Below are 55,981 nucleotides of genomic sequence, written 5' to 3'. Positions count from 1 at the left end.
CAAGCGGCATCCGGTGCCGTTCGCCGAGTACGTGCCGATGCGGTCGTTGGCGCGGAAGGTGTCGTCGCAGGTCGACCGGGTGCGGGCGGATTTCGTGCCGGGGTCGACCCCGGGGGTGGTGGACGTGGGCCCGGTGGTCCTCGGTGACGTGATCTGCTTCGAGGTGGCCTACGACGGTCTGGTGCGCGACACCGTCGACGGTGGGGCGCAGTTGCTGGTGGTGCAGACGAACAACGCCACCTTCGACGTGGCGGAGGCCCGACAGCAGTTGGCGATGGTGCGGTTGCGGGCGGTGGAGCACGGTCGGGCGGCGTTGATGGCCTCGACGGTCGGGGTGTCCGGGTTCGTCGCCCCGGACGGGCGGGTAAGCGACGCCACCGGGTTCAACACCCGGGCGGTGGTGGTGCGGCAGGTGACGCTCTCCGACGGGCGTACCCCGGCCACCCGGGCCGGGCGGTGGCCGGAGTCGACGCTGGCGGGTCTGGCGGTGGCGGCGTTGGTCGTCGCGGGGATGCTGCGCCGTCGGCGGGAGGTCACCGTCGTCGGGTGAGCCGGCAGGAACGGGGGACGGGCGTGGGTGAGGCAGTCGCGGGGCAGCCCGGGGTGGGTCGGGTGCTGGTGGTGATTCCCACCTACAACGAGGCCGACAACGTCGCCGACGTGGTGGCCCGGGTCCGCCGGGCGGCACCGGCGGTGGACGTGCTGGTCGCCGACGACAACAGCCCCGACGGTACGGGGGCGTTGGCGGAGGCGATGGCCGGCACCGACGCGCAGGTGCACGTGCTGCACCGGCCCGGCAAGGAGGGGTTGGGGGCGGCGTACCTGGCGGGGTTCGGGTGGGCGCGGCAGCGCGGCTACGACGCGGTGGTGGAGATGGACGCCGACGGTTCGCACGCCCCGGAGGATCTGCCGGCGTTGTTGGCTGCGGCCCGCGACGCGGATGTGGTGATCGGGTCGCGGTGGGTGGGTGGGGCGCGGGTGGTGAACTGGCCGTGGCGGCGGTTGGTGCTGTCGCGGTGCGGGAACCTGTACGCGCGGATGGCGTTGGGGATGCCGGTGTCGGACGCCACGGGTGGTTTCCGGGTGTACCGGTTGTCGGCGTTGCGGGCGATGCGGCTGGAGTCGGTGTGTTCCCAGGGGTATTCGTTCCAGGTGGAGTTGTCGCGGTTGGCGCACCGGGCGGGGGTGCGGATCGTGGAGGTGCCGATCACGTTCGTCGAGCGGGAGCGGGGGGCCAGCAAGATGAGTCCGTTGATCGTGGCGGAGGCGTTGTGGCGGATCACCACCTGGGGGTTGCGGGACCGGCGGCCGGGTCGGCTGCGTCGCGGTCACGACCGGTGGCCGTGAGGTGGGGCGTGGCATGCTGGAGGAGCGGGCCTGTCGCCCCGGGCGTTGTCCGGTTGACGGTGGTGGGCGGGTTCCGCGCGACGCGGATGAGGTGAGATGCGCCGATACCTGAGGTTCGTGCCACCGGCCCTGCTGTTGGCGGTGGTGGCGGAGTTGGCGGTGTTCGTCGTGGTGGGCCGGGCCGTCGGGTTCGGCACGGCGGTGCTGCTGGTGTTCGCCGCGTCCCTGGTGGGTCTGGTGTTGCTGCGCCGGGAGGGGATGCGCGCCTGGCGGGGGTTCCGTACGTCGGTGGAGTCGCGGCAGCCGCCGGGCCGGCAGGTGACCGATGGTCTGGTCGGGTTGGCCGGTGCGTTGCTGCTGGCGGTGCCGGGTCTGTTCAGTGGTGTGGTGGGTGTGGTGTTGCTGGTGCCGCCGGTGCGCCGGTTGGTGCGCTCGGGGGTGCAGCGGGCCACTGAGCGGCGGGTGTCGTCGATGGTGGCCGGTGACCTGTTCGGTCCGCGTACGGTGCGGGTGCGTCGGGGTGAGCCGGCGGCGCCGACGCCGCCGGTCGACGGTGACGTGGTGGCCCCGCCGCCGGTCGACGGGGGTCGGGCCATCGAGGGGGAGATCGTGGAGCCGCGCCGGCCCTGACCGGCCGGCGGTCCCGCGCAGGAGCGGGCACAGTCTTTCGGCCCGGGTGGGGCCGGGGCGTGGGCTGCGGTTGTCCCGGTGGGCGGGGAAGCGGTGGTGACACGACGGCGCCCCCGGGGAGGAGATCCCCGGGGGCGCCGTCGTGGTGTGCGGTACGTCAGGCGCGGCCGCGGCGGGTGCGGACCTCCTGGAGCCGTTCGGCGAGGATGTCCTCCAGCTCGGCGATGGAGCGCCGTTCCAGCAGCATGTCCCAGTGGGTGCGTGGCGGCTTGGCCTTCTTCTGCTCCGGTTCGGTGCCGTCGACGAGCCGGGCGACGCTGCCGTCGAACTTGCACTCCCAGGTGGTGGGGACCTCGGCGTCGACGGCGAAGGGGACCTCGAACTGGTGGCCCTTGGCGCAGAGGTACTCGCGGGTCTGGCGCGGCGCGAGCTCCGTGTTGCGGTCGGATTCGTAGCTGACCGCGCCCAGACGGCTTCCGCGCAGCATGCGCTCGCCCATGATCGACTTCCCCTCGTTCGTGGTGCTGGTCTTCCGGTGTAACGGCCGGTCACCGCCGGGGCATTCCCGCCCGTCCGGTGGGACGGCCCCCGCAAGGGTAGCCCGCCGTCGCACCGCCCCGGCGGGTTCGTCTGCGGCCGGGTCGACATCGGTGCCGTGTCCCGGGTGTGCACCGCGATGGTAGCCGCCGCCGGTGCGTCCCGCGCCGACGACGGGCCGTACCGGGGCGGCCGGTGGCGATAGCATCCGCGGCATGGCCACCACCGTGCATCCCGGCGCGTGCCCCCTGGACTGTCCCGACACGTGTGTCTGGCAGCTCACCGTCACCGACGGGCGGCCGGTGGCGCTGCGCGGCGACCCTGGTCACCCGTTCACCCGGGGCGCGTTGTGCGGCAAGGTCAACCGTTATCTCGACGCGGTCACCGGGCCCGACCGGCTGACCACCCCCCTGGTGCGGGTCGGCCCCAAGGGGGTCGGGCCGGTGTCGTACCGGCCGGCGAGCTGGGACGAGGCGGTGCGTCGGGTCGCGGCCGGGTTGCGGGCCAGCATCGACCTCAACGGACCGGAGTCGGTCCTGCCGTACTACTTCGCCGGCACCATGGGTCTGGTGCAGGGCTGGTCGATGGGTCCCCGGCTCTTCGCCCACCTGGGGGCGTCGCGGTTGCGGACCACCATCTGCACCGCGGCGTCCCGGGCCGCCCTCGGGTCGATCTACGGCGGGTCCGTCGGTTTCGAACCGGAGTCGGTGGTCGAGGCGAAACTGATCGTCCTGTGGGGGGCGAACCTGCTCTCCACCAACCTGCACCACTGGCCGTTCGTGCGGCAGGCCCAACAACGCGGCGCGTACGTGGTCACCATCGACCCGTTGCGCACCGACACCGCGGCCCGCAGCGACGAGCACGTGGCGCCGCTGCCCGGCACCGACGCCGCCCTCGCCCTGGGGTTGATGCGGCACGTGCGGGACGTCGGTGGGGTCGACCGCGGGTGGTTGGACGCGCACACCGTCGGGTGGGAGCGGATGGCGGCCCGCCTGGACGAGTGGCCGGTGGAGCGTGCCGCCGCCGAGTGCGGCCTCGACGTCGACGTGGTGCGTCGCCTCGGCGAGCGGATCGCCACCACCCGTCCCACCGCCATCCGGATCGGGCTGGGCCTGCAACGGCACGCCGGGGCCGGGCAGGCGGTCCGGGCCATCGCGGCGATCCCCCTGCTCACCGGGGATTTCCGGTATCCCGGCGGCGGGGCGTTGGCCACCACCAGCGGGCATCACCGGGTCGACTCCGACCGGGTCGCCCGGCCCGCCGGGATGCCCGCTCCCCCGGCCCGGTCGATCAACATGAGTCGGCTCGCCGCCGCCCTGACCGGGGAGGCGGATCCGCCGGTGACCGCGCTGGTGGTGTTCGACACCAACCCGGTCGCGACCGTCCCGGACCAGAACCTGCTGCGTCGGGGGTTGACCCGCGGTGACCTGTTCACCGTGGTGCTGGAGCAGCGTTGGACCGACACCTGCGACTTCGCCGACGTGGTGCTGCCGGCCACCATGCAACCTGAGCACCTGGACCTGCACACCTCCTACGGTCACCACTACGCCACCCTGAACCTGCCGGTGCTGGACCCGCCAGGGCAGGCGCTGCCCAACACGGAGATCTTCCGGCGGATCGCCGCCGCGCTCGGGCTGGACCATCCCCGGCTGCGTGACAGCGACGAGGACCTGGCCCGGCAGCTGCTCGACGGCACCGGCATCAGCTACGACGAGTTGGTACGCAGCACGTACGTGCGGGCGACGGGGGTGGCGGTGGGGTCCGCCCCGTACGCCGAGGGTGGGTTCCCCAGCCTCGACGGGCGGGCCCGGTTCCACGATCCGCGTCTGACCGCGCAGGGCGTCGACCCGCTCGTCGGGTACACCCCGCCGGTGGAGGTGGGTGACGCGGCGCTGGCCCGCCGGTTCCCCCTGGCGTTGATCTCCCCCGCCGGCCGGTTCTTCCTCAACTCGACGTTCGCGTCGTTGCCGTGGCACCTCGGTCGTACCGGCCCGCCGCGCATCCACCTGCATCCCGTCGATGCCGCCGCCCGGGGCCTGGCCGACGGTGACCCGGCGCGGGTGCACAACGACCGGGGCGAGTTCCTCGCCACCGTCGCCGTGGACGACGCGACCCGCCCCGGGTTGGCGTTCACCTACAAGGCGTACTGGGCCCGGTTGAGCCCCGGCGGCAGCACCGTCAACGCGGTGACCGGGGTCCGGGACACCGACCTCGGTGGGGGGCCCACGTTCCACGACACCCGGGTCGAGGTGCACCCCGCCCCGGTGGGCCGACCCGGCGACGCGGGCGGACCTGACCCGTCGGGGTCGACTCAGCCCGGCTGAGTGGGGCCGCTGAGCCGGGCCAGCGCGCCGGCCAGGTCACTGACCTGGTCGGCGAGTTGACCGGCCCGGCGTTGGGCGGCGTCACGGTCGGCCTGCGCCGCCGGCAGCAGCCGGTCCAGTTCGGCCAGCCGGGCCCGGTCGGCGGCGGTCGCCCGGTGCGCCTGCGTCACCTCCGCGCGGGCCCGGGTCAGCTCGGCGGTCAGCGTGTCCACCCGGGCCAGGGCGGCGGCCAGGTCCTCGGCGGCGCGGGCGGTCAGCGCGGCGGTCTCCTGCCGGGCGGCCGTCGCGTCGGCCCGTGCGGCGGCGACGTCCCGCCGGGCCGCCTCGGCGGTGGCCTCCGCCTGCCGGGCCTGCTCGGTGGCGGTGTCGGCGCGGGTACGGGCCGCCTCGGCGTCGGCGTGGGCCTGCCGGGTCTCCTGGCGGGCGGCGGCGGCCTCGGCGGCGGCGCGCTGCGCGTCGGCCAACTCCCGGGCGGCGTCGGCGCGGGCGGCGTCGCGTTCGGCGGTCAGGTCGGCGGTGCGTTGCCGCTCGGCGTCGCGTTCCGTGCGTAGGGTCCGCAGCTCGTGCCGGGCGGCGTCCCGGTCACGTTCGGCCTGCACCCGCAGCGCCTGCGCGGCGCTGGCGTCGCGGCGGGCCGCGTCGGCGGCGGTGTCGGCCTGCGCGGCCCGCTGCTGTGCTTCGGCGGCGCGGGCGTCGGCCTGCGCGGCGCGGGCCTGCGCCGCGTCGGCGGCGGCGGCCGCGGCCCGGGTCTCCTGCCGGGCCCGGGTGGTCTCCGCGGCGGCCGTCTCGGCGGCTTCGCGGGCCTCGTCGCGGGCGGCGTGGGCCTGGGCGATGGCGGCGGCGGCGTCGGCGCGGGCCTGGGCGAGTTGCCGTTCCACCCCGACCGGGGACAACTCGGCGTGCAGCGCCTCGGTGAGGGTTTCCACCACCTGGTCGAGCCGGTCGACGGCCTCCCAGGTGCGGGCCACCTGGCCGGGCAGGCCGGGGGCGTTGCGGTGGCGCATCCGGGAGTTGCGGGACGCCCGCTGGCAGGCGCCGTCGTTGTCCCGGCAGTAGCGGAACGGGCGTCCCGCGCCGGCACGTTGCGGCACGTCACGTCCACAGTGCGCGCAGGGGCGCAGGTCGGCGGGGGAGGGCTGCGGGTCCATCGCCGGGCAAGTCTAGAGGCTGCACCTGGCCCCGGGTGCGGCGGCGTCGCGCGGGCGTCGGGATGGTCCACCGGTACCACGACCGTTACCGTGGGCCGGTGGCCGTCTCCCCGTACATCGTGAAGTTGCGTGCCCACGTCGGGCACGACCTGTTGCTGCTGCCCGGGGTGACCGGGGTGGTCCGTGACGACGCGGGCCGGGTGCTGCTGGCCCGTCGGGGCGACAACGGCCGCTGGTCGCTGCCGGCCGGGGTGGTCGACCCGGGTGAGCAGCCTGCCGAGGCCGTCGTGCGGGAGGTGTGGGAGGAGACCGGGGTACGGGTCGTCGTCGACCGGATCGCGGGGGTCGCCACCCACCCGGTGGTCTACCCCAACGGCGACGCCTGCGAGTACCTCAACGTGTGGTTCCGCTGCCGGCCGGTCGGTGGGTGGCCCCGCGCCGACGGTGACGAGTCCACCGAGGTCGGCTGGTTCGCCCCCGACGCGTTGCCGGAGCTGGACGAGTGGGCGCGGTTGCGGCTGGACACGGCCGCCGCCCCCGACGACGCCCCCTGGTATGCGCGGCCCGGGGAGCGGCATCCGGCCCTGTGCCGACCCGACGCGCTGTGACCCACCGACGCGCTGTGTCCGGCCGGTGCGCTGTGACCGGCTGGTGCGCTGTGACCGGCCGCAGGTGCGCCGCTCACCCGGTGCCGGCCGGCCGGCCGCCGAAGGCCACCCGCACCGCCGTGCCCGCCGGCAGGTCACAGACGGCGTCGCCGTAGGGGCTGCGCACCCGTACCCGCTGAGCGGACACTGCGACCACGCGGGCGGTGACCCGACCCTCGTCCCAGGTCAGCTCCTCGACGGTGATCCGCCCCCGGCAGGTCACCCCGCGCAGCGTCCCCCGGGTCAGGCCCGGTGGCAGCGCCGGCAGCAGCCGCAGCAGCCCCGGCCGGGACTGCACCAGCGCCTCGATCAGCACCGCCGGCAGGGTGTGCGCGGCGTCGGCGTTGTAGGTCACCCGGCCCGGGTTGTGCGCACTCATCAGCGACCGGAAGAACATGTCCGCCGCGACGATGCGCCGCAGGTACGCCCCGACCAGTGGCCCGTCGCCCAACCGGGCCGCCACCAGGGCCCGGTGCAGGGTGCCGTGCGCGGAGCCGTCCTCGTCGCCGCGGACCGTCAACGCCCGGTGCGCCGCCGCCGCCAACTCCGGGGTGTCGTCGGGGTCGACCTCCCCGGTCGGCCACACCGGATAGAGGTGGCTGACGTGCCGGTGGTCGTCGTCGGGGCGGTAGCCGGGCCACGCCCACTCGGCCAGCGCACCGCGCTCGTCGATGCGGTAGCCGGGCAGCCGGTCCCGGGTAGCCGCCCACCGCTGCGACCCGGTCACCTCGGCGGCGACCGTCATGGCGTGCCGGGCGGCGGCGACGTCCATGGTGGCGTTCACCGCGACGGGCACCGGCCGCCCGGTGTCGTCGAGCGGCCCGGTCTCCGGCGAGTACGACGGCACCAGCGCCGGCTGCCCGTCGACGTCGGTGAGCACGTCGGTGAAGAAGTCGGCGACCTCGGCCAGCCACCCCGCCACCTCCCCCAGTGGCTCCCCGGTCACCTGGTGGTGCTCGTACAGCGGGTGCAGCAGCCAGTGCGCGCCGGCCAGCCAGGCGGTGAACGGCCAGTGCGGGTGGACGTGGAACAGGTGCCCGTGTTCGCCGTCGGTGCGGCTGGGCGCCAGCAGGCCCCGCGCCCCGTAGACGGCGCGGGCGTTGTCCCGCCAGTGGTCGACCTGGGCGCGGACCAGCCGGGCGTGCGCGGCGGTCACCTCGGGCAGCGCGCCGACGTTCGCGCCGGCCAGTTGCAGGTTGAGGTTGGCGTCGGTGGTGAAGTCCCCCGCCCAGGCGGCGTCCCAGGACCCCGTCCAGATCCCGGTCAGCCGGGGCGGCAGCACCCCGCTGGCACTGAACAGCAGGTACCGGCCGGCGTGGAAGAGCCGTTCCAGCAGTGCCGGGTCCAACCGGTCGGCGGCGACCTGCCGGGCGGTCAGCGCACCGACGGGCAGGTCCCGGTCCGCCGCCGGCACCGCCAGGTCCAGGTCGACGCGCCGGTACGGGCCGGTGTGCCGGGCGACGTGCCGGGCCAGCAGGGTCGGGTAGTCGTCCGGGCCGGCGGCCAGTCGACGTTCCTGCGCGGCGGTGCGCCACCGGGGGCTGCGGGTGCGGTCCAGGACGGTGGTCAGCAGCGCCGGCCCGTGCACCAGCACCCGGTCGCCGGCGGGTTCGGCATCCCCCCGGACCAGGGTCACCCCCTCGAACCCGTACGCCCCGCCGACGTCCGGGTAGCGGCCGCGTACCCGCAGGAACACCAGCCCGTCGTGGCGGTAGGCGGTGGTGTCGTAGTGCACCGTATCGGGGCGGCCGGGCAGGTCACCGGTGGCCCCGACGACACACCCGCCCTGGTCGAGGTGGGTGACGACGAGCCGGTCGGCGCGGGAGACGAAGCTGCGTCGCCGTCGCCCGGACCACGACACCACCACCTCACCGGTGCGGAAGTCGGTGTGCCGCCGGTAGTCACGCACCGGGGTGGGCGCGGCGTCGACGGTCAACGCGAACCCCGGGTGGTACGGCTGGGTCCACGTCAACTCCCGGCCGCCGGTGAGCAGTTCGCCGGCCTCGGCCCGCCGGCCGGTGAGGACCAGTTCCCGGATCCGGGGCAGCAGCGCGGCCAGCTGCGGTGCCCGCGCGTCGTGGGTGCCGTTGGGCAGCACGAACCGGTGGTGGTTGAGCACGAGCCGCTCGGCGTGCGGTTCGCCGGGCACCATCAGCCCGTACTCGCCGTTGCCGGTGAGGAACGCGTCGGGCCAGTCGACGGCGGGGGCGTCGTCCCAGATCCGGTGTGCTGCCGGTGGTGGCCCGCAGGTCACGGCCGGGCCCGCACGGTCGGTGCGGCGGTGCTGTCCCGGATGGTCAGCCGGGGCGGCAGCAGGGTCACCTCCGGCACCGCCTCGTCGTGCAGTTTGCGCATCAGCAACGCCACCGCCTGCCGGCCGATCTCCTCGGCGGGCACCGGCACCGAGGTGAGCCGGGGCCCGGCCTGCTCGGCGAACTGGTCGGGGCAGATCGCCACCACCGACATGTCCTGCGGCACCCGCCGGCCGAGGGTGGGCAGGCAGGCCAGCACCGGCCCCACCGCCGCCTCGTTCTGCACCACCAGCGCGGACAGGTCGGGGTGCCGGTCGAGCAGGTCGGCGAGTTCCTGCCGGATCGAGGCGGGCCCCTCCTCGAAGGGTTGGGTGACGACGGTGACGCCGTGCCGGTCGGCGGCGGCGGCCACCCCGGCGCGGGTGCGGTGGGCGAACCCGGTGCCCCGGTCGTAGACGGCGGCGGGGGCGCCGAGCAGCGCCACCCGGCGGTGCCCGAGCCGGGCCAGGTGTTCCACGCACACCTGCCCGGCGCGGTGGAAGTCCAGGTCCACGCAGGTCAGGCCGGTCGGGTCGGCGGGGACACCGATCAGGACGCTGGGTCGGGTCAGGTCCCGCAGCAGCGGCACCCGGGAGTCGTCCAACTCGACGTCCATCACCAGCATCCCGTCGACCATGGCGCTGCCGGCGATGCGGCGTAGCCCGGCCGGTCCCTCGTCGGAGGTGACCAGCAGGACGTCGTGGTCGTAGCGGCGGGCCGTGGTGACGACCGCGATGGCGAACTGCATCACCACCGGCACCTGCATGCCGGCGCGCAGCGGCAGCACCAGCGCGATGGTGTTGGCCCGGCGGCTGGCCAGTGCCCGCGCCCCGGCGTTGGGGTGGTAGCCCAACTCCCGGATGCTGGCCAGCACCCGGGTGCGGGTCACCTCGGAGATGGCTCGTTTGCCGCTGAGGACGTACGACACGGTGCTGACGGCGACCCCGGCGTGCCGGGCGACGTCGACGATGGTGACCTGGTCGGGTGACTTGCGTCCGCGCCCGGGTGCGCCGGTCACCGGGTACCGCCGCCGGCCGGGACCGCCGGGCGGGACTGCTGCGTTGCGGGGCGGGCGTGTACGGTCACCGCGCCGACGGCCCGGATGTCACGGGCGGAACGGCCGACCAGCAGGGTGTGGGTGGCGTCCTCTACGACGGGGCCGTCGCGGTGTTCGTCCCACCAGGACAGGTCGGTGGTGCGCAGCCGCAGGGTGACCCGCTGGTGTTCGCCGGGGGCGAGGGTGAGCCGGGCGAAGTCGCGCAGCTGCCGCAGGGGCTGCTTGACCCGGGAGTGTCGCTGCCGGGTGTAGAGCTGCACGATCTCCGTACCTTCCCGGTCGCCGGTGTTGCTCACCTCGACGCTCACCTCGACCTCGTCGCCGACGGGCACCGTCGGTGCGCTCACCTGCAGGTCAGCGTAGTCGAACCGGGTGTAGCTGAGGCCGTGGCCGAACGGGTACAGCGGTTCGCCCCGGTAGTAGAGGTAGGTGCTGTCCGCGCCGATGACGTCGTAGTCGAGCAGGTCGGGCAGGTCGGCGGTGTCGGCGTACCAGGTCTGGGTGAGCCGGCCGGCGGGGTCGGCGTCGCCGAGGAGCACCTGCGCGAGGGCGGTGCCGTGTTCCTGCCCGCCGTGCGCCGACCACAGCACCGCCGGGACGTGTTCCTGCGCCCATCCCACCGCGTACGGGTAGCTGCTGGTGAGCACCAGCACGGTGCGCGGGTTGGCCGCGTGTACGGCGCGCAGCAGCCGGTCCTGTCCGGCGGGCAGGTCCAGGTCGGCCCGGTCCTCGGTCTCCCGGCCGTTGACCATCGGGTGGTTGCCCAGGACGACGACCGCCACGTCGGCGGCGGCGGCCAACGCGGCGGCCTCGGCCACTCCGTCGGCGACGAGTTCGACGGTGAAGCCGGTGGCGGTGTCCGGGTCGGTGGCGTCGGCGCGTAACCGCCCGTCGTCGCCGACCCGCACGTACGCGCCGGTGGCGAGGTGGTGCAGCAGGGTCGTGCCGTCGGGGCGGTGGTGCAACCGGAAGGTCTCCCGCACGATCCAGCCGCCCGGTCCGGGCCGGTCGTTGATCAACGTTCCGTCGTCGTCGACGCCGACGTGCCGGCCGTTGGCGACGGCGCGGAGCGCCACCACGTCGCGTCCCCAGTCGAACACGTCGAACCAGGTGCCGTCGCGGCCCTCGTCGGCGGTCAGCGGTCCCCCCTCGGACGAGCGGGGGCAGCGGACGTGCCGGTTGCCGACCCGCAACGCGATCCGGTCGGCGCCGGGGTGGTGGGTGACCGTCGGCAGCGCCCGGGCGAGGCCCTCCCGGACGGTGACCGTGTAGGGCAGGGTGCCGCTGTACCAGTCGGTGTGGACGGTGTCGGCGAGCGGGCCGAGCACCGCCACCCGGGTCGTCGGGTCGGCCGGCAGGGGCAGCAGCCCGTCGTTGCGGAGCAGCACGACCGACTGGCGGGCGGCCTCCCGGGCCAGGTCCCGGTGGGTGGGGCTGTCGAGCACGTCGGGGGACACCCCGGCGAACGGGTCCTGCCCGGGTGGGTCCAGGTCACCCAGCCTGATCCGGACGGTGAGGATGCGCCGTACCGCCCGGTCCACGTCGGACTCGTCGATGAGCCCCCGGTCGAGGGCTTCGGTGAGCCGTCGGATGGTCTGTCCGCTGTCGGTGTCGTCCTCGGTGAAGTTGTCGATGCCGGCGCGTAGGGCGGCGGCGAAACCGGTGACGTGGTCGGGCAGGTGACCCTGCACCCCGGCGATGTTGGTGACCGCCCCGGCGTCGCCGACGACCATCACCTCGTCGGTGGTCCACCGGCGCAGTTCGTCGTTCAGTAGTGGGCTCAGGTGCGCGGGCACCCCGTTGACCAGGTTGTACGAGGCCATCACGGCGACTGCCGCACCGGCGGCGAGCGGGGCGCGGAACGCGGGCAGTTCGTACTCGTGCAGCACCCGGGGTGGCAGGTCGCTGGAGGTGGTGGCCCGGTCGGTCTCGTTGTTGTAGCCGAGGAAGTGCTTGACCGTCGGGGCGGTACGCAGCCGGTGGGGGTGGTCGCCGCGGAGCCCGAACGCGTAGGCGGTGGCGAGGCGGCCGGTCAGCCACGGGTCCTCCGACCAGCCTTCCTCGTTGCGGCCCCACCGGGGGTCGCGCAGCGGGTTGACCACCGGTGCCCACACGTTGAGCCCGACGGCGGCCGGGTCGGCCTGGTGTTTGACCCGGACCTCGTCGCCGGCGGCGGCGCCCACCGCCCGGATCAGGTCGGGGTTCCAGCTGCTGGCCAGGCCGACGACCTGGGGGAAGACGGTGGCCGGGCCGAGCCAGGCGACCCCGTGCAGCGCCTCGGTGCCGGTGCGGAATCCGGGTAGGCCCAGGCGTGGCACCGGGGCCTGCCACTGGTGCAGCAGGCCGATCTTCTCGGGCAGGGTGAGCCGGGCCAGCAGGTCGTCGGCGTGCCCGGCGGGGGACGGGCCGGTGGCGCGGTCGGTGGGGTCGTTCATGCGGTTACCTTCCGGTGGGCTCGCGGTGAGGCGCCGGCCGGCGGTCGAAGCGCTTCGACGGCCATGGTGACGTGCGGCATCGCGTCGTGGTGGCTGCGGCGGTCGTCGGCCCGGAGCGGCGAAGCGCTTCGACGATCGCGGAGAACATGCCGCCCCGGGTGCCCGAACGACGGGGCGGCGGTTCGAGGTTGGCACCTGCGCGTCGGTCGGTCAAGGGGTGACCGGCACCCGGATCAGGCGGTGGGGAGTCGACCGGCCTCGATGGTGGCCAGCGCGGCGGCGGCGCCGCCCAGCGCGGCGGCGGCGGAGTCCAGCGTGGAGGCTTCCAGGCGGCACCCGCCGGCCTGCGGGGCGAGGGTTCGGGCGGCCAACTCGATGCGGGCGGCCGGCAGCAGCCAGGGCGCCAGGGTGGCGAAGTGTCCGCCCACCACGATCGCCTCGGGGTTGAGCAGGTTGGCCAGGATCGACGCCCCGTGCCCGAGGTGCCGGCCGATCTCGGCGAGCCCGGCCAGCACGGCCGGGTCCCCCTGCCGGGCCGACGCCACGATCCGGTCGAGTTCCGGCAGGTAGTCGGTGACCGGGCCGTCCCGCCCGGCGTCGGGCAGCAGCCGGTCGACCACGGCCGGTAGCGCGGTCGACGCGGCCAGGCAGCCGCGTCGACCGCACGGGCAGGGCGGTCCGGCCGGGTCGAGGCAGAGGTGGCCGAGTTCGCCGGCGTGGCCCCGGCCGCCGCGCAGCAGCCGGCCGCCGGCGAGCACCCCGGCGCCGACGGAGATCCCGCCGGTGAGGTGGACCAGGTCGGTGGCTGCGGCGTACCCGCCGTGTCGCTGTTCGGCCAGGACGGCGAGGTTGGCGTCGGTGTCGACGGCCACGGTGAACCCGGTCTCCCGCAGCGCGGCCCGTAGGTCGGCGGCGAGCGGCACGTCCCGCCAGCCGAGTCCGCTGGCCAGGGGTACACCCCCGGCGGTGTCGACCAGGCCGGGCACCCCGACGGTGAGGCCGAGCACCGTTCGCCCCTGCCCGGTGACCCGGCCGATCGCCCGCCGGGCCAGGGTGACCAGGGCCCGGACGGTCTCGGCGGGGGAGGCGGTCGGGGCGGGGAACGCCCGTCGCCAGGTGAGCAGCCGGTTGCCGCCCAGGTCCACGGCGACCACCACCAGGTCGTCCGCGCCGACCTGGAGGCCCAACGCGGCGTACGGGGCGCCGTCGAGGACGAGCATGGTGGCGGGCCGGCCGACCCGGTTGCCGGTCAGTCCGGTCTCGCGGACCAGCCGCCGGTCGAGCAGTTCGGTCACCAGACTCGACACGGTGGCCTTGTTGAGGCCGGTGGCGGCGGCGATGTCGGCCCGTGAGCAGGGTGCGTGCAGGCGGACGTGTCGCAGGACCACGGCCCGGTTGGCCACCCGGACGTCACCCAGGTCGGTCGGCTGCGGTTCGTTGTGGATGCTGATCACGATCTGCCCGCTCCCTGCGCCCGACGGTGGGTGGTGCCGGTGCATCGTCGCCCACCGCCGGCCCCCGCACGGGTACGCCGGTCGGCCGGTGGGCGATGCTGCCCGGCGGGCCGGTGCACCGTCGGAAAGTCTGTTCGGCTGGAAACTCAACTAACTCTACCGGCCCCCGGTGGCGGGGTGTCCGGGCCGGTGTCACCCCGCCGGGGAAGGGTCGGCCACGATCGTCCCGTCCGGGACCAAGGGCGGTCGGTACGGCATCGGCGTCTCCTCGGCAAGCGCTCTGCGGCGGTACCGACAGTTTCTTTGCCTTCCCAACGAACTGTCAACGATTAGGTTTGATTGGACCACGATGTAACCGATTGACATGGGCAAATAGTCTTCATAGTTTGGACACCTATCAAACAAAGTCAACGGGATGGTGGGTATGTGGGACGACGGGCGGCTCTGCCACGGCGGTGACTACAACCCCGAGCAGTGGCCCGCCACCACCTGGCGCGAGGACGTCGCCCTGATGCGCCGGGCCCGGGTCAACCTGGTCACCGTCGGCGTCTTCGCCTGGTCCCGCCTGGAGCCGGCCCCCGGCCGCTACGACTTCGGCTGGCTCGACGAGGTGCTGGACCTGCTGCACGACGGCGGCATCCGGGTCGCCCTGGCCACCCCCACCGCCTCCCCGCCGCCCTGGTTCTCCCTGGCGCACCCCGACGCGCTGCCGGTCACCGCCGACGGCGTACGACTGCACCACGGCAGCCGCGACACCTACTGCGCCGCCGCACCCGCCTACCGGGCCGCCGCCCGGGGTATCGCCGCCACCCTCGCCGCCCGCTACGCCCACCACCCGGCGCTGGCGATGTGGCACGTGCACAACGAGTACGGCACCACCTGCCACTGCCCGCACACCGAGGCCGCGTTCCGCCGCTGGCTCGTCGACCGCCACGGCGACCTGGACACCCTCAACGCCGCCTGGGCCACCAGCTTCTGGAGCCAGCACTACGCCGACTGGGCGTACGTGAGCACCCCCCGGGCCACCCAGTACCTCGGCAACCCCGGGCAGCTGCTGGACTTCCGGCGGTTCTGGTCCGACACCCTGCTCGCCGCGTACGTCGAACAACGCGACCTGCTCAAAGCGGCCAACCCGGCGGTCCCCGTCACCACCAACTACGTCCTCGGCGACTGGGTGCCCGTCGACCACGCCCGCTGGGCCGCCGAGGTGGACCTCGTCGCCATCGACCACTACCCGTCGGCGGTCGACGGCGGCGCCGAGGAACAGACCGCCCTCGCCGCCGACCTGGCCCGCGGGTGGGCCCGACACGGACGCCTGCGCTCCGCCGACCCGGCCCGCGCCACCGCCCCGGCGACGTGGCTGCTGATGGAGAGCGCCGCCAGCCAGATCCACACCCCCGGCCGGGCACACACCAAGGAGCCCGGCCGGATGGCCCGGCACAGCCTCTCCCACGTCGCCCGCGGCTCCCGGGGGGCGATGTTCTTCCAGTGGCGGGCCCCGACCGGCGGCGCGGAGCGCTTCCACTCCGCCCTGGTGCCGCACACCGGGGCCGACAGCCGGGTGTTCCGGGAGTCGGTACGCCTCGGTGAGCACCTCGACCGGCTCGCCGAGGTCACCGCCGGCGAGACGGCCGCATCCGTCGCACTGGCCGCGGACGCCGCCAGCGGCTGGGCGCTGCGCCACCCCGGGATGCCGTCCGAGCTGCTCGACGGCCACGCCGAGCTGGCCGCCGCGCACCGGGCGCTGTGGCGGGCCGGGTACGGCTGCGACGTGGTCGTCCCCGGTGACCCCCTCGACCGGTACCGGCTGCTCGTCCTGCCCGCCCTCTACCTGGCCGACGACACCACCGCCGGCTGGGTCCGCGCCCACGTCGAAGCGGGCGGGCACCTGCTGGTCAGCTACCTCAGCGGGGTCGCCGACCCGCACGCCCGGGTCCACCTCGGCGGCTACCCCGGCGCCTACCGGGACCTGCTCGGCCTGCGGGTGGAGGAGTTCCATCCACTCGCCGCCGACGAGCAGGTGCTGCTCTCCGGCGGCGGGACCGGCCGGATCTGGTCGGAGACCGTCCAGCTGCACGGCGCCGAGCCGGTCGGCACGTACGTCGGCGGGGTCCTCGACGGCCGACCGGCGGTGACCCGGCACCGGGTCGGCGACAGCACCGCCTGGTACGTGTCGACCCGACCCGACGACGCCACCTACCGTCGCCTGCTCACCGAGGCGGCCCGGACCGCCGGCGTGCACCCGGTCTGCCCGGACGCCCCACCCGGGGTGGAGGCGGTCCGCCGCACCGCCCCCGGGGCGAGCTGGCTGTTCCTGCTCAACCACACCGACCGGCCGCAGCGGGTGCCGGCCGACGGGCTGGACCTGCTCACCGGCATCCCCGCCGACGGGGCGGTGACCCTGCCCGCCGGGGCGGCGGCGGTGCTGCGCGAGCACCCCCGGTGACCCGCGGATGGGGCCGCCGATGACACCCGTCACAGCCGGTCCGCCGATGACCACCCGGCCCGGCCCCGCCTACCCTTGCCCCGGTGTGGACGAGAAACACGGCACCGCAGCGGGCGCTACCCCTCTGGCCGCTGTACGCCATGTTCGCGGCGATGCCGTTGTGGTGGCTGCTCGGCGGCCTCTACCTGGGGTGGGCGCTGTTCGGGATGCTGCTGGCGGTGGTCCTGCTCACCCACGGCAAGGTGGTGTGGCCGCCCGGCTCGGCGTTGTGGTTCGTCCTGGTCGGGCTCGTCCTGATCAGCGCCACCCGGCTGGAGAAGGCCAGCGGGCTGCTCGTCTACGGCCTGCGGCTCGGATTCGTGCTGACCGCCTTCGTGGTCTACCTGTACGTCTACACCGCCGCCCGGCAGGGAGCCCGGTGGGAACGGCTGTTCCAGCCGGTGCTGTTGTTCTGGCTGGGGATGGTGGCGCTCGGCTGGGTCGGCGTACTGGCCCCCCGCCTGGCGTTGACCACGCCGGTGGAGTCGCTGCTACCCGACGGGCTGGCCGGGCAGCGGATGATCCGGGCGGTCACCCACGTGCACTCCACCGAGTTCAACCCCACCGGCCGTAACCCGTACTTCCGTACGGCGGCCCCGTACCCGTACACCAACAACTGGGGGACCGGCTTCGCGCTGCTCGTGCCGTGCGTGTTGGCGTACCTGTCGGCGGTGCGGACCGGCCCGCTGCGCCGGGTGCTGGTGGTGTCCCTGCCGTTGGCCCTGGTGCCGGCGTTCCTCACCCTCAACCGGGGCATGTTCATCGGCCTGGGGGTGGGGCTGGCCTACCTGGGGCTGCGGGCGCTGCTGCGCGGCGACGTCCGGCTCATCGGCACCATCACCGCCGGCGTGGCGGTGGCCTGGGTGATCACCCTGGTCGTCCCGGTCGGTGACATGATCATGAACAGGGTGGAGAACACCGACTCGACCCGCGACCGTGCCGATCTCTACCGGCAGACCCTCGACGCGGTCCTGCGTTCGCCGCTGCTCGGCTACGGCGCCCCGCGCAGCGCCGACACCACCACCGGCGCGGAGCCGCTCGGCACCCAGGGGCAGGTCTGGCTGACCATGTACAGCCACGGCGTCCCCGCGCTGCTGGCCCTGCTCGCGCTGCTCGTGGTGCTGGTCCGCAGTACGGCGGTCGCGGTGTCCGCCGCCGGCCGTTGGTTGAGCGTGGTGCCGGTGGTCGCCCTGGCCCTCGCCCCGTTCTACGGGTTCACCGACATGAACCTGTCGGTGATGTTCTTCGCGATCGGGCTGGCCGTGGCTGCCGTGGACGGCCCGGTGAACCGGGAACTACCGACGGCGGCGTCCCGACCGTCGCCGGTCTGAGCGGATCAGCCGCTGGCCACTGCCGCCCGGGACCGGTCGGCGGCGATCCGTACCGCCATCGCGGCGAGCACGCTGCCGGTCACCCACCGCTGGACCCGGGCCCAGCCCGGCCGGCGCACCAGGAACGCCGACACCGACCCGGCGGTCAACACGATCAGGGTGTTCACCGACAGGGCCACGACGATCTGGGTGCCACCGAGCAGCAGGCTCTGCACCGCCACGTCACCCCGGGTGGGATCGACGAACTGCGGCAGCAGCGACACGTACAAGATGGCGATCTTGGGGTTGAGCAGGTTGGTGAGCAGTCCCATGGCGAACAGCCGGCGCGGCCGGTCCACCGGCAACTCCTGCGGGGTGAACGCCGACCGCCCACCCGGGCGCAACGTCCGCCACGCCAACCACAGCAGGTACGCCGCACCGGCCAGCTTCACCGCCGTGTACAGCGGCGGCACCAGCACGAAGACCGTGGCGATGCCGGCGACGGCGGCGGCCAGGTAGACCCCGAACCCGGCGGCCACCCCGAGCAGGGACACCAGCCCGGCCCGGCGGCCCTGGCTGACCGACCGCGACACCAGGTAGACCATGTTCGGCCCGGGGGTGAGCACCAGACCGAGCGCCACCAGGGCGATTCCCGCCACCGCACCGACCGTGACCATCGCCGCCCCCGCTCCGCCGTCCCCGACCGCACCCTACGCCGCCGCGCCGTCACCGGCCGTCCCGGTACGACGTGACGCCGGCCCCGAACCCGGTAAGGCAGGGGTTCCGGACCGGCGGTGACAGCGGCCACACTGCTCAGATGTCGGTGACCCTGCGGACCGCCCCCACCGCCGCCGCCCCCGCACTGGTCCTGCGCTGGTGGCGCGACGACGACGTCGACGCCCTGGTCGAGGCCCACCGGGACCCGGAGCTGCGGGCCCGGACCCGCAACCCGTTGACCACCCCGGCGCAGGCGAGACGCTGGGTGGCCGGCAACCGGCAGGGCTGGGCGGCGGACCGCCGGTTCAGCTTCGCCGTCTGCGAGCCGCTGCCCGCCGGCGAACGGCTGGTCGCCTGTGTCCTGCTCAAGGACGTGGTGCCGGGACGCGCCGACGCGGAGATCGGCTACTGGACGGCCGGGCCGGCCCGTGGCCGTGGCGTCGCGTCCCGGGCGGTGGACGCGGTGAGCCGCTGGGCGTTCACCCGGTTCGCCGCGACCGGGCTGACCCGGCTGGAACTGCTGCACCAGGTCGACAATCCGGCGTCCTGCCGGGTGGCGGAGAAGGCGGGGTTCCCCTTCGTCGAGGTGCTGCCCGCCCGGCCACCGTTTCCCCGCGACGGGCACCGCCACGTCCGCCACCACGGCTGAGCCGGCCACCGGGCAGCCGGGAATGCCGGCCCCCGCGTCGGCGCTGCACCGGTGACGGCCAGGACGGTGGACGGGGGAGGTGCCCGCGATGGTGGACGCGTGGGAGGCGGCGGTCGAGGCGCAGATCCGCAGCGCCCAGGAGCGCGGCGAGTTCGACAACCTGCCCGGCATGGGCAAACCGATCCCCGGCCGGGACCTCCCCTACGACGAGTCCTGGTGGATCAGGAGTTTCCTGGAGCGGGAGGCGCTGCCCACCGACCTGCTGCTGCCCACCCCGTTGCAGTTGCGCCGCCGGGTCGAGCAGGTCCCCAACGAGGTCCGTGACCTGCCCACCGAGGAGTCGGTCCGGGAGTTCGTCGGGCTGCTCAACCAGGAGATCGTCGCCTGGCTGCGGTACCCCGAGGGCCCCCGGGTGGTGGTCCGCCCGGTCGACACCGAGGCGGTGCTGCGCCAGTGGCGGGCCCACCGCACCGCCCGGAACGCCGCCGCCGGGGCCGCGCCGGCACGGGCGCTCCCGCCGCGTCCCGGGCGACGGTGGCGCTGGCCGTGGCGGCGGGCCTGAACGACCGCCGTCGACCCGCCGGTGTCCGATCCGGCCCGGCTGCGGGTCAGCCGACGGCGGCCCGCCAGGTCCAGTCGGTGCGTCGCGGCCGGCCGGCCAGGGCGATCCGCCCGGTCATCCAGAGCAGCACGTCGGCCGGATCACCGGCGGGCGCGTCGGGAAACAGCCGTCCCAGCACCGCCGAGCTGGGCGCCGCCGGGGGCCGCCACGTCACCCCGAGCCCACCGGTGATGTCGTACGTGTGCAGCAGCGTCTCGGCGATGCCCATGGCGGCGAAGCCGGGCGGGTCGCAGGGCCCCCAGTGCCAGGCCCGGGTGTGCGCGGGCACGGTGTCGAGCGCGGCGGCGAGCAGCCCCCCGCAGGCGGCCACCACCACCAGCACCTGCGCCGGGGTGGCGTCGGGGCGTACCCGCAGGTCGAGCGGGAGGTAGGCGGTGTCGGGGCGGCCGGTGAGCTGGGTGGCGTAGCCGAGCAGGTCATGGGCGATGTGCGCGGCGGTCGCCCAGCACGACCAGTCCAGGCCACCGGCGGGCCCGGTCCAGTCCCGGTCGGTGTACGGGCCGAGCGTGCGGGTCAGTTCGTCGATGGCGTCCCGGATCCCGCGACCGGTCAGCCGTTCCTCGGTGGGCATGCGACCGATCCTCGCACCACCGTGTCCCGCGCGCCGGGCCGTGTGGCGTGGCTCAGGCTCGACGTGCGGGCTGAGGGCCGGTGGGAGACCCGGCGGCGACGAGGGTTTCGAGCACCGACCGGGCGGGCGTCGGACGCCGGCCGAGGAGTGCCGCCAGGGTCGGGTCGGTGACGGCGAACTCGCCCCGCCGGGCCGCCCGGTACATGCCGAGGGTGAAGTCGGCGGCGGCCTCGGGCATGCCCCGGGCGACGGCGGTGGCCCGCCACTCGTCGTCGTCGAGGACGACCCGGGTGACGGTACGTCCGGTGAGGTCGGTGAGGATGCCGGCGACGTCCGCCAGGTCGAGCACCTCCCCGGCGGTCAACGCGGGGGTGACGCCGTCGAGCACGCCCTGACCGGTCAGCGCGATGGCGGCGGCCTCGGCCAGGTCGTCGTGCGCGGTCCAGGACACCGGCCCGTCGGCCGGCGCCACCAGGCGGCCGGTGGTCAGGGCGTCGCCGATGACGAACCCGAGGGCGCTGGCGTAGAAGCCGTTGCGCAGGGCGGTGAAGGGCACCCCGGTCGCGGCGAGGTGCTCCTCGGTGGCGGCGTGGGTGACCTGGGCGGGGAAGAGGGAGTCGCGGGAGGCGGCCTGGTGGCTGGTGTAGAGGATGCGGGCGGCTCCCGCGGCGCGGGCGGCGTCGACGGCGGCCCGGTTCGCGGTGACCGCGTCGCCGCCCCGGATGGCGGCGGACACGATCAGCACCCGGTCGGCCCCGGCGAAGGCGTGCTCCAGCGTGGCGGGCTCGGTGAAGTCCCCCCGGCGGACCCGTACACCGCGTTCGGCCAGGTGGGCGGCCTTGTCGACGTCGCGCACGCTCACCCCCACGGTGGTGGCGGGCACCCGGGCCAGCAGTTGGTCGACGATCCGGGAGCCGAGCTGCCCGGTGGCACCGGTGATGACGAACACGAGAGCGACCCCTTCGACGAATCAACGTTACGCCGCAGACGTTAACATCGATATTCCGTCGCTAACAAGGGGCTGTTATCGTTGATTCGTGACCGTGACGCCCGACACCCCGCCCCGCGACGACGTACGATCCGACATCGTCGCGGCAGCCGCCCGCCTGCTTCGTGAACACGGGGCACACGCGGTGACCACCCGAGCCGTCGCCCAGGCCGCAGGCGTACAGGCACCCACCATCTACCGGCTGTTCGGTGACAAGAACGGCCTCGTCGACGCCGTCGCCGAACACGTGCTCGCCAGCTACGTCGCCACCAAGACGCACCGCACGGATGCCGCCCCGCCCGACCCGGTGGCCGAGCTGCGTGCCGGGTGGCGTACGCACCTGGAGTTCGGCCTGGCCAACCCCGAGTTGTTCCGGTTGCTCGGCACGCGCGGGCCCGGCGACCCGTCCCCGGCGTCGGTGGCGGGTCTCGCGGTGCTGCGCTCGCGGGTGCGCCGGCTCGCCACCGCCGGCCTGCTGCGGGTCGACGAGCAGCGGGCCACCATGATGATCCACGCCGCCGGTACCGGCGTCATCCTCACCCTGCTGGGGACCCCCACGCCGGAACGCGACCCCGGACTGGGCGACGCCGTGCTCGACGCCGTCCTCGGCGGCATCCTCACCGCCGCCCCGGTGACCCCCGACCCGACCCTGCGCACCGTCGCGGTGACCCTCGCGGCGCTGACGCCCGACCTGCCCGGCCTCACCGACGCCGAACGCACGCTGTTGACCGAGTGGCTCGACCGGTCGCTGGCCCGGCTGCGCCACCCGCAGCCGTAGCCGACCCGGACCCGCCGGCGTCCCGGTCCCGGGCGGCAGGGCCAGCGACGTCAACGTCCCCGCGCCAGTCGGCACCTCGCCACCGTGCCCGACGACGGCGCGATCCACGTCCGGCCGCAGGCGGCGAGAACGCTCCGCAGGCGCTCGCCGCCCTCACGCCAGTGGCGGAGCCGCGGCCGTGACGCTCAGCGGAACCGGTCGACGGTGACGGGGATCAGCCCCTGGAACCGCACCTGCGCCGTCAGGCCGTGCAGGAGCACGCCGACCGGATCGTCACGGTCGCCCGTCAGGTCGCACGTCACATCCAGTCCCCAGGCGGCGCCCGCGGCGATCCGGCGCAGCTCCCAGCGGAAGGCGTCGCGGCCCACCCGACGGCGCACCGGGCCCAGGACACGCACCCCGGGATCTGCGAGGTCGCCGGTGACCGGCATCTGCCACGCCTCGCCGAGCGCCGTGAGGCCACCCGGGGTCAGCGCGCCGGCGAACAGGATCCGGTAGAGGCGCGTCTCGCGGAACCCCGGGGTGGCCTCGCGCCCGTGCAGCAGCAGAGGCGGCGAGGGTGGTACGGCAGGTGCACCGAAGCACGTCCGCAGCACGGCCTCGTGCGGCAGGGCGGCCCCGCAGAGCTCCTGGTAGAGCGTCGCCGCGCCGGTCCGACTGACGGGTGTCACCCGGGCCCGTAGCGCGGGATCGACACGCAGGCGCCGGCTGGTGGCCGACGCGTCGCACCACCGGCCCTCCGAGCGGCTCCAGCCGCCACCCACCAGCCCGACGCAGGAGTGGTCCCCCGCGAGAAGGAACTCCTCGACCAGCAACCCCTCGGGCTCGCCGACGCCGTCGTGGACCACGTAGTAGTGCAGAGCCGTCGTCACCCGTCGATTGTCAGGCCGGCGGCGTACGACCACGATCCGGCTCACCGCAGCCGCTGCCCTACCCCGCTATTATCCCACGGGCGCATTCTTCCACTACAGCGGGTAGTGACTTACGTGCGATCCGGTGACCGCTACGGTGCCGGCATGCTTACTGGCGAGGAGAAGTTCGTTCGTCGCGGGCACGTCCGGCTGTGGACCGAGCGTTTCGGCCACCCGGACCACCCCACCGTCCTATTGATCATGGGCACGTCCACCCAGGGCATCGGCTGGCCCGACGACCTGGTGGAAGCCCTGGTCGACAGTGGCCGGCAGGTGATCCGCTTCGACCACCGTGACACCGGCCGTTCCGACTCCGTCGATTTCACGGCGCACCCCTACGCGCTCGCCGACCTGACAGCCGACGCGGCAGGTGTCCTGGACGGCCACGGCGTCACCGCCGCGCACGTCGTGGGGACGTCGTTGGGCGCGGCGATCGGGCAGTGGCTCGCCCTGCACCAGGCGTCACGGGTCCGCACGCTGACGGCGATGGCCTCTTCTCCGATGGGGAACAACCCCGGTCCGGCGTGGGCGCGGGCGATGGCGGGCCAACCGCCTGCGGCTGATGAACTCCCGCCGCCGACGGCGTGGTTCCTCGGCCATCTGATGGACGCGGCGAAGGCGCCCCGCGCGACGGCCCGTCAACGCGTGGACGCCGACGTGCGGACCTGGCGGGTGCTCAACGGTGGTGTCCTGCCCTTCGACGAGCCGGCTGCGCGGCGGTTCGTCGAGCACTGTCACCAGCGGGCCGACAACCTCGCTGCCGCCGCGAACCACGATCTGGCCGGCCGGCGCTGGGACGACGACCGGCGGGCGGCGCTGTCTGGCATCACGGCCGCGACGTTGGTCCTGCACGGCAGCGACGACCCGCTGTTCCCGCCGGCCCACGGTGAGGCCGTCGCGGCGCAGATCCCCACCGCGCGGCTGGAGATCGTGCCCGGGATGGGCCACCACCCGTTCTTCTCGCCCGGGCTCACCGAACGGATCGCCGGCTCGATCATTCGCCACACGAGCTGAGTCGGTCCACCCCGCACCCGGGCCACGGCCCGGCATGGATCCCTGCGTGGCCCGGGTGCGGTCGGTCCCGTCGGAGCCACCGTGGCGGCCATCCGGAGTAAGGACGTCCGGATGGCCGCCACCCACCCCTGCATCAATTAACGGATTACCAGTAATGACAAACCAGTAATTGGATCAGCCAAAACGGGCATAACGGTTTAGCACCATAATGACTGTTATGGTGCTACACCGCGATGTTGCTTCGGCGAGGGCAGGCGGCAGGGCAAGCTACGAGTGGGGTGCAGGGCGAACGCGTTGTCGACGATCTCGGCGTCATCGCCGTACTGCGCTGTCCTGCCTCGTGGGCCTGGCACAGTTGATGCCGCTCGGCGCTCCACTGCTCGGCGCTCGGCCGCTGTCGCGCCGTCCCGGTGAAGATCACCGATACTGGTGGGAGATCGCCTCGACACGATGGACGGTGTCAGGCACCGCCGTCGGTCGTACGCCTGGGGCAGCGTGCAGTGCTGTGCCGACGGCGAGCGGGTACCGCAGCACCGACGCTACGGCGATCCGGTCAGCGGCTGAACTTCTCGATCGCCTCGGGGGTCACCGGGGTGAAGAAGTTGACCAGATTGCCGTCGGGGTCGCGGAAGAGCAGGGCGCGGTTACCCCAGGGCATGGTCGTGGGTTCGGTCACGAAGTCCTCTACCGCGTTCTTCAGTTTCTCGTAGAGCGTGTCCACGTCGTCCACGAGGAACTCGATGATCACGGTGTGGTTGTCGGCCGGGCGGGCCGAGCCGGGTGCGAACAGCGGGACCGTGCGGGTGCTGCCGATCGCCAGCGTGCCGTGGGTGGTGCGCAACTCGGCGAAGTCCTCGTTGCCCCAGGCCGCCTGCACGCCCGTGATGTTCTCGTAGAAGTCGACCAGGCGGTTGACGTCGCCGGTGATGATGCGGATCGAGACGAAGTCCATGTCTTCTCCCTGCTCAGTACGGTCGTGTCAGAGACGAGACCCACGCTAGACCTGATACCGGACAGATCTGGTCCAGTATCAGGTCTAGAGTTCAGGCCGTGGCACGACCGACAGCTCAGGTACTCACGCTGCTGGAGCTCCTGCAGTCCGGCGGCGTCCGGACGATGGCCGAACTTGCCGAGCGCCTGGGTGTCGAACCGCGTACGGTGAGGCGCTACGTGGGTCATCTGGTCGACCTGGAGGTGCCGGTCGAGTCGGTGCGGGGTCGCCACGGTGGGTATCGGCTCACCGCCGGATATCGTCTGCCGCCGCTGATGCTCAGTGACGACGAAGCACTGGCCGTCCTGCTCGGCCTGGTCGCCGGCCGCCGCGCCGGGTTGGCGACGGCAACGGGTACGGCGGGCGAGACGGCCGCCGCGAAGATTCGTCGCGTCCTGCCGCCGAGGATCGCGGATCGGCTGGACGCCGTACTTGAATCCCTCGCTTTCACCGCCGAACCCGGCGAATTCCCAGCGCCGCCGACCGGTGTATTGCTCACCGTCGCCGACGCGGTCCGCCATCACCGGCCGGTCTCGCTCCGATACACCTCGCGTGACGGCCGGCAGAGCGCTCGCGTGCTGCATCCGTTCGGGCTGGTCAACCATGCCGGCCGGTGGTATGTCACCGGGGCCGATGCGGAGGTTGGCGAGGATCGGACCTTGCGGCTCGACCGCATCGTGGACGCGAGAGCACTTCCTGGCTCGTTCGAGCCGCCGCCCGCCGGAAACGATCCGGCAGGGCGCCTGCTCACCTCGATGGCACGAGCGCCGTACCGGCATGCGGTGACGCTGCGGATACAAGGAACACTTGAGCAGATCCGCACACGGTTAGCGGCCAGCATCGCCGAGGTGCGAGCGGACGAGGACGAAGGCTGGCAGTCCGTGGAGATCCGGGCCGAGAGTCTCGACTGGCTGCCCGCCGTGCTCGCCGCGCTCGACCTGCCGTTCGTCATCGAACGCCCGGATGAGCTCCGCGACCGTGTCATCGCGCTCGCCGACCGGCTGGCGAACTCGGGAAGGACGTTGCCGTGACGCATCCTCAGATACGGGGTCAGTCCTTCTACAGCGAGAGTGATGTCCCCAGCGCGGGCCGGCCATGGGTGCGCGGTGCGCTACGTCGGGCGAGTGTGCTGACTCGATGAGCGGGCTCGGGCGGCGGGCACCACTGGCTCCACCGCAGGTGGTGGACCGGTTTCTCCACAGCGACATCCAGAAGCCCTGGTGGATGGCCGGCGGCTACGCGATCGAGCTGTTCACCGACCGTGTCCTTCGGCCTCACGGCGACATCGACGTGGTGATTCTCAGACGTGACCAACAGGTGGTCCATCAGGTTCTGCGGGGCTGGGACGTCCAGGCCGCCGATCCGCCCGGACACCTGCGGCCCTGGCCGGCCGGCGAGACGCTTCCTGAGCATGTCCATGACATCTGGTGCCGGGAAGACCGCACCTCACCCTGGCGAATCCAGTTCATGATCGAGGACGCCGAGGGGCAGCGGTGGCGCTCGCGACGCCACCCGGCGGTGACACTTCCCGTCGCCCACCTCGGGCGTCGTACGAACCGGGGCTGGCCCTACCTGGCACCAGAGGTCCAACTCCACTACAAGGCGAAGCCGGTGAACCGGCCGGCCAAGGACGAGATCGACTTCGCCGCAGCACTGCCACTTCTCGGCGGACGGGCCAGCCGATGGCTCGACAACGCTCTGCGGACCACGATCCCCGACCACCACTGGCGTGCAGCGCTGAGGACCCACCGGCGTGGGTGGTGAACGCACGCCGGGCGGCAGTTCCTCGTCGCGGCCTGCCGCACCTTGAGTAGGCGTCGGGGACGACTCGTCGTCTCTGCGGTGGCGCACCGTGGGCCACCGGGGGCAGGGCTCCCCGGGTGGTCGTCCGGCAGCGGGTGTACGCGCGCCGGCGGGTACCGACGGGGTGCCCGGGCCGGCGGTGCCAGGATGGTGCGATGAGCGACGAGCCGATCGACCTGGTGTCCGCGCTGGCCTCCTTCGACCAGTTGTGGAGCCCCCGCATCGTCACCCGGGTCAATGACTACGACGTACGGGTGGCGAAGGTGGCCGGGGAGCACGTGTGGCACACCCACGACCACACCGACGAGTTCTTCCTGGTGCTCGACGGTGAGCTGCACATCGGGCTGCGGGAGGACACCGGCGAGCGGACGGTGGTGCTGCCGCGCGGTGCGGTGTACGTGGTGCCGTGCGGGGTGGAGCACCGGCCGTCCGCGCCCGACGGGGCGTCGATCCTGATGTTCGAGCCGTCGGGGACGTCCAGTGTGGGGGACCGGCACGAGGAGGTGCCCGCGCACGTGGACGCCACCACCGGGCACGCACTCTGAGCCGGACGGCTCCCACCCGCCAGCCACCCCGCCCGGTCCCGGTGGGCGTAAACGTATGGCGGGGCCCGGCGGGCGCTGGCAGGGTGACCGGCATGACGGCACAGGCGCTGGCGGGTGCGCTCGCCGACGAGACGCGACGGCGGGTCTTCGCGGCGATCGTGCTCGGCGGTGGTGATGTGGCGGCGGTGGCCGCACGGGCCGCGCTGCCGCTGCGCCAGGCGGTCACCGCGGTGCGTCGGTTGACCGACGCCGGGCTCGTCGTCGAGGCCGGCGGTGACCTGCGGGTGGACGCCGGGCGGCTGTGACTGCGCGCGTGTCGCCCGCACCGCGCAGGTCGCCGAGGAGCCGGCGCAGCGGGTGCTGCGGATCTTCGTACGGGACGGGGTGTTGTGGGGTCTGCCGGCGCAGCGGGGTCGGCGTCGGTTGCTGCTCGCCCACGTCGTCACCTCGTTCACCCCTGGCGTGCGGTATCCGGAGCGGGCGGTGGACGAGGTGTTGCGGCGGTGGTGCGACGGCGGCGGCACGGACCATGTGACCCTGCGCCGGTATCTGGTCGACGAGGCGCTGCTGAGCCGGGAGCAGGGGATCTACTGGCGTACGGGGCCCTGACGGGCGGCCGGGGAGTCGACCGTGGTGCAGCCGGTCGGGGGGTGGGTTGACGGGTGGCCCGCGACGGGGTAAATACTGAAGTACGAGTTGAGTCGACCTGACTCAACTCAAGGACCTTCGGCCCGAGGAAACCGAGGAGGCACGACCATGCTGATGCGTACCGACCCCTTCCGCGAGATCGACCGGCTCACCGAGCAGCTCTTCGGCACCACCAGCCGCCCCGCCGTGATGCACCTGGACGCCTGGCGCGACGGCGACCACTTCCACGCCGCGTTCGACCTGCCCGGGGTGGACCCGGACAGCATCGACTGCACCGTGGAGCGCAACGTGCTGACCGTCCGCGCGCAGCGCCGCCGGGGTACCACCGACACCGTCGAGCTGGTCGCCGCCGAACGCCCGATGGGCACCTTCTCCCGGCAGCTGTTCCTCGGCGACACCCTCGACACCGACCGGCTGGAAGCCACCTACGAGCACGGGGTGCTGACGCTGCGCATCCCGATCGCGGAACGGGCCAAGCCGCGCCGGGTGCCCGTCACCGCCAGTAACGGGCGCAAGCAGCTCACCGCCTGATCGCCACCGCTGCGGTGGGGCCCGGCCCGGCCCCACCGCAGCGGTGCACCGGCGACACCGGCGCGCCTCACGGTGAATCCCCACCGAGGCTGAGAGTCTTTTTCGCATGCTGCGTCCCGACGTCCCCGTCCTGCCCCGCGCCTCGGCCCGCCCGGCGCTCACCGGCACACCGGTCGACTTCACCGAGGCGTGGTTGCGTAACCGTCGGTTATCGGCGCACACCCGCGACGCGTACCGGCGCGACATCGCCGGCTGGCTCACCTGGTGCGCCGCCGGTGACCTGGACCCGCTGCGGGCCAACTTCCTCGACGTCAACGCCTACGCCCGGCAGTTGGAGGCGACCCCGTCGGCGCGCAGCGGCCGGCCGTTGACCCCGGCCACCGTCGCCCGGAAACTCTCCGCGCTGTCCAGCTGGTACGAATTCCTGGTCAAACTGCGGGCGGTGGACGCCAACCCGGTTGCCGGCGCCGACCGGCCACGCATCGACCGGGATCACTCGGTAACCGTGGGGCTCACCCCGCAGGAGGTCGACGCCCTGCTCGCCGCCGCCGACACCGACACCGGCCCGACCGCCGCCCGCAACCGGGCCGCCGTCGCCCTGCTGGCCGACCTCGGCCTACGCGTCGGTGAGCTGGTCTCGCTCGACCTGACCGATCTCGGGGCCGAGCGCGGCCACCGCAGCGTCCGGTTCGTCGGCAAGGGCGGCAAGGCCCGCCGTCGCGCGCTCACCCCCGGCACCGCCCACGCGGTCGACGCCTACCTCGCCGACCGGGCGGCGACCGCCGGGGTGAGCGTCGACGCGTTGACCGGCCCACTGCTGGCCACCGCCACCGGTGGCCGCCTCGACCGGCACTCGGTGTTCCGGCTGGTACGCCGGTTGGCCGAGACCGCCGGCATCGCGGCGGCGGCGAAGCTGTCCCCGCACTCGCTGCGGCACGCCTTCGCCACCACCGCCCGCGAGGAGGGGGTGCCGTTGGAGGACGTCCAGGACGCGATGGGACACGCCGACCCACGGACCACCCGCCGCTACGACCGGGACCGGCACAACCTCGACCGGGACCCGGCGTACGCCATCTGGGCGGCCCGGGCACGGCGGCGCAGCTGAGAAAACCGATTGACGGAGTAAGCGCTCACTCCCGAGCCTGGTGCCATGACGGCACCCGGGGGACGTCGGCGGCGCGCGCCGGCCATGAGCGCCGACCGACGTCGCGCCATGATCGTGCAGACCGCCCTGCCGCTGCTGACCCGCCGGGGCACCGCCCTGACCACCGCCGAGGTGGCCCGCGCCGCCGGGATCGGCGAGGCGACGGTGTTCCGTGCCTTCGCCGACAAGCAGGCCCTGCTCGACGCCTGCGTCGCCGAGGTCCTGCGCCCGGACCCGCTGCTCGACCAGTTGGCCCGGGTCGAGCGGACCCGACCCCTCACCGACCGGCTCACCGAGGCCGCCACGGTCATCCACACCCACCTGGCCCGGTTGGGTGCGGTGCTGGGCGCCCTGCACGCCGCCGGCCGCTCCCACCGGACCCCACCGCCCACCGGTGCGGCGGTCCGCGCGGCGGTGGCCGCGCTGTTCACCCCCGATGCCGACCGGCTGCGGTTGCCCGCCGACCAACTCGCCGACCTCTTCCTCGGTCTGCTGTCCCCACCCGGACCGTTGGCCACCGCAGCGCCGTCGACGACCGTCCTGGTCGACCTGTTCCTGCACGGCGCACTCACCACCCGCGACCACTGACCCCGCCCACCGGGTCGGGCCGGCGCGGCAGACCCGGCAGGTGGGCTCAGCCGAGCAGGTCGAGGTGGTGGTGGGCGTCGGCGGCGATGTCCTCGTGTCGCAGCCACCGCCGGGCCCACAACCGGGCGGCCACCTCGGCCTGCCCGTCACCCCAGGCGGCGTGTTCGACCAGCAACGCCGCCGCCAGCGCGTACGCCATCCGCAGGGCGAGACCACGCGCGCCGGCCAGCACCGCGACCGCACCCGGGTCGGCGGTGACCTCACCCAGGGTGTCCCGCAGTTCCCCGACGACCGTGGCGAGGGTGTCCGCCACCACCGGGGACAACGGCCGGGCCAGGTCCACCGCCCCGGCGAGCCGCCGCAGCAGCGGCGTACCGGCGTCCTCCCGGGTGACCGCGCGCAGCACGTCCAGGGCCAGCACGTTCGTGGTGCCCTCCCAGATCGGCAGCACCTGGGCGTCGCGCAGCAACCTCGGCACCCCGGTGTCCTCGACGTAACCGGCCCCGCCGAACGCCTCCCCGTACTCGGCGGCACTGGCCACCGCCAGCCGACCGGTGGCCAGCTTCGCCAACGGCGCGACCACCCGCAGCTCGGCGGCGGCCTGCGGATCACCACCGACCTCCACCCGGCCGAGCAACGCGAACGCATGCCCGGCCAGGGCGAACGCGCCCGCCGCGTCGACCGCCAACGTACCGAGGGTGGCCCGGTGCAGGGGGTTGTCCAGCAACGACCCACCCGCGACGTGCCGGCCGCGCGCGTACGCCAGCGCGTAGGCCAGACCCCGCCGCATCCCCGACGCGGCGGCCGAGGCGTTGTGCACCCGGGTCACCACCACCAGGGTCATCGCCCGCACCAGGCCCGGCACCACCGGGTCACCCAACGGCAACGCGTACGCGTCCCGCAACCCGATCTCGGCGGTCGGCAACGCCCGGGTGCCCAACTTGTCCTTGAGCCGGTGCACCACCACCCCCGGTGCGGGGTGGTGCGCGGCGGCGGTGCTCCCCGCCAGCGGCGAGTCGGCGGCGTACCGGGGCACCAGGAACGGGGCGAGGACCCGGCTGCCCCGCCCGGCGCCCTCCGGCCGGGCCAACGCCACCGCCATCGTCGCGTCGGCCGCCGAGCAGAACCACTTCTCCCCGGTCAGCCGCCACGACCCGTCGGCGGCCGGCCGCCCCAGCGTGCTGGTGCCGGACAGGTCGGAACCGCCCTGCGACTCGGTCATCCACTGCCCGCTGACGATCGCCGTGTCCGGGTCGGTGGCGATCAACCGGGGCAGCCAGGCGTCACGGACCTGCACGTCGACGTCGGGGCTGCTCAGCAGCGCCGCCGCCCCGTCGGCCATCGCCACCGGGCAGGAGAACGTGGCCGACTCCGGCCCGTACAGGTGCAGCAGGGCGTGCTGGACGACGCGGGCGGCGGCCCCCCACCTGCCGCGCGCCGACTCCAGGTAGGGCAACGCGACCACGGCGTGTCGGGCGGCGGCGGCCCGCTGCGCCTGCCAACCGGTGCTGGTGTCGATCCGGTCGACGCGGGCACCCCACGGGTCGTAACGCACCAGCGTCGGCGGGTGGGCCTCGGCGTCGGCGTGCGCGGCCCGCAACGGCCCGACCACGTCGGCGGCCAGCGCGGTCAGCTGGTCCTGCGCGGCGGCGTGCCCGGCCGGCCCGAGCTGCCGGGTCAACCACGACCGCAGCAACCCGTCCCCGGCGTACGGGTCGTCGATGTCCGTCACCGGCTGCACGTAACGGCTCATCCGTCGCTCCTTTACCAGGGGTGTGCGCCGACGGTAGACGATCGGCGCGGCGGCGCGACAGGGGCGAAGCGGCTGCGCGGCACCGCCCCACCCGCATACCGTCGCAGGTGATGGGTGTGGAACAGGCGTGGACCCGACCGGCGCGGCGGCACCGCCCGGTGCGCACCGGGCTGTTCCTGGGCGGCCTCGCCACCGGCCTGTGCCTGGTCGGGGTGGCCGGGCTGGGCGTGTGGAACGCGCAGGTCGTGGTGGGCGCGACCGGCCCGGTCCGGGAGACCGCCGACGGGTTCTTCCGGGAGTTGTCCGCGGGGCAGGTGGACCAGGCCTACCGGCGGTTGTGCGCGCAGACCCGGGGCCGGTGGAGCGAGGTCGGTTTCGCCGGGTGGGTCCGCACCCCGCCGGTGGTCACCGGCTACGAGATCCTCGACGTGTCGGTACGCACCAAGGGGGGTAGGCCCGCCGGTGAGGTGGCGGTGCGGGTCACCCGCGACGGTGGGGCCGCCGAGCAGCGTCGGTTGCCGGTGGTGAAGGAGGACGGCAGGTGGCGGGTCTGCGGGGACCCGTACTGAACCCGTCCCCGCTCAGGCCCGGGGGCCGAGGTCGCCGGAGCGGTAGTGCCGTCGGCACAGCACCTGGTAGCGCACGTCGGCGGTGTCGACGGTGTCCCCGATGACGACCTGCGCCCCCTCACGGACCACCCGCCCGGCGACGACCCGGGCGTTGAGCAGGCCCTCCCGGCCGCACCAGCACAGCACCTCCACCTGGATGCGGGCCACCTCGTCGGCGAGTTCGAACAACCGCCGGGCGGCCGGGAACAGGCAGGACCGGAAGTCGGTGGCCAGACCGAAGGCGTACACGTCGACGTCGTAGCCGTCGACCAGCTCGGCCATCTGCTCGACGTGCGCCACGTCGTAGAACGACGCCTCGTCGCAGATCAGGTAGTCGATGCGGACCCCCTCGGCCCAGGTGTCGCGGACCAGGGCCCGCAGGTCCAACTCGTCGGTCACCTCCACCGCCGTGTGGGCCAACCCGATGCGGGTGGTCACCTGCGGGCCCAACGACCTGTCGATGCGGGTGGTGACCAGCCCCCGCCGCCCCTGCCGGGCGTGGTTGTAGTTCATCTGCAACGCCATCGTCGACTTGCCGCAGTCCATCGGACCCCAGAAGAACTTCAACGCGGCGGCGTGCAACGGGCGGCCGTCGACGCCCCGCGCGGCGGCGCAGCCGGCCCCGCCGTCATCCGGGCCGGGAAGCGGGCGGGCCAGGCAGGTGGGGGTGGCAGCGGCGTCGTCGGTCACGTCGGGGCAGCCTAGCCCATCGGCACGGGTGGATCGGGCCGATGGTCACAGCACCCGGGGCGGGGTGTTGCCGGCGGCGATGATGGCCCGGCGCATCGGCACCGCCGCCAACAACGCGAACCCGACCACGAAGAAGATCAGCAACGACACCAGACCCACCCGGTAGGAGGAGGTGAGCTGGAAGACCAACCCGAACGCCAGCGGGCCGAGCCAACTGGTGCCCTTGTCGCTGATCTCGTAGAACCCGTAGTACTCGCCTTCCTTGCCAGCGGGGATGAGCTGGCTGAACAGCGACCGGCTCAACGCCTGGCTGCCGCCGAGGACCAGACCGATCGCCCCACCGAGGATCATGAACGGCAGCGGCGCCTCGGCGGGCAACCGGAACGCCCCGATGATCACCCCGGTCCACAGCACCAGCGACAGCAGCACCGTCTTCCACGCGCCGATGCGCCGGGCCAACGCCCCCAACGCCAACGCCCCACCGAAGGCGAGGAACTGCACCAGCAGGATCGTCACGATCAGGGTGCTCTGCCCCAGCCGCAGCTCCTCGGTGCCGTACTGGCTGGCCAGGGTGATCACCGTCTGGATGCCGTCGTTGTAGACCAGGAACGCCAGCAGGAAGAACAACGTCAACGGGTACGCCTTGACCTCCCGCAGGGTCCGCCCCAGCTGCCGGAACCCGTCGGTGACCACGTTGCGGCCCGCACCGCGTACCGCCTCGACGGTGGGATGGTCGCGCAGCCACCGCAACGGCACCAGGGTGAACACCGCCCACCACACCCCGGCCGACACGATCGACCAGCGCGCCAGGTCCAGGGTGCGCTGCGGGTTGTCGTCCTCGCTGAGCAGCGTGACCGCCACCAGGTTCAACGCCAGCAGCACACCACCACCGAGGTAACCGATCGCCCAGCCGCGACTGGACACGGCGTCACGTTCGTCGGGGCCGGCGAGCTGCGGCAGGAACGAGTTGTACACCACCACCGCCGCCCCGAAGGCGATGTTGGCGACCAGGAACAACACCCCACCGAGCAGGTACCGCTCGCCGGTGACCAACGCCATCGCGACGGTCGCCCCCGCCCCGGTGAACGCCGCCCCGGCCAGCAGCCGCTTCTTGTGCAGGGTCCGGTCGGCGATCGCCCCCACCACGGGCAGCACGAACACGGTCAGGAACACCGACAACGAGATCAGGTACGGGTAGTACGAGCCGGCGGCGATCCGGATGCCCAACGGGTACACGTACCCGTCGCAGCTGTCCGCACCGAGTTCACAGCCGGCCGCCAACTCGGTGACGGTGGTGAGGAACGGGCCGAGGAAGACCGTGATGACGGTCGTCTGGAAGGCCGAGTTGGCCCAGTCGTACAGGTACCAGCCACGCCGTTCCCGGCGCAGGCCCGCCGGGGCGTCGACGGCGGTGGGGGTGGTGACCGGGTCGGCCATCATGGTCCTCGGGGCTCAGGCGGCCCAGTGGCCGCGGCTGCGGTAGACGTCGCGCAGCACGCCGACGTGATCGGTCATGATGCCATCCACACCACGATCCAGTAAGTCGTGCATCTGGGCAGGTTCGTCGATCGTCCAGACGTGCACCTGCAACCCCGACCGGTGGCAGTAGGCCAGGAACCGGCGGTCGACCACCGGCACCCCGGCGTAGCGGGGCGGCACCTGCACCGCCACCACCGACTCCGGCAACCGCACCGGCCAGCCGTGCCGCGACGCCCACCACAGCCGGGCCACCCCCCGCATGCCCAGCCCGGTGGCGACCCGCCCGGCGGTGGCCGCCCGCAGCCGGGCCAGCCGGGCGTCACTGAACGACGCCAGCAGCACCCGGTCGGCCGCGCCGGCCCGGGTCACCGCCGCCACCGCCGGGGCGACCCCACCGTCGGCCTTGACGTCGATGTTGAACCGGACCTGCGGCCACCCGGCCAGCACCTCGTCGAGCCGGGGTACGACCGTCGCACCGCCGACCCGCACCGACGCCAGGTCGGCCCAGCGCAGGTCGGCGATGCGTCCCCGCTGCCCGGTGACCCGGTGCAGGGTGGCGTCGTGGAAGACCACGCACACCCCGTCGGCGGTGGCGTGCACGTCGGTCTCCACGTACCGGTAGCCCAGGTCGACGGCCCGGGTGAACGCGGCGACGGTGTTCTCGTCTCCGTCGGCGGCACCCCCACGGTGGGCGAAGGCCAGCGGGGCGGGGGCGTCCAGGAAACCGGGACGGATCAGCACGCAACGCAGTATGCCCGCCCGCGGTGACCGCCGGGTGGCCGACCGGCAACGTGCTTCGTGGGCGGCGGGTCAGGCCGAGGTGGGGCGGCGGTGGACCCGGCTGGTGTCGACGGGGCGGCCCGGGTCGACGTGCCGGGGCCGGTCGGGTTCGTCGGCGCGCAGCGGGGCCAGGGCGTCGGTGATGGCGTCGATGATCCGGTCGGTGCCCCGGCGGGCCGCACCGGGTGCGGTGGGGGAGAGGTCCCGCAGGTCAAGCGGCGCACCGAAGCGGACCCGGATGACCGGGCGGCGCACCAGCGCCCGGGCCAGCGCCCGCAGCATCCCCCGGGGCGCCCGGTAGGGCAGCACCTCGTGCGACCCCCACTGGGCGACGGGCACCACCGGGGCGACGCAGGCCATGGCGAGCCGGGCGGTGCCCGTCTTGCCGCGTTCGGGCCACATGCCGGGGTCCAGGCCGATGCGTCCCTCCGGGTACACCAGCACCACCGACCCGGCGGTGACCGCGGCGGCGGCGTCGTCGAGCGCCCGGCGTACGCCGGTGGTGCCCCGGTCGACGCGCAGGTGCCCGGCGTGGCGCATCAGCGCGCCGAGGCCCGGGGTGCGGAACAGCCCACCGGTGGCCATGAAGCGGGGTGCCATGCCCCGGGCCCGGCAGGCGGCGCCCAGCACGATGGGGTCGAAGGGGCTGATGTGGTTGGCGGCCAGGATCAGTGGTCCCCGGCGCAGGTGCGCGGGGACGTCCCCGCTGACCTCCAGCCGGGCGAACAGGGCGACGACCAGCCGGGCGAACAGTTGGGCGGCACGCCAGAACAGGGGTGGCTGCCAGCCGGGGGGCGGGGTGTCCATCAGTCGCCGATGGTCGCACGGGTGTGGGGGAGGGCCGGATCCGGGTCGTGCGGCCTGTGGTGATCAGGGTCATTGGTCCCGGCCCGGATCGGGACCCCCGGCCCTGCCACCCGAGCTACGACGCGCAGTAGTATTTACTACGTCTCGTAGTATTAACGGCAGGGGGATCTCGGTGGACGCGTTGGACGTCGCCCGCTGGCAGTTCGGTGTCACCACCGTCTACCACTTTCTCTTCGTACCACTGACCATCGGACTGTCCGTCCTGGTCGCCATCCTCCAGACCCGCTGGCACCGCACCGGCGACGAGAAATACCTCAAACTCACCAAGTTCTACGGCAAACTCTTCCTGATCAACTTCGCCATGGGCGTCGTCACCGGCATCGTGCAGGAATTCCAGTTCGGCATGAACTGGTCCGACTACTCCCGCTTCGTCGGCGACATCTTCGGCGCACCCCTGGCCATCGAAGCCCTCGTCGCCTTCTTCCTCGAATCCACCTTCATCGGCCTGTGGATCTTCGGCTGGGACCGGCTCCCCAAACGCCTGCACCTGGCCAGCATCTGGGCCGCCGCCATCGGCACCAACCTGTCCGCCTACTTCATCCTCGCCGCCAACTCGTTCATGCAGAACCCCGTCGGCTACCGCTTCAACCCCGACACCGGACGCGCCGAACTCACCGACTTCGTCGCCGTCCTCACCAACAAGGTCGCCCTGATCACCTTCCCGCACACCCTCGCCGGCGCCTTCCTCGTCGCCGGCTCCCTCGTCACCACCGTCGGCCTCTGGCACCTCATGCGCCACCGCACCAGCCCCGACACCGACGCCTACCGGTACGCCACCCGCTTCGGCGCCTGGGTCGTCCTGATCTCCTCCACCCTGGTCCTGCTCACCGGCGACATCCAAGGCAAGATCATGACCCAGGTGCAGCCGATGAAGATGGCCGCCGCCGAGGGCCTCTACACCACCGAGAGCCCCGCCTCGTTCTCCGTACTCACCATCGGCAGCCTCGACGGCAGCCGCGAGGTCTTCGCCCTCAAGATCCCCTACCTGCTGTCCTACCTCGGCACCGGCGACCCCAACGGCACCGTCCACGGCATCAACGACCTCCAGGCCCAGTACGCCAGCCAGTACGGCCCCGGCAGCTACACCCCGATCATCCCGGTCACCTACTGGAGCTTCCGCTTCATGATCGGCTTCGGACTCGCCGCCGCCGCCATCGCCCTGCTCATCCTCTGGACCCAACGCAAAGGCCGCACCCCCACCAACCGCTGGCTACTGCGCGCCGGCCTGATCATGCCCGCCCTACCGCTGCTCGCGAACTCCTTCGGCTGGATCTTCACCGAGATGGGCCGCCAACCCTGGATCGTCTTCGGCGAAATGCTCACCCGCGACGGCGTCTCCCGCAGCGTCTCCCTCACCGAAGTCCTCACCTCCTTCACGGCCTTCACCCTCATCTACGCCGTCCTCGCCGTCATCGAATTCAAACTCCTCATCCGCTACGCCCGCGCCGGCGTACCCGACGTCACCCCCACCCCAGACGACACCGACGACGCCGAGCGCCCGCTCGCCTTCGCCTACTGACCCGGAGCCCCACCGTGGAACTCACCACCATCTGGTTTCTCCTCGTCGCCGTGCTCTTCACCGGCTACTTCATCCTCGAAGGCTTCGACTTCGGCGTCGGCATGCTCCTGCCCGTCCTCGGCCGCGACGACCGGCAACGCCGCGTCCTCATCAACACCATCGGCCCCGTCTGGGACGGCAACGAGGTCTGGCTCATCACCGCCGGCGGCGCCATGTTCGCCGCCTTCCCCGAGTGGTACGCCACCCTCTTCTCCGGCTTCTACCTGCCCCTGCTACTCATCCTGCTCGCCCTCATCGCCCGCGGCGTCGCCTTCGAATACCGCCACAAACGCCCCGAAGCCTCCTGGAAACGCCGCTGGGACCACGCCATCTTCTGGGGCTCCGCCATCCCCGCCCTACTCTGGGGCGTCGCCTTCGCCAACATCTTCCGCGGCGTACCCCTCGACGCCGACCACGAATACGTCGGCGGCCTGATCGACCTGCTGCACCCCTACGCCCTGCTCGGCGGCCTCACCACCCTCGGCCTGTTCCTCACCCACGGCGCCGTCTTCCTCGCCCTCAAGACCACCGGCGACATCCGCCACCGCGCCGGCACCCTCGCCGTCCGACTCGGCCTCGGCACCGCCGTCGTCGCCGTCGCCTTCCTCACCTGGACCCTCACCATCCGCTCCAACCCGGCCGCCGTCGTCCTCGCCGCCGGCGCCGCCCTCGCCCTGATCGGCGCACTCGCCGCCGCCCGGGTACGCCGCGAAGGCTGGGCCTTCACCGGCACCGCCCTGGCCATCGCCCTCGCCGTGGCCACCCTCTTCACCGCCCTGTTCCCCAACGTCATGCCCTCGACCCTGGACCCCGCCGGCACCCTCACCGCCACCAACGCCGCCTCCACCCCCTACACCCTGAAAATCATGACCTGGGTGGCGGTGATCTTCACCCCGATCGTCCTCGCCTACCAAGGTTGGACCTACTGGGTGTTCCGCAAGCGAATCGGGGTACAGAACATCCCGCAACACTGAAAGACGCGCGAGGGGCGCGGGGACGCGGGGCCGGGGCGAGGGGGTCGCACCGGCCCCGCAACGCGCCCCGGCACAAACCGATCGCCACCCCACCCACCCACAGCTATCGTCGCCCGCATGCACCACACCCCCCACGTCCGGGAACTCACCGACGACGACGCCACCGCCGCCTGGCACCTCGGCCGCACCGCCTTCGGCTCCGACCCGCAACCCCCACCACCACCCACCACCACCCCCGGCACCACCCGCTACGGCGCGTTCGACCACACCGGCCGCCTCATCGGCAAAGCCGTCGACCTGCACCACGACCAGTGGTGGGACGGCCACACCGTCGCCGCCGCCGACATCGCCAGCGTCGCCGTCACCCCCGAAGCCCGCGGCCGGGGCGTCGCCCGCGCCCTACTCACCACCCTGCTGCGCGGCGCACACGACCGGGGCGCCGCCATCAGCGCACTCTTCCCCACCGTCGCCGCCCCCTACCGGGCCTGCGGCTGGGAAACCGCCGGCACCCTCCGCACCGTCGACCTACCCACCGCCCTACTCACCCGCCACCAGCCCAGCCCACACCTCACCGTCCGCCCCGGCACCCCCGCCGACCTCACCGCCGTCGACGAACTACACACCCACACCACCCGACACCGCCGCGGCCTACTCGCCCGCACCGGCCCCCTGCACGAACACCACCGCGCCCGCCACACCACCGGCAACACCCTGCCCTACGACGGCCTCACCCTCGTCGAACACCACGGCCACCTCATCGGCTACGCCGGCTGGAACCGCCGCGACGGCTACGGCGACCAGGGCACCCTCACCATCGAAGACCTCACCGCCACCACCGCCGACGCCGCCCGCGAACTCGTCGGCATCCTCGCCAGCTGGCACAGCGTCGCCCCCACCCTGCGTCTCACCCTGCTCCCCGGCGACCCCCTCACCCCCCACCTGCCCGTGGAGAAAGCCCGCGAACACGCCCAGGACACCTGGATGCACCGCCCCGTCGACGTCACCCGCGCCATCCGCGACCGGGGCTGGCCGGCACACCTGCACGGCACCACCACCTTCACCCTCGACGACCCCCTCGCCGACTGGAACACCGGCACCTGGCACCTGGAGATCACCAACGGCAACGCCGACCTACGCCGCACCACCGCACCCGCCGACCTGCACCTCACCGTGCGCGGCTTCGCCCTGCTCTACACCGGCACCGCCACCGCCCGCACCATCGCCCAGGCCGGCCTGCTGCACCACCCCGCCGGCACCGACCCCGCCCCCCTCGACCTGCTCGCCGCCGGCGGCCCCGCCCAACTCGGCGACTACTTCTGACCCCCACAGGTTCCGGCACCCACCACGCGACCGACCACAACGCCCCCACCGCACCACACCGGCCCCTACACCACCCCGGCACACGCACCCACCCGCGCCGCGGTGACGCCCCGACCGCCGCAACAGCCGCCGGGCCGCCCACCACGAACCAACCTCAACGGGCCTCGCGCAACTCCGCCAACCGCGCCTCGATCTCCGCCAACTCCGCCCGCAACTTCTCCGCCTGCTGCTCCGCCTCCGACCGCTCCGCCGACAGGATCTGCTCCACCGCCTCCTGCACCCCCGGCACATCCACCAGCGCCACCATCCGCAACGCCTCCGCAGGCTTGACCACGTACGGCTTCGCCAACGCCTTCGCCCCCTGCTGCGCCGCCACCGTCCACTCACCGTCGGCGTACGCCAACGTCACCGTCAACCCCGCCGGACCCTTCGGCTTCGCCACCTTCGCCGGCCGACGCGCCGCCGGCTTCTCCACCACCGGCTCCGGCTTCGACTCCACCCTCGACTCCTCCCGCCGCTGCACCGGCACCCGGGGGGTGTCCAGCACGAACTCCGGCTCCGCCTTCGCCGTCGACTCCACCTGCTCCACCACCGGCTCCGCCTTCGCCTCCACCACCCGACGACCCGCCCCCCGCGGCGCCACCGCCACATCGGCGGGGGAGAAGGGCAACTCGTCGCGCCCGAACCGCACCACCACGAACTCGTCGGACACCGCTGGATCGGTCAGCTCCACCACCTGACCCACCTGACCGGCGATCTGCCCCGCCGACGCGGTGAACACCACCTTCGGCTTGCGCCCCGCCGTCAACGCCTCCCGGATGCCGCGTACCTCGTCATCGGACAAACCCTGGCCCACCATCACAACCCTCTTTCGTACACGTGTGTCATTCCTGCCTTGATACCAGTCGACGGCGACATCCGGAAGATCAACCCCCCAGCACCCGCAACGCCTCGTCGGCGTGCTCGTCCATCCCCAACTCGCTGTGCACCACCGCCAGCACCCGCCGGTCCACCCCGATCACGAACGTCATCCTCCGGGTGCTCAACGGCCCCAACGGCAACCGCCGCCGCACCCCGAAGGCCTGCGCCACCACACCCTCGACATCCGACAACAACGGATAGTCGAACCCGTGCAACCGGGAGAACTCAGCCTGCTTCGCCACCGGATCCCGACTGATCCCCACCCGCTGCGCACCCACCGCCGCGAACTCCGCCGCCAGATCCCGGAAATGGCAACTCTCCGCCGTGCACCCCCGGGTCATCGCCGCCGGATAGAAGAACAACACCACCGGCCCCGACGCCAACAACTCCGACAACCGCCGCGGCGTACCCGTCTGATCCGGCAGCTCGAAATCCTCCACCAGATCGCCGACACTCACACCCACCACACACCTCCACCGGTCCGTCCGAAACGCGGTGAGCGTAAGCGATCGACCCACCAACCCACCCACCACCGCACCGCAACCCGTGCACCCCGCCCACCCGCGGTACCGTCGGCCCACCGCACGCCAGGCCCACAAGGGGGAGTACCGCATTGACTCCGGTCACCATCATCACCGGCGGCAGCCGCGGCATCGGCGCCGCCACCGCCCGCCGACTCGCCACCGAAGGCCACCACCTCGTCATCGGCTACCGCCGCGACCACGCCGCCGCGGCCACCGTCACCGCCGACATCCACCGCCTCGGCCGCCGCGCCGTCGCCGTCCCCGCCGACACCACCGACCCGACCCACATCGACCGCCTCTTCACCGCCGCCGCCGACCTCGGCACCCTCACCGCCCTGGTCAACAACGCCGGCGTCACCAGCCCCATCGGCCCCTTCACCGACCTGCGCCCCGACGACCTGCGCCGGGTCGTCGACGTCAACCTCATCGGCTACGTCCTCTGCGCCCAACAGGCCGCCCGCCGACTCACCTCCGGCGGAGCCATCGTCAACATCTCCTCCGCCGCCGCCACCCTCGGCAGCCCGGGGGAGTACGTCCACTACGCCGCCGTCAAAGCCGCCACCGACACCCTCACCATCGGCCTGGCCAAGGAACTCGCCCCCCGCGGCATCCGGGTCAACGCCGTCGCCCCCGGCATCATCCGCACCGACATCCACGCCGACTCCGGCGTACCCGACCGACCCGACACCGCCGCCGGGCGCATCCCACTGGGCCGCGCCGGCGAGCCCGACGAGGTCGCCGGCGCCGTCTCCTGGCTGCTCGGCCCCGACGCCACCTACACCACGGGCACCGTGCTGCGCGTCGCCGGCGGCCTGTAGCCGGCCCGGGGGCACGGAAAGGGACTTGCGCATCCGACACAGGCACCTAATGCTACATCCGTAGCATTTAAGGAGAGCTGATGTCACCACGTGAGACAGCGCCGCACCGCGAGGTGGTCCTGCCACCGGGCTGGGCCCCGTACGCCGTGACCGGGGACACCACCGGGAACCTGTGGATGACACTGGTGACCCCGCCGGGACTCGCACGATTCGATCCCGCGGACACCGCCACCGGCGGTGGGACCACCTCCGCAGTGCGCCACGAACGCCTCCCACACAGCCACGGCCATCCGATGCAGCTGACCGTCACCCCCGACGGCGCGCTCTGGTGCACCAGCACCGACGACCGGCTCACCCGCCGAGACCTCCACGGCGACCACACGGTGATCGACCTGGCACCCGGCTCAGCGCCCTACGGCATCGCCGCCGCACCTGACGGGGAGGTCTGGTTCACCGCACCCGGGCTCAACCAGATCGGCAGGATCGTCACCGCATCGGGGGACATCACCATGCTCGACCTGCCGATTCCCGACGCGCGGGCGGCGATGCTCACCGTCGACGACGCAGGACGACCGTGGGTCGCGCTCAACGCTGCCGGCGCCCTCGCCTACGTGCACGACGGCGCGGTACGGACCGTCGAACTACCCGGTGGCCGGGCACCGGCCGCACCGGTCGGCATCGCCGCCTGCGCCACGGGGATCTGGTACGCGGACATCGCCGGCGGCTGCGTCGGTCGGGTCGACCTGTCCGGCTCGACAGAGAAGATCAGCTTCGCCGACCCCGCCTGTCGGCCCCACGCCGTCGCGGCCGACACCGACGGCGGATGCTGGGTCACCCTCTGGGGCACCGCCCAGCTGGCCCGGATCACCGCGGACGGAGACGTGACCCTCCACCAGTTACCCGGGCGGGAACCGCATGGCCTGTGGGTCGAGGACCGCCTGGTGTGGGTGGCGATGGAGAGCGGATCCCTGGTCGCGGTCGAGAAGGGAGCCAGCGCGACCCGGTGACCCGACGTCGCGCCCGGCCTATCGATCTCCGTTCCTCTCCGGAACCGCGCACCCGTCGCACATTGTCGGGCCGACCGACGCCGCGCTGCGGGGCCATCGGGCTGAACGCCGAACGGTCGTCGACCTGCCTGGTCGGCCCCTCGTCAAGGATTCGATAATGCACATTATGTAAAGTTGACCGGATCGGGGCACTCCTCCGGTGGTCCGCGCCTGCGGCGGGACCGTGGGTGGCGACGTGGCTGCCGGTGCGGTCGCCGTCATGGGTCGACCACCGTCCGGCCTGGCGGGCCCGAAACCCGGACCCCGGCTGCCGAGCCGCTCCTGGCCGCCGTCTGAGTAGCGGCATCACGAACCCGGTGAGCAGCCTGTGGCCGCATCATGCGGCGCACGGACCGTCGTCGGCGGAGCCTCGCACGGACCGGCGCGGAGAGCCCGGACCAATGCTCCGGCAGCGTGTGGCCGGGATCCGCCCGACGGCATGCATCCCGCGCGCCACTCCCCTTCCCGGTGGCCACGAACCCGAGAAAGCTGCATAATATCCCTTATGCATGACATTCGGGACGAATCGGTTGAACGACTCATCGAGGAGTTCCTGACCGCGCGGGCCACCCGTAAGCCCTCCCCGCACACCCAGGATGCCTACCGGCGGGACCTGCGCAGCGTCGCGGCGTTGGCCGGCGCGGAGCACTCCCCTGCCCTGCCCCTGGACGCCCTGATGATCTCCGCCCTCTCCCCCCGGGTGATGCGGGCGGCGTTCGCCCGGTTCGCCGCGCCCCGGGCGGCGGCGTCGGTGCACCGGGCCTGGTCGAGCTGGAACGGGTTCTTCTCGTTCCTGGTGGCCGAGCAGGTGGTGGCGGGCAACCCGATGCCGGCGGTGGGGCGTCCCCGTACCCCGCTCCCCCAGCCCAAGCCGTTGCGCGGTGAGGACACCCCGGAGTTGCTGCTGGCGTCGGTGTCGCGGGAGGACGGGCGGCAGCGTGATCCGTGGCCGGAGCGGGACGTCGCGGTGCTGGCGTTGGCGTTGTGCGCGGGGCTGCGCCTGGCGGAGCTGCTGGCGTTGCGGGTGTCGTCGGTGTCGGGGCGGGCCGGTGAGCGGCGGGTGGCGGTGGCCGGTAAGGGTGGCCGGCCGAGGGTGGTGCCGGTGGAGCCGGAGTTGGACGAGGTGGTGTCGGCCTACCTGGACAGTCGGCGTCGGCGGTTCGGGGCGCGCAGCGTACGCCCGGACGGGGTGTTGTTGGTGGACCGGCGGGGTGATCCGCTGCGTCGGGGCGGGTTGCAGTACCTGGTGGATTCCTGTTACCGGCGGGCGGGGATCACCGACCGGGTGCCGGCGGGGGCCCGGTTGCACGCGTTGCGGCACACGTTCGCCACCCGGTTGGCCGAGGACGGGGCGGGGGCGGCGGAGATCATGCGGTTGTTGGGGCACGCGTCGTTGGCGTCGTCGCAGACGTACATCGAGGTGACGGCGGGTCAGCAACGGGCGGCGGTGCGGTCGAACCGGACGAACCGGGTGTTGGTGGGGTTGGTGTCGGGTCAGCTCGGGCGGTAGGAGCAGCGGGTGCCGGTGCTGATCGTGGTGCGTAGGTGGTCGCCGAGTACGGGGTCGCTGGTGGTGATGCGGTCCAGGGCGCGGCGGATGGCCTTGCCGACGGCGATGCGGGCCCGTTCGGTGTTGCCGGTGAAGGTGCGGTCGCGACCGTGGAGTCCGGTGCGGGCGGCGAGTTCGTCGATGAGCCACTGGCGTTCGGTGCGGGCCTGTTCGGCGCGGTGCGGGTCGTGGTCGTTGTCGGCTTCGTCGACGGCGGTGTCGAGGTCGCGTAGTCGTCGCCGGTAGGCCCGTTTGGCGGTGTCGTCGAGGACGGGTTGGCGGTCGGTGGTGGGTGTTGCGTCGCCGGCGAGTTGGATGGCGGGGATGTCGTGTCCGGGGTTGGCGATGAGGGTGGCGAGGTATCGGGCGCCGACGCAGTCGTCGATGGTGGCGGTGCGGTGGCCAAGGGTGAGTTGCCAGTGTCGGCCGTGGCGGTGGCATCGGATGTGGGGGCGGTGGGGGGTGCGTGGGCGTGGTGGTGGGGTGGGGAGGGTCATGCCGAGTTCGGTGGCGTCGGTGTGGGCGAGTTGGCGTTGTCGTTCGGCTTCTCGGCGGTCGTGTTGGCCGGAGCGTTGGTCGAGGGCCTGGGCCAGTCGGGCGCGGGAGAGGGTGGCGGCGGGAAGGTGGCCGAGTCTGAGGTTGTCGTGTACTGCGGCGTGGAGGTGGGTGATGGCGCGGTCGGTTTCCCCGGCGGTGAGGGCGGCGGTGCCGAGGGTGTGTTGGGTGCTGCCGAAGCAGGTGATGGCGAGGCTGGCGAGCATGGGTCGGTCGGCGTAGGGGGTGAGGAGGTCGTATGCCTCGGTAGCGAGGTGACCGTCGTCGAGGAGGTGGGCTGCTTCGACGATGCCGTGGAGGGTGACGAGCCAGCTGCTGGAGCGGGGCAGGGTGGTGAGGTCGTTGCCGTGGAGGCGGGCGAGGGCGGCGGTGGCTTCGCGGCGGTGTCCGGCGAGGGCGGAGGCGACGGCGAGTGCTGCCTGGTAGGAGTGGTCGACGGTGCTGAGGGTGGGTGAGACGGCCAGTGTGCGCAGCATCGGGAGGTGGTCGGCGAGGTGGCCTCGGTACCAGGCGATGGTGGTGAGGTGGGCGCCGTGCCAGCCGGTGGTGTCGGCGTCGCCGGCGGTGGTGCCGCGTTGGGCGCAGGTGGCGGCGCGGGTGCGGGCTTCGGTGAGTTTGCCGGCGCGGATGGTGAGCATGACGTCGATGGCGTGGGCGACGTAGGACACGGCGAGGTGGTTGTGGTGGGTGAGGTGGGTGAGGAGTTCGGCGAGGCTGCGTTCGGCTTGGGGGTCGGTGTCGAGGAACTGGTCGACGGTGCGCCAGAGGAGGGCGACCGTGAGGTCGCTAGGGCGGCCGGTGGCGAGGGCGGCGGTGAGGGCGTCCTGGCTGAGTTCGTGGCGTAGTCGGGTGTGGTCGGGGCCGAGGAGGCAGTGGTGGGCGAGGCTTGCGGTTTCGGTGAGGGCGACGGGGTCGCCGGTGGCGCGGGCCTGGGCGACGAGGGTGAGGGTGTCGTTGTGGGTGGCGGTGCGGTAGTCCTGTTCGGCGGCGAGTCGGGCGCGTAGTCGGATGCCGAGGGGGGTGTGGGGGTCAGTGGTGGCGATGGCGTGGTGGAGGCGGTGGAGCAGGAGGGTGGCCTCGCTGGTGGTGCGGTGTTCGTGGACCCAGAGGCCGCCCATGCCGGTGACGGCGAGGGTGCGGGTGTGGTGGTCGCCGGTGGCTTCTGCGGCGCGGTAGGCGGCGTCGAAGTGGATGCGGCTGGTGGTGAGGTCGCCGTCGGTCCACAGGGCGTCGGTGGCGCGGCGTAGCAGTTCGGTGGGGTGGGTGGATGTGGTGGGTGTCCGCACGGGTCACACCTCTCAATGAACCGAGTCAATGGGGTGATTGAGGTGAGTCTCGCATCGGTTTGGTTGGTGGCGTCAACTGTGTTCGCGGCCGGGAATCCGACATTGGGGGGTTTTGCGTGGCTGGGTGTCTGTTGATTGCACCGAGGTTGTGGTCGGATTGCTCGGAGGCGTTGCGGGGGTGCGGTGCGGGCAGGGTTCGGTGGAGGTGAGGGGTGACGGTGCGGGACGATTTCCGGCTGGTGGCCGATGCGGTGGCGGCTGATATCCGGTCCGGGCGGATGCGGCCGGGGCAGCGGCTGCTGCCCCAGCGGGAGTTCGCCCGGCGTCACGGGATGGCGGTGTCGACGGCGGCCCGGGTCTATCAGGAGCTCGCGCGGCGGGGTCTGGTGGCCGGGGCGGTGGGTCGGGGCACGTTCGTGGTGGATTTCTCGGTGCGGTCGGGGGACGCGGACCTGGTCGATCTGGAGGCCAACTTTCCGGTGTTGCCGGGGCAGTCGTCGATGGTGGCGCGGGCGTTGGGGCGGGTGTTGGCACCGGCGGGCCTGGAGGCGGCGATGCATCCGGTGCCGGTGACCGGGTCGCGGGAGGCGCGGCGGGTCGGTGCGTCCTTCCTGTCCCGGCCGGGGTGGGTGGTGGACCCTGAGCGGTTGTTGTTCACCGGTAGTGGGCGGCAGGCGATCGCGGCGGCCATGGTGGCGTTGGTGGCGCCGGGGCAGCGGCTCGGGGTGGAGGAGTTGACGTATCCGGTGGTGAAGACGATCGCGGCGCGGCACGGTGTGACGTTGGTGTCGATCGGTATGGATGGGGAGGGGTTGAGTGCGTCGGCGTTGGAGCAGGCGCACCGTCGGGCGCCGCTCGCGGCGGTCTACCTTCAGCCCACGTTGCACAACCCGTTGGGGGTGACGATGTCGGCGGCGCGGCGGGTCGAGTTGGGTGGGCGGCTCGCGCGGTTGGGTCTGGTCGCGATCGAGGATCGGATCAATTCGTTTCTGTACGACGAGGAGTTGCCGTTGGCCGCGCATGCTCCGGAGCAGACGATCCTGGTGGACAGTTTGTCCAAGCGGGTGGGTGCGGGGCTCAATCTGGGGTTGCTGGTGTGTCCGGCGGGGTTGGCCGGGCGGGTCGCGGCGGCGGTGCGTTCCGGTACGTGGGGGGTGCCGGGTGTGGCGTTGGCGTGTGCGACGGCGGTGTTGGCCGATGGTACGGCGCAGCGGATCGTGCGGCTCAAGCAGCAGGACGCGCGGTTGCGGCAGGCGGTGGTGGCGGAGGTGCTGGCCGGGTTCGACGTGCGTGCTGATCCTCGGTCGTACCACGTGTGGTGGCGGTTGCCGGGTGGGTGGTCGACGGGGGCGTTCGTGTCGGCTGCGGCCCGGCAGCGGGTGGTGATCAGTCCGGCGGCCGACTATGCGGTGGTGGGGGTGCCGGTGCCGGATGCGGTGCGGTTGTCGACGTCGTCGCCGGATGTGGAGACGTTGCGGGGCAGTGTGGCGTTGTTGGCGGCGATTGCGCGGGGGGCGCCGGAGGAGGTGGGTGCGGGGTATTGAGGGGGCCGGAACGGGGTGGCACGGGGTGGAACGCCGTTAGGGGTGTCCGTGCTGGTGTCCTGATTCGGAGGAGACATGTCCCGTGTTCACAGAGTGCTCTGCCTGCTGGTGGCGGTGGTCGTCGCCGGGTTGACCGGTGCGGTGCCGGCGTCGGCCGGGTCGGGTGTGTCAGCGGTCCCGGTGTCGGCGGGGTCGGGTGTGTTGGCGACGCCGCCGAGTGCGGTCGTCGACTGGGAGGGCCTGCCGACGTGGAGTGGTGGGTACGGCCCGATGCGTAACCAGAGCAATGGTCTCAAGGCGCTGCGGTACGCGGAGCGCGACTACGGCATCAATCTGAACTGGACCGACTGGCCGAATTCGCGGTGGGAGGTGTACGGGGAGGGTCTGCCGACGAACGCGCCGATCACGAACACCACGAAGGTGGCGTTGCGGGTTCCGGGCGGGGGTTACCTGCGGTGGGGTGCGCAGAGTTGGGGCATCGACCTGGTCTGGTCGGCCACTGCGGTCTACGAGTGGAACGTGATCACCACGGCGGGTGGTCAGGCGTTGTTCAATCGCAGCCGTAACGACTATGTGGTGTATGGCAGCCGGCCGTGGGGGGTCAACCTGATCTGGTCGGGTGATGCGATGGTCACGCCGCCGGATTCGGGGGCGACGGGGGTGCGGACGTTGTTGACGTACAACTGTCACAACGACCGGCGGCCGTTGCGGATCTGGATCAACGACATGGACGCCGGGGGTGTCTGGACGGATCTGGGTCTGCTGGGTTCGCAGTGGAGTGGCAGCAGTTGTCCGGTGGGTTCGCCGTTCAACTACTCGCCGACGGTGGCCAATCACCGGATCCAGGTGGTGGCGGTGGACTACAGCGCCCCGGGGTGTGCGAACGATCCGGTCATCGGGTCGTGTCGCCGGTCGATGGTCGGCATCATCAGCAATCCGGCTGGTGGGGTCGCGCAGATCACGGTCTCGTAGCAGGTCGGTCAGTCGGGCCCGGTCGTCGTGTGGCGGCCGGGCCCGGCGTGTGTGGGGTGGCGGGGCCCGGTGGGCGGTGGGGTGTGGCATGGTGGGGGTGGATGCGACTGGCGGCACGGGGATGGGTCAACCATCGGGGAGCTCGTCGCGGAGGTCGACCGCCTGGGCCTTCGTGGTCGAGGTGCGTCATGTCTGTTTCCTCTTGCCCCTCCCCCACGTCTGGTACGGCCCGGTTGTTGCCGGGTGGGCCGGTGGCGGAGCGGATTCTCGCCGAGGTCGCCGAGGGGGTGGCGGCGTTGCGGGCGGTCGGGGTGGTGCCGTCGTTGGCGACGGTGCTGGTCGGTGACGACGACGCGAGTGTCGGGTACATCCGGATCAAGTCCCGGCAGGCGGCGGAGTTGGGTTTCGCGTCGCCGCATGTGCGGTTGCCGGGGTCGGCGACGCAGGCGGATCTGCATCGGGTGTTGCGGGATCTCAACGACGATGCCGGGGTGCATGCGGTGTTGGTGCAGCATCCGGTTCCGGGGCAGCTGGATTATGACCGGGCGTTGGAGGTGTTGGATCCGGATTCCGACGTGGACGGGATGCATCCGGTGAACATGGGCCGGTTGGCGTTGGGGTTGCCGGGGCCGTTGCCGTGTACGCCGGCGGGGATCGAGGCGTTGTTGGCGTTCCACGGGGTGCCGGTGGCGGGGCGGGAGGTGGTGGTGCTGGGTCGGGGTGCGACGTTGGGTCGTCCGTTGGCGATGTTGTTGGCGCAGAAGCGGCCGACGGCGAATGCGGCGGTGACGGTGGTGCACACGGGGGTGGCGGACTGGCCGCGGTACACGCGGCGGGCGGAGATCCTGGTGGCGGCGGTGGGGGTGCCGGGGATCGTGCGGCCGGAGCATGTGCGTCCGGGTGCGGTGGTGGTGGGTGGTGGGGTGCGGTATGCGGGTCGCCGGTTGTTGCCGGATGTGGACGAGGCGTGTGCGCGGGTGGCGGGGGCGATCACGCCTCGGGTGGGTGGGGTGGGTCCGACGACGGTGGCGATGCTGTTCCGTAACGCGTTGCGGGCGGCGCAGCGGGCTGCGGGTCGGGGGTGACCGGTGGTGGGTCAGCCGAGGTCGACGACGAGGGGGCGGTGGTCGGAGATGGTGGAGCGTGGGTTGTCGGTGGCGGTGACGGGGGGTAGGAGGTGCCGGTCGTGGGGGTCGGCGAGGATGTGGTCGAGTTGCACGCGGGGTGCGGTGGCGGGGTAGGTGGGGCGGCGGGCCAGGGGTTGCCAGCCGGTGAGGAGGCGGGCGGGGCCGGCGGGGAGGTTGAGGTCGCCGAGGAGGATGCGGGGGGCGGGTAGTGCGCGTAGGGCGCGGACGGCGCGGCGGAGTTGGTGGGCGTTCCAGCCGGGGACGAAGGACAGGTGGGTGGCGGCGACGGTGAGGGGGCCGTGGGGGGTGTCGAGGACGGCGGCGAGGACGACGCGGGGTTCGTCGCGCAGGAGGATGAGGCCGCCGCCGGGGCCGGGGACGTAGATGGGTGAGCGGACGGGTGCGGGGTTGAGGCGGGTGACGTGCCAGTTGCGGACCGGGTGGCGGCTGATCAGGCCGATGCCGTAGCAGGGTTCGCCGTGGCCGTCGTCGTCGTGGCGTAGGGGGCGGAAGTGTTCGCCGGGGGTGCCGACGACGGCGGCGGCGAAGCGGTGTTCGGGGGCGTCGAGGGCCTGGGCGGCGAGGGTGGTGAGGTCGTGGTGGCCGCTGCGGGACTGGTCGCGGTCGACTTCCTGGAGGGCGAGGATGTCGGCGTCGAGGGCGTGGACGGCGGCGGTGAGCCGGGCGGGGTCGACGAGCCCGTCGGTCAGGGAGCGGCCGTGTAGCAGGTTGAAGGTCGCCAGGCGCACCTGTGCACCCTACGTCCGTGGCACAGTTACCGAATGATCAAGTTGTTGTGTTGTTCGATGTTGGTGTTCGTGGTGTTGGGTGTGGTGGGGGTGTGGCTGCGGCGGCGACGTGGGCGGTGAGGTGGGCCACTTGAGCGGGCGGGTGGCCGGGTGGGGTGGGGAGAATGGCCGGCCGTGGATCCTGTGTCGTTGACGACTCTGCTGGCTGCGGCTGCCCTGGCGGGGTGGGTGGATGCGGTGGTCGGTGGGGGTGGGTTGTTGTTGTTGCCGGCGTTGTTGGTGGCGGCGCCGGGGGTGCCGGTGGCGACGGCGTTGGGGACGAACAAGTTGGCGGCGATCGCGGGTACGTCGACGGCGGCGGTGACGTTCGCGCGGCGTACGCGGGTCGATTGGGCGGTGGCGGGTCCGGCGGCGGTGTTGGCGGTGGGGTGTGCGGGGGTGGGGGCGGCGTTGGCGGGGGTGGTGCCGGCGGGGGCGTACCGGCCGGTGGTGTTGGTGGTGTTGGTGGGGGTGGCGTTGTTCGTGGTGTTGCGGCCGCGGTTGGGGACGGTGGCGGTGCCGGCGCGGCGGACCCGGGTGCGGGTGGTGGCGGCGGTGGGGGTGGCGGGGGTGGGTATCGCGTTGTACGACGGGTTGATCGGGCCGGGGACGGGGACGTTCCTGGTGGTGGCGTTCACGGTGTTGGTGGGGGCGGATTTTCTGGGTGGTTCGGCGATGGCGAAGGTGGTCAACGCGGGGACGAATCTGGGGGCGTTGGTGGTGTTCGCGGTGACGGGGCACGTGTGGTGGTGGTTGGGGTTGGCGATGGCGGTGTGCAACGTGGCGGGGGCGGCGGTGGGGGCGCGGATGGCGTTGCGGCGGGGTGCGGGGTTCGTGCGGGTGGTGTTGCTGGTGGTGGTGGTGGCGTTGGTGGCGCGGTTGGGTTACGACCAGTGGCTGGCCGGCTGAGCGGGTGGGTGCTCGGCGGGCCAGCCACTGGTGGGTCTGGGGTGGTTCAGGCGTGTCGGACGACGGTGTCGTAGTCGAGGCGGGGCAGGCGGGGGTGCCAGGCGTCGGGGCCGGGGTGTCCGATGTTGACCAGGAGCAGGGACTTCCAGCCGGTGTCGGTGAAGAATTCGTTGTCGACGCCGGTGGCGTCGAATCCGCCCATGGGTCCGGCGGCGAGGCCGGCGGCGCGGATGGCGAGCAGGAAGTAGCCGACCTGGAGTCCGGCGTTGAAGCGGGCCATGCCGTCGCGGACGGTGGGGTCGGCGGCGAAGTGTTCGCGCATGCCGGGGCGGATGGGGAAGACGGTGTCGAGGTGTTCGTGGAAGTTGGTGTCGGCGGCGAGGACGGCGACGACGGGGGCGGTGGCGGTTTTGGTGCGGTTGCCTTCGGCGACGTGGGTGAGGAGGCGGTCGCGGCCTTCGCCGGGGCGGACGAACAGCACCCGCAGGGGTTGGACGTTCATGGCGGTGGGTGGGTACTTGGCGAGGTCGAAGATCGCGTGGAGTTGTTCGTCGCTGACGGGGGTGTCGGTGAAGGTGTTGGCGGTGCGGGCTTCGGTGAACAGTTGGGCCTGGGCCTGCGGGTCGAGGGTGATCAGGTGGTTGGGCAGTACGTCGGTCATGGTGTCCTCCGGTCGGATCGGCGTTTGCTGCGACCACAGTAGCAGCTAGTTTTTTCGAAGTGGCTAGGGTGAGTTACGGACCACGTATGCTGGGCTTATGACGACGTGCTCCCCGATCGACGACGGGCCCCGCGCCTGTCCCGGGGGGCTGTCCCGGGCGTTCGCGTTCCTGGGCAAACGGTGGAACGGCATGATCCTGGGCACCCTCGCCCAGGGGCCGGCGGGCTTCGCCGAGCTGGCCCGGGCACTGCCGGGGATCAGCGAGTCGGTGCTGTCGGACCGCCTCGGTGAGCTGGCCCGGGTCGACCTGGTCAGCCGCACCGTGCGGGAGGGCCCCCCGCTGGGGGTCAGCTACCAGCTGACCGGTCGGGGCGCGGCCCTGCTGCCGGCGCTGGACGAGCTGGCCCGCTGGGCCGACGAGAACCTTCCCGCAGGTCGTTGCTGAGCGGTGCCGGTCCGCGCCGAACACGACCGTGCCGTGCTGGCCGGGCTGCTGCGGCACGATCCGGTGCTGCACGCCTACCAGCTGGGTGACCTGGACGACTTCTTCTGGCCCTACACGTCGTGGTTCCGTCGGGGTGAGCAGGTGGCGTTGCTCTACCACGGGGCGGCACAGCCGGTGCTGCTGCTGTTCGCCGCCGAACCGGACCGGCCGGCGGCGGCGGCGCTGCTCGACGAACTGGCCCCGGTGCTGCCCGCCCGGCTGTACGCGCACCTGTCCCCCGGGCTGGAACAGGTCCTCGCGGGCCGGTACGTGATCACCCCGGCGGGGGCGCACCTGCGGATGGCGTTGACCGACCCGGCCCGGCTGGCCGGGGTCGCCGCCTCGGGAGAGGTGCTGACCGGGGCGGACCTGCCGGCGCTGCGGGCCCTGTACGCCGACGCGTACCCCGGTAACTGGTTCGACCCGCGGATGCTCGACACCGGCCACTACCTGGGGGTACGTGCGGGTGGTGAGCTGGTCGCGGTGGCCGGGGTGCACGTGTGGTCGCCGACCTACCGGGTGGCCGCGGTGGGCAACGTGACCACCCGCCCGCAGGCGCGGGGTCGGGGGTTGGCCCAGGCGGTCGTCGCCGCGCTGTGCGCCCGGCTACGCGACAGCGTCGATCATGTGACGTTGAACGTGCGGGCCGACAACACCACGGCGGTACGCCTCTACGGGCGGCTCGGTTTCACCACGGTGGCACGGTTCGGCGAGTACACGTTGACCAGCGGGGCGGGTTGAGCCGGCCGGTCAGCGGTGGCGGCGGGGTGAGTCGAACCGGCCGGCGCGGATCTCCCGCAGCGCCTTGCGGCGGATGTCACCGCGCAGGGTGTCGACGTAGAGCCGACCGGCGAGGTGGTCGGTCTCGTGTTGCAGGGCGCGGGCGAGGAACCCGCTGCCGGAGATGGTCAGCGGGTCGCCGTGCCGGTCCACGCCGTGCACGGTGGCGTGCAGGGCCCGGCGGGTCGGGAAGTACAGCCCGGGGATGGACAGGCACCCCTCGTCGTCGTCCTGGATCTCGTCGGACAACTCGATGGTGGGGTTGATCAGGTGGCCGCGGTGGCCGTCGGCGTCGTAGACGAACACCTGGGCGTCGACGCCGATCTGCGGGGCGGCGACACCGGCCCGGCCCGGTTCGCCGGTGAGGGTGTCCATCAGGTCGTCGACGAGCTGCTGCAGGGCGGTGTCGAAGCGGGTCACCGGGGTGCAGGCGGTGCGCAGGACGGGGTCACCGATGATCCTGATCGGGCGTACGGTCATGCCCGGAAGGCTATCGGGGGGTCACCGGCGGCGGTGGACCGGCGCACCGGTCGGCCACCAGGGCGGCGATGCCGTCGAGAATGCGGGCCAGTCCGAAGTCGAAGGCACGGGTCGGGTCGGTGGCGGCGTGGTACTCCTGCCCGGCGGCGGCGCCGACCCGGGCGGCGGTGGGGAAACGGGCCGGGTCCATCACCTTTTCCAGGTAGGGGGCGTGGGCGTGCCACCACTGTTCGTCGGTGAGGCCGGTGCGGGCGGTGGCCTGGGCGGCTTCCACCGCGCCGCGTACCGCACCGTGGACGTAGGAGTCGACGAGGGTGATCACGGCGTCCATCTCCAGGTCGGTCAGGCCGATGCCCTCGACGGCGCGTAGTTCGTAGTCGTAGCGGGCGGTGACCTGCGGGCCCAGGGGTGGGCGGGTGGTGGCGACCTGCAACAGCCAGGGGTGGCGCAGGTACAGCGCCCAGTTGTCGCGGGCGACGCGTTCCAGGCGGTCCCGCCAGCCGCCCGGGACGTCCGCCGGTCGGGGGATCTCGCCGTGCACGGTGTCGAGCATGAGGTCGAGCAGTTCACCCTTGCCCGGCACGTGGGTGTAGAGGGACATGGTGCCCACGCCGAGACGTTCGGCGACCCGACGCATGGACAGCGCGGCGAGTCCGTCGGTGTCGGCGACGTCGATGGCGGCCCGGACGATCCGGTCGACGCCCAGGTCGCCGCTGCGGCTGGTGCGTTCGCGGGTGCGCCAGAGCAGGGCGAGGCTGCGGGCGGGGTCGCCGGTGCCGCTGTACTCGACGTGCATGCGGCCACCATAGCGGCCGGTGCGGTGGTCAGTCGGCGGCGAGCAGGGCACGCACCGGGGCGGCCTTGGCGGCGGCCTCGGCGACCTCGGCGTCGGGGTCACTGTCCCAGGTGATGCCGCCGCCGGCCCACAGGTGCAACCGGTCGGTGTCGGCGGCGGCGGTGCGGATGGTCAGGCCCAGGTCGAGGTGGTCGGGGCCGATCCAGCCGAACCCGCCCATGCCGGCGCCCCGGCCGACGGGTTCGACGGCGGCGACCAACGCCAGCGCGGCGTGTTTCGGGGCGCCGGTGACCGACCCGCCGGGGCAGGTGGCGCGCAGCAGGTCGGCCAGGCCGATCCCGTCGGCGAGGGCCGCGGACACGGTCGACTCGGCCTGCCACAGGTCGCACCAGCGGCGCACGGTGAACAGGTCGTCGACGGTCACCGAACCGGTGCGGGCGATCCGGGCCAGGTCGTTGCGTTCCAGGTCGACGATCATGATGTGTTCGGCGCGTTCCTTGGCGGAGGCGAGCAGCTCGCGGCGGCCGGCGGCGGTGGCCGGGCGGGT

56 protein-coding genes and 1 riboswitch (2 of these 57 only partly in view) are annotated in these 55,981 nt (G+C 72.9%); of the genes, 32 read left to right on the top strand and 24 right to left on the bottom strand.

Going from position 1 to position 55,981, the window contains the following annotated elements; translation table 11 throughout:
* The 3 genes from lnt to JQN83_RS05495 form a co-directional block, all read left to right on the top strand.
* Positions 1 to 550, top strand: the end of a protein-coding gene (gene lnt, locus JQN83_RS05505) for an apolipoprotein N-acyltransferase (protein ID WP_372443987.1). Its footprint begins 1,049 nt before the window's first position; only the last 550 of its 1,599 coding nucleotides appear in the window; its start codon lies beyond the left edge, outside the window; it ends in the stop codon at positions 548 to 550.
* On the top strand, positions 547 to 1,347 hold the full coding sequence (locus tag JQN83_RS05500; protein ID WP_307799035.1) for a polyprenol monophosphomannose synthase: 801 nt from the start codon (positions 547 to 549) through the stop codon (positions 1,345 to 1,347). The genes lnt and JQN83_RS05500 overlap by 4 nt, the downstream gene beginning before the upstream one ends.
* Before the next feature lie 96 nt (positions 1,348 to 1,443).
* Positions 1,444 to 1,977: an FxsA family protein gene (locus JQN83_RS05495; protein ID WP_208565957.1), complete on the top strand. Its 534-nt coding sequence runs from the start codon at positions 1,444 to 1,446 to the stop codon at positions 1,975 to 1,977.
* Positions 1,978 to 2,134: 157 nt separating this feature from the next.
* Here JQN83_RS05495 and JQN83_RS05490 read toward each other — a convergent pair whose 3' ends face one another.
* Positions 2,135 to 2,476, bottom strand: a complete 342-nt coding sequence (locus JQN83_RS05490) for an RNA polymerase-binding protein RbpA (RefSeq protein ID WP_007070998.1) — start codon at positions 2,474 to 2,476, stop codon at positions 2,135 to 2,137.
* Positions 2,477 to 2,729: 253 nt separating this feature from the next.
* Between JQN83_RS05490 and JQN83_RS05485 the strand changes: the two genes are divergently transcribed.
* Positions 2,730 to 4,838: a molybdopterin-containing oxidoreductase family protein gene (locus tag JQN83_RS05485; RefSeq protein ID WP_208565956.1), complete on the top strand. Its 2,109-nt coding sequence runs from the start codon at positions 2,730 to 2,732 to the stop codon at positions 4,836 to 4,838.
* Here the strand turns inward: JQN83_RS05485 and JQN83_RS05480 are convergent.
* Complete coding sequence (locus JQN83_RS05480; RefSeq protein ID WP_208565955.1) at positions 4,826 to 5,986, bottom strand: hypothetical protein; 1,161 nt, start codon at positions 5,984 to 5,986, stop codon at positions 4,826 to 4,828. The genes JQN83_RS05485 and JQN83_RS05480 overlap by 13 nt on opposite strands.
* A 98-nt stretch (positions 5,987 to 6,084) precedes the next feature.
* Between JQN83_RS05480 and JQN83_RS05475 the strand changes: the two genes are divergently transcribed.
* Positions 6,085 to 6,594, top strand: a complete 510-nt coding sequence (locus JQN83_RS05475) for an NUDIX hydrolase (RefSeq protein ID WP_208565954.1) — start codon at positions 6,085 to 6,087, stop codon at positions 6,592 to 6,594.
* Positions 6,595 to 6,667: 73 nt separating this feature from the next.
* Here the strand turns inward: JQN83_RS05475 and JQN83_RS05470 are convergent, their stop codons facing one another.
* The 4 genes from JQN83_RS05470 to JQN83_RS05455 form a co-directional block, all read right to left on the bottom strand.
* Complete coding sequence (locus JQN83_RS05470) at positions 6,668 to 8,887, bottom strand: glycosyl hydrolase family 95 catalytic domain-containing protein (protein WP_208565953.1); 2,220 nt, start codon at positions 8,885 to 8,887, stop codon at positions 6,668 to 6,670.
* Positions 8,884 to 9,942 carry a LacI family DNA-binding transcriptional regulator gene (locus tag JQN83_RS05465; protein WP_208565952.1) on the bottom strand — a complete coding sequence of 353 codons (1,059 nt, stop codon included), beginning with the start codon at positions 9,940 to 9,942 and terminating at the stop codon, positions 8,884 to 8,886. The genes JQN83_RS05470 and JQN83_RS05465 overlap by 4 nt, the downstream gene beginning before the upstream one ends.
* Complete coding sequence (locus JQN83_RS05460; RefSeq protein ID WP_208565951.1) at positions 9,939 to 12,416, bottom strand: beta-glucosidase family protein; 2,478 nt, start codon at positions 12,414 to 12,416, stop codon at positions 9,939 to 9,941. Before JQN83_RS05460 ends, JQN83_RS05465 begins: the two co-directional genes overlap by 4 nt.
* Positions 12,417 to 12,649: 233 nt before the next feature.
* Positions 12,650 to 13,870, bottom strand: a complete 1,221-nt coding sequence (locus tag JQN83_RS05455; RefSeq protein WP_208565950.1) for an ROK family transcriptional regulator — start codon at positions 13,868 to 13,870, stop codon at positions 12,650 to 12,652.
* 415 nt (positions 13,871 to 14,285) lie between these two features.
* On the opposite strand from JQN83_RS05455, the gene JQN83_RS05450 reads away from it, so the two are divergent.
* Both JQN83_RS05450 and JQN83_RS05445 read left to right on the top strand, forming a co-directional pair.
* Positions 14,286 to 16,316, top strand: coding sequence for a beta-galactosidase (locus JQN83_RS05450; RefSeq protein WP_208565949.1), 2,031 nt, complete (start codon positions 14,286 to 14,288; stop codon positions 16,314 to 16,316).
* Positions 16,317 to 16,399: 83 nt separating this feature from the next.
* A complete protein-coding gene (locus JQN83_RS05445) occupies positions 16,400 to 17,686 on the top strand; it encodes an O-antigen ligase family protein (protein WP_307799031.1) in 1,287 nt (428 codons plus the stop codon).
* Between the two features lie 5 nt (positions 17,687 to 17,691).
* On the opposite strand, the gene JQN83_RS05440 is transcribed toward JQN83_RS05445, so the two are convergent.
* The gene (locus JQN83_RS05440; RefSeq protein ID WP_208565948.1) at positions 17,692 to 18,342 is read right to left on the bottom strand and encodes a LysE family translocator; all 651 of its coding nucleotides are present in this window, start codon (positions 18,340 to 18,342) and stop codon (positions 17,692 to 17,694) included.
* Positions 18,343 to 18,482: 140 nt separating this feature from the next.
* Here JQN83_RS05440 and JQN83_RS05435 point away from each other — a divergent pair, with 140 nt between their 5' ends.
* Positions 18,483 to 19,031 (top strand): GNAT family N-acetyltransferase, encoded by a 549-nt coding sequence (locus JQN83_RS05435; RefSeq protein ID WP_208565947.1) that lies wholly within the window; start codon positions 18,483 to 18,485, stop codon positions 19,029 to 19,031.
* Between the two features lie 88 nt (positions 19,032 to 19,119).
* Positions 19,120 to 19,593 carry a DnaJ family domain-containing protein gene (locus JQN83_RS05430; protein WP_208565946.1) on the top strand — a complete coding sequence of 158 codons (474 nt, stop codon included), beginning with the start codon at positions 19,120 to 19,122 and terminating at the stop codon, positions 19,591 to 19,593.
* 46 nt (positions 19,594 to 19,639) lie between these two features.
* Here JQN83_RS05430 and JQN83_RS05425 read toward each other — a convergent pair whose 3' ends face one another.
* Together JQN83_RS05425 and JQN83_RS05420 are read right to left on the bottom strand one after the other, a co-directional pair.
* Complete coding sequence (locus JQN83_RS05425) at positions 19,640 to 20,224, bottom strand: maleylpyruvate isomerase N-terminal domain-containing protein (RefSeq protein WP_208565945.1); 585 nt, start codon at positions 20,222 to 20,224, stop codon at positions 19,640 to 19,642.
* A 52-nt stretch (positions 20,225 to 20,276) separates the two neighbouring features.
* The gene (locus JQN83_RS05420) at positions 20,277 to 21,173 is read right to left on the bottom strand and encodes an NAD(P)H-binding protein (RefSeq protein WP_208565944.1); all 897 of its coding nucleotides are present in this window, start codon (positions 21,171 to 21,173) and stop codon (positions 20,277 to 20,279) included.
* A gap of 88 nt (positions 21,174 to 21,261) precedes the next feature.
* On the opposite strand from JQN83_RS05420, the gene JQN83_RS05415 reads away from it, so the two are divergent.
* On the top strand, positions 21,262 to 21,990 hold the full coding sequence (locus JQN83_RS05415; protein WP_307799030.1) for a TetR/AcrR family transcriptional regulator: 729 nt from the start codon (positions 21,262 to 21,264) through the stop codon (positions 21,988 to 21,990).
* 185 nt (positions 21,991 to 22,175) lie between these two features.
* Here the strand turns inward: JQN83_RS05415 and JQN83_RS05410 are convergent, their stop codons facing one another.
* Complete coding sequence (locus JQN83_RS05410; RefSeq protein WP_208565943.1) at positions 22,176 to 22,862, bottom strand: hypothetical protein; 687 nt, start codon at positions 22,860 to 22,862, stop codon at positions 22,176 to 22,178.
* Between the two features lie 105 nt (positions 22,863 to 22,967).
* Between JQN83_RS05410 and JQN83_RS05405 the strand changes: the two genes are divergently transcribed.
* A complete protein-coding gene (locus tag JQN83_RS05405) occupies positions 22,968 to 23,915 on the top strand; it encodes an alpha/beta fold hydrolase (protein WP_307799029.1) in 948 nt (315 codons plus the stop codon).
* Between the two features lie 553 nt (positions 23,916 to 24,468).
* Here the strand turns inward: JQN83_RS05405 and JQN83_RS05400 are convergent.
* Positions 24,469 to 24,867 (bottom strand): VOC family protein, encoded by a 399-nt coding sequence (locus JQN83_RS05400; protein ID WP_208565942.1) that lies wholly within the window; start codon positions 24,865 to 24,867, stop codon positions 24,469 to 24,471.
* A gap of 98 nt (positions 24,868 to 24,965) precedes the next feature.
* Between JQN83_RS05400 and JQN83_RS05395 the strand changes: the two genes are divergently transcribed.
* The 8 genes from JQN83_RS05395 (at position 24,966) to JQN83_RS05365 (ending at position 30,165) form a co-directional block, all read left to right on the top strand.
* Complete coding sequence (locus JQN83_RS05395; RefSeq protein WP_208565941.1) at positions 24,966 to 25,937, top strand: helix-turn-helix transcriptional regulator; 972 nt, start codon at positions 24,966 to 24,968, stop codon at positions 25,935 to 25,937.
* 148 nt (positions 25,938 to 26,085) lie between these two features.
* The gene (locus JQN83_RS05390) at positions 26,086 to 26,670 is read left to right on the top strand and encodes a nucleotidyltransferase domain-containing protein (RefSeq protein WP_208565940.1); all 585 of its coding nucleotides are present in this window, start codon (positions 26,086 to 26,088) and stop codon (positions 26,668 to 26,670) included.
* 194 nt (positions 26,671 to 26,864) lie between these two features.
* On the top strand, positions 26,865 to 27,254 hold the full coding sequence (locus tag JQN83_RS05385) for a cupin domain-containing protein (RefSeq protein WP_208565939.1): 390 nt from the start codon (positions 26,865 to 26,867) through the stop codon (positions 27,252 to 27,254).
* Between the two features lie 92 nt (positions 27,255 to 27,346).
* Positions 27,347 to 27,559 (top strand): hypothetical protein, encoded by a 213-nt coding sequence (locus JQN83_RS32795; RefSeq protein ID WP_244251837.1) that lies wholly within the window; start codon positions 27,347 to 27,349, stop codon positions 27,557 to 27,559.
* Positions 27,528 to 27,863: a DUF2087 domain-containing protein gene (locus tag JQN83_RS32790; RefSeq protein WP_307799028.1), complete on the top strand. Its 336-nt coding sequence runs from the start codon at positions 27,528 to 27,530 to the stop codon at positions 27,861 to 27,863. Before JQN83_RS32795 ends, JQN83_RS32790 begins: the two co-directional genes overlap by 32 nt.
* 147 nt (positions 27,864 to 28,010) lie before the next feature.
* A complete protein-coding gene (locus tag JQN83_RS05375; protein WP_208565938.1) occupies positions 28,011 to 28,433 on the top strand; it encodes an Hsp20/alpha crystallin family protein in 423 nt (140 codons plus the stop codon).
* A 106-nt stretch (positions 28,434 to 28,539) separates the two neighbouring features.
* Positions 28,540 to 29,538, top strand: coding sequence for a tyrosine-type recombinase/integrase (locus JQN83_RS05370; protein WP_208565937.1), 999 nt, complete (start codon positions 28,540 to 28,542; stop codon positions 29,536 to 29,538).
* Positions 29,539 to 29,622: 84 nt separating this feature from the next.
* On the top strand, positions 29,623 to 30,165 hold the full coding sequence (locus JQN83_RS05365; protein WP_208565936.1) for a TetR/AcrR family transcriptional regulator: 543 nt from the start codon (positions 29,623 to 29,625) through the stop codon (positions 30,163 to 30,165).
* A 46-nt stretch (positions 30,166 to 30,211) separates the two neighbouring features.
* On the opposite strand, the gene JQN83_RS05360 is transcribed toward JQN83_RS05365, so the two are convergent.
* Entirely contained in the window at positions 30,212 to 31,918 is a 1,707-nt protein-coding gene (locus tag JQN83_RS05360) for an acyl-CoA dehydrogenase family protein (protein ID WP_208565935.1), read from the bottom strand.
* A 110-nt stretch (positions 31,919 to 32,028) separates the two neighbouring features.
* Here JQN83_RS05360 and JQN83_RS05355 point away from each other — a divergent pair, with 110 nt between their 5' ends.
* Positions 32,029 to 32,487: an Rv0361 family membrane protein gene (locus JQN83_RS05355; RefSeq protein ID WP_208565934.1), complete on the top strand. Its 459-nt coding sequence runs from the start codon at positions 32,029 to 32,031 to the stop codon at positions 32,485 to 32,487.
* 12 nt (positions 32,488 to 32,499) lie between these two features.
* Here the strand turns inward: JQN83_RS05355 and JQN83_RS05350 are convergent, their stop codons facing one another.
* The 4 genes from JQN83_RS05350 to JQN83_RS05335 all read right to left on the bottom strand — a co-directional run bounded on the left by JQN83_RS05350 (position 32,500) and on the right by JQN83_RS05335 (position 36,282).
* On the bottom strand, positions 32,500 to 33,216 hold the full coding sequence (locus tag JQN83_RS05350; RefSeq protein WP_208565933.1) for a thymidine kinase: 717 nt from the start codon (positions 33,214 to 33,216) through the stop codon (positions 32,500 to 32,502).
* A gap of 45 nt (positions 33,217 to 33,261) precedes the next feature.
* Positions 33,262 to 34,653, bottom strand: coding sequence for an MFS transporter (locus tag JQN83_RS05345; RefSeq protein ID WP_208565932.1), 1,392 nt, complete (start codon positions 34,651 to 34,653; stop codon positions 33,262 to 33,264).
* 15 nt (positions 34,654 to 34,668) lie between these two features.
* Positions 34,669 to 35,436 (bottom strand): glycerophosphodiester phosphodiesterase family protein, encoded by a 768-nt coding sequence (locus JQN83_RS05340; RefSeq protein WP_208565931.1) that lies wholly within the window; start codon positions 35,434 to 35,436, stop codon positions 34,669 to 34,671.
* A gap of 69 nt (positions 35,437 to 35,505) precedes the next feature.
* Complete coding sequence (locus tag JQN83_RS05335) at positions 35,506 to 36,282, bottom strand: lysophospholipid acyltransferase family protein (RefSeq protein ID WP_208565930.1); 777 nt, start codon at positions 36,280 to 36,282, stop codon at positions 35,506 to 35,508.
* 172 nt (positions 36,283 to 36,454) lie between these two features.
* Here JQN83_RS05335 and JQN83_RS05330 point away from each other — a divergent pair, with 172 nt between their 5' ends.
* The 3 genes from JQN83_RS05330 to JQN83_RS05320 all read left to right on the top strand — a co-directional run bounded on the left by JQN83_RS05330 (position 36,455) and on the right by JQN83_RS05320 (position 40,194).
* A complete protein-coding gene (locus JQN83_RS05330; protein WP_208565929.1) occupies positions 36,455 to 37,861 on the top strand; it encodes a cytochrome ubiquinol oxidase subunit I in 1,407 nt (468 codons plus the stop codon).
* 14 nt (positions 37,862 to 37,875) lie between these two features.
* Entirely contained in the window at positions 37,876 to 38,874 is a 999-nt protein-coding gene (gene cydB / locus JQN83_RS05325; RefSeq protein WP_208565928.1) for a cytochrome d ubiquinol oxidase subunit II, read from the top strand.
* Positions 38,875 to 38,991: 117 nt separating this feature from the next.
* Positions 38,992 to 40,194: a GNAT family N-acetyltransferase gene (locus JQN83_RS05320; protein WP_208565927.1), complete on the top strand. Its 1,203-nt coding sequence runs from the start codon at positions 38,992 to 38,994 to the stop codon at positions 40,192 to 40,194.
* A gap of 154 nt (positions 40,195 to 40,348) precedes the next feature.
* On the opposite strand, the gene JQN83_RS05315 is transcribed toward JQN83_RS05320, so the two are convergent.
* The gene (locus JQN83_RS05315; RefSeq protein ID WP_208565926.1) at positions 40,349 to 41,053 is read right to left on the bottom strand and encodes a hypothetical protein; all 705 of its coding nucleotides are present in this window, start codon (positions 41,051 to 41,053) and stop codon (positions 40,349 to 40,351) included.
* A gap of 67 nt (positions 41,054 to 41,120) precedes the next feature.
* Positions 41,121 to 41,582, bottom strand: coding sequence for a peroxiredoxin (locus JQN83_RS05310; protein WP_443674011.1), 462 nt, complete (start codon positions 41,580 to 41,582; stop codon positions 41,121 to 41,123).
* Positions 41,583 to 41,728: 146 nt separating this feature from the next.
* On the opposite strand from JQN83_RS05310, the gene JQN83_RS05305 reads away from it, so the two are divergent.
* From JQN83_RS05305 to JQN83_RS05295, 3 genes are all read left to right on the top strand, one after another.
* Complete coding sequence (locus tag JQN83_RS05305; RefSeq protein ID WP_208565924.1) at positions 41,729 to 42,457, top strand: SDR family NAD(P)-dependent oxidoreductase; 729 nt, start codon at positions 41,729 to 41,731, stop codon at positions 42,455 to 42,457.
* 80 nt (positions 42,458 to 42,537) lie between these two features.
* Positions 42,538 to 43,464: a Vgb family protein gene (locus JQN83_RS05300; protein WP_208565923.1), complete on the top strand. Its 927-nt coding sequence runs from the start codon at positions 42,538 to 42,540 to the stop codon at positions 43,462 to 43,464.
* Between the two features lie 544 nt (positions 43,465 to 44,008).
* Complete coding sequence (locus JQN83_RS05295) at positions 44,009 to 45,013, top strand: tyrosine-type recombinase/integrase (RefSeq protein WP_208565922.1); 1,005 nt, start codon at positions 44,009 to 44,011, stop codon at positions 45,011 to 45,013.
* Here JQN83_RS05295 and JQN83_RS05290 read toward each other — a convergent pair.
* Positions 44,998 to 46,893, bottom strand: coding sequence for a hypothetical protein (locus JQN83_RS05290; RefSeq protein WP_208565921.1), 1,896 nt, complete (start codon positions 46,891 to 46,893; stop codon positions 44,998 to 45,000). The two genes, JQN83_RS05295 and JQN83_RS05290, sit on opposite strands and share 16 nt — an antisense overlap.
* A gap of 218 nt (positions 46,894 to 47,111) precedes the next feature.
* On the opposite strand from JQN83_RS05290, the gene JQN83_RS05285 reads away from it, so the two are divergent.
* The 3 genes from JQN83_RS05285 (at position 47,112) to JQN83_RS05275 (ending at position 50,494) form a co-directional block, all read left to right on the top strand.
* On the top strand, positions 47,112 to 48,437 hold the full coding sequence (locus tag JQN83_RS05285; RefSeq protein ID WP_208565920.1) for an aminotransferase-like domain-containing protein: 1,326 nt from the start codon (positions 47,112 to 47,114) through the stop codon (positions 48,435 to 48,437).
* A 75-nt stretch (positions 48,438 to 48,512) separates the two neighbouring features.
* On the top strand, positions 48,513 to 49,409 hold the full coding sequence (locus JQN83_RS05280) for a hypothetical protein (RefSeq protein ID WP_208565919.1): 897 nt from the start codon (positions 48,513 to 48,515) through the stop codon (positions 49,407 to 49,409).
* A 93-nt stretch (positions 49,410 to 49,502) separates the two neighbouring features.
* Positions 49,503 to 49,584: riboswitch (ZMP/ZTP riboswitch) on the top strand.
* Between the two features lie 13 nt (positions 49,585 to 49,597).
* Positions 49,598 to 50,494: a bifunctional 5,10-methylenetetrahydrofolate dehydrogenase/5,10-methenyltetrahydrofolate cyclohydrolase gene (locus JQN83_RS05275; RefSeq protein WP_208565918.1), complete on the top strand. Its 897-nt coding sequence runs from the start codon at positions 49,598 to 49,600 to the stop codon at positions 50,492 to 50,494.
* A gap of 11 nt (positions 50,495 to 50,505) precedes the next feature.
* Here the strand turns inward: JQN83_RS05275 and JQN83_RS05270 are convergent, their stop codons facing one another.
* Positions 50,506 to 51,285, bottom strand: a complete 780-nt coding sequence (locus tag JQN83_RS05270) for an endonuclease/exonuclease/phosphatase family protein (protein WP_208565917.1) — start codon at positions 51,283 to 51,285, stop codon at positions 50,506 to 50,508.
* A 189-nt stretch (positions 51,286 to 51,474) separates the two neighbouring features.
* Between JQN83_RS05270 and JQN83_RS05265 the strand changes: the two genes are divergently transcribed.
* Complete coding sequence (locus JQN83_RS05265) at positions 51,475 to 52,233, top strand: sulfite exporter TauE/SafE family protein (protein WP_244251836.1); 759 nt, start codon at positions 51,475 to 51,477, stop codon at positions 52,231 to 52,233.
* Positions 52,234 to 52,279: 46 nt separating this feature from the next.
* On the opposite strand, the gene JQN83_RS05260 is transcribed toward JQN83_RS05265, so the two are convergent.
* Entirely contained in the window at positions 52,280 to 52,894 is a 615-nt protein-coding gene (locus tag JQN83_RS05260) for a malonic semialdehyde reductase (protein ID WP_208565915.1), read from the bottom strand.
* Between the two features lie 97 nt (positions 52,895 to 52,991).
* Between JQN83_RS05260 and JQN83_RS05255 the strand changes: the two genes are divergently transcribed.
* Positions 52,992 to 53,339 carry a winged helix-turn-helix transcriptional regulator gene (locus JQN83_RS05255; RefSeq protein ID WP_208565914.1) on the top strand — a complete coding sequence of 116 codons (348 nt, stop codon included), beginning with the start codon at positions 52,992 to 52,994 and terminating at the stop codon, positions 53,337 to 53,339.
* Between the two features lie 3 nt (positions 53,340 to 53,342).
* On the top strand, positions 53,343 to 54,119 hold the full coding sequence (locus JQN83_RS05250) for a GNAT family N-acetyltransferase (protein ID WP_208565913.1): 777 nt from the start codon (positions 53,343 to 53,345) through the stop codon (positions 54,117 to 54,119).
* 9 nt (positions 54,120 to 54,128) lie between these two features.
* Here the strand turns inward: JQN83_RS05250 and def are convergent, their stop codons facing one another.
* The 3 genes in view from def to JQN83_RS05235 are tightly spaced (at most 28 nt apart) and all read right to left on the bottom strand, a layout consistent with a single transcriptional unit that may run on beyond the window.
* Complete coding sequence (def, locus tag JQN83_RS05245; RefSeq protein WP_208565912.1) at positions 54,129 to 54,638, bottom strand: peptide deformylase; 510 nt, start codon at positions 54,636 to 54,638, stop codon at positions 54,129 to 54,131.
* A 10-nt stretch (positions 54,639 to 54,648) separates the two neighbouring features.
* Positions 54,649 to 55,434, bottom strand: coding sequence for a TetR/AcrR family transcriptional regulator (locus tag JQN83_RS05240; RefSeq protein WP_208565911.1), 786 nt, complete (start codon positions 55,432 to 55,434; stop codon positions 54,649 to 54,651).
* A 28-nt stretch (positions 55,435 to 55,462) separates the two neighbouring features.
* Positions 55,463 to 55,981, bottom strand: the end of a protein-coding gene (locus JQN83_RS05235) for a chorismate-binding protein (protein ID WP_208565910.1). Its footprint extends 675 nt past the window's final position; 519 of the gene's 1,194 nt are visible here — the last part of the coding sequence; its start codon lies off the right edge, out of view; its stop codon occupies positions 55,463 to 55,465.

Origin of the sequence: Micromonospora antibiotica (genome assembly GCF_017599305.1) — a bacterium.
Taxonomy (GTDB): Bacteria; Actinomycetota; Actinomycetes; order Mycobacteriales; family Micromonosporaceae; genus Micromonospora; species Micromonospora antibiotica.
Note: the sequence above shows the minus strand (reverse complement) of the source record. Positions and strands in the feature narration are given on the sequence as shown.

Coding starts and splice junctions, on each gene's coding strand:
- JQN83_RS05315 (WP_208565926.1), bottom strand. CDS start 41,053: ATGGTGGGCCAGGGTTTGTCCGATGACGAGGTACGCGGCATCCGGGAG.
- JQN83_RS05385 (WP_208565939.1), top strand. CDS start 26,865: ATGAGCGACGAGCCGATCGACCTGGTGTCCGCGCTGGCCTCCTTCGAC.
- JQN83_RS05275 (WP_208565918.1), top strand. CDS start 49,598: ATGTCTGTTTCCTCTTGCCCCTCCCCCACGTCTGGTACGGCCCGGTTG.
- JQN83_RS05280 (WP_208565919.1), top strand. CDS start 48,513: ATGTCCCGTGTTCACAGAGTGCTCTGCCTGCTGGTGGCGGTGGTCGTC.
- JQN83_RS05260 (WP_208565915.1), bottom strand. CDS start 52,894: ATGACCGACGTACTGCCCAACCACCTGATCACCCTCGACCCGCAGGCC.
- JQN83_RS05480 (WP_208565955.1), bottom strand. CDS start 5,986: ATGGACCCGCAGCCCTCCCCCGCCGACCTGCGCCCCTGCGCGCACTGT.
- JQN83_RS05360 (WP_208565935.1), bottom strand. CDS start 31,918: ATGAGCCGTTACGTGCAGCCGGTGACGGACATCGACGACCCGTACGCC.
- JQN83_RS05295 (WP_208565922.1), top strand. CDS start 44,009: ATGCATGACATTCGGGACGAATCGGTTGAACGACTCATCGAGGAGTTC.
- JQN83_RS05300 (WP_208565923.1), top strand. CDS start 42,538: ATGTCACCACGTGAGACAGCGCCGCACCGCGAGGTGGTCCTGCCACCG.
- JQN83_RS05320 (WP_208565927.1), top strand. CDS start 38,992: ATGCACCACACCCCCCACGTCCGGGAACTCACCGACGACGACGCCACC.
- JQN83_RS05485 (WP_208565956.1), top strand. CDS start 2,730: ATGGCCACCACCGTGCATCCCGGCGCGTGCCCCCTGGACTGTCCCGAC.
- def (WP_208565912.1), bottom strand. CDS start 54,638: ATGACCGTACGCCCGATCAGGATCATCGGTGACCCCGTCCTGCGCACC.
- JQN83_RS05430 (WP_208565946.1), top strand. CDS start 19,120: ATGGTGGACGCGTGGGAGGCGGCGGTCGAGGCGCAGATCCGCAGCGCC.
- JQN83_RS05495 (WP_208565957.1), top strand. CDS start 1,444: ATGCGCCGATACCTGAGGTTCGTGCCACCGGCCCTGCTGTTGGCGGTG.
- JQN83_RS05435 (WP_208565947.1), top strand. CDS start 18,483: ATGTCGGTGACCCTGCGGACCGCCCCCACCGCCGCCGCCCCCGCACTG.
- JQN83_RS05440 (WP_208565948.1), bottom strand. CDS start 18,342: ATGGTCACGGTCGGTGCGGTGGCGGGAATCGCCCTGGTGGCGCTCGGT.
- JQN83_RS05490 (WP_007070998.1), bottom strand. CDS start 2,476: ATGGGCGAGCGCATGCTGCGCGGAAGCCGTCTGGGCGCGGTCAGCTAC.
- JQN83_RS05370 (WP_208565937.1), top strand. CDS start 28,540: ATGCTGCGTCCCGACGTCCCCGTCCTGCCCCGCGCCTCGGCCCGCCCG.
- JQN83_RS05240 (WP_208565911.1), bottom strand. CDS start 55,434: ATGCACGTCGAGTACAGCGGCACCGGCGACCCCGCCCGCAGCCTCGCC.
- JQN83_RS05355 (WP_208565934.1), top strand. CDS start 32,029: ATGGGTGTGGAACAGGCGTGGACCCGACCGGCGCGGCGGCACCGCCCG.
- JQN83_RS05425 (WP_208565945.1), bottom strand. CDS start 20,224: ATGCCCACCGAGGAACGGCTGACCGGTCGCGGGATCCGGGACGCCATC.
- JQN83_RS05345 (WP_208565932.1), bottom strand. CDS start 34,653: ATGGCCGACCCGGTCACCACCCCCACCGCCGTCGACGCCCCGGCGGGC.
- JQN83_RS05375 (WP_208565938.1), top strand. CDS start 28,011: ATGCTGATGCGTACCGACCCCTTCCGCGAGATCGACCGGCTCACCGAG.
- JQN83_RS05365 (WP_208565936.1), top strand. CDS start 29,623: ATGAGCGCCGACCGACGTCGCGCCATGATCGTGCAGACCGCCCTGCCG.
- JQN83_RS05335 (WP_208565930.1), bottom strand. CDS start 36,282: ATGGACACCCCGCCCCCCGGCTGGCAGCCACCCCTGTTCTGGCGTGCC.
- JQN83_RS05460 (WP_208565951.1), bottom strand. CDS start 12,416: ATGAACGACCCCACCGACCGCGCCACCGGCCCGTCCCCCGCCGGGCAC.
- JQN83_RS05255 (WP_208565914.1), top strand. CDS start 52,992: ATGACGACGTGCTCCCCGATCGACGACGGGCCCCGCGCCTGTCCCGGG.
- JQN83_RS05400 (WP_208565942.1), bottom strand. CDS start 24,867: ATGGACTTCGTCTCGATCCGCATCATCACCGGCGACGTCAACCGCCTG.
- JQN83_RS05450 (WP_208565949.1), top strand. CDS start 14,286: ATGGTGGGTATGTGGGACGACGGGCGGCTCTGCCACGGCGGTGACTAC.
- JQN83_RS32795 (WP_244251837.1), top strand. CDS start 27,347: ATGACGGCACAGGCGCTGGCGGGTGCGCTCGCCGACGAGACGCGACGG.